General features: G+C 44.7%; 45 protein-coding genes and 1 pseudogene (1 of these 46 running past the window's edge). 12 read left to right on the top strand and 34 right to left on the bottom strand.

Annotated features, from left to right (window positions below; all coding sequences use genetic code 11):
• Together NBH16_RS12540 and NBH16_RS12535 are read right to left on the bottom strand one after the other, a co-directional pair.
• A protein-coding gene (locus tag NBH16_RS12540; protein WP_005865210.1) for a transcription termination/antitermination NusG family protein crosses the window boundary here: on the bottom strand, nt 1–423 show its 5' portion. 240 nt of this gene lie to the left of the window's left edge; the window shows 423 of its 663 coding nt (coding positions 1–423); it begins with the start codon at nt 421–423; the stop codon falls past the left edge of the window.
• 419 nt (nt 424–842) lie between these two features.
• Nucleotides 843–1,775 (bottom strand): tyrosine-type recombinase/integrase, encoded by a 933-nt coding sequence (locus tag NBH16_RS12535; RefSeq protein WP_130882290.1) that lies wholly within the window; start codon nt 1,773–1,775, stop codon nt 843–845.
• Nucleotides 1,776–2,681: 906 nt separating this feature from the next.
• Between NBH16_RS12535 and NBH16_RS12530 the strand changes: the two genes are divergently transcribed.
• The 3 genes from NBH16_RS12530 to NBH16_RS12520 are packed head-to-tail and all read left to right on the top strand — an operon-like array spanning nt 2,682 to nt 8,992.
• Nucleotides 2,682–5,876: a SusC/RagA family TonB-linked outer membrane protein gene (locus tag NBH16_RS12530; RefSeq protein ID WP_172606893.1), complete on the top strand. Its 3,195-nt coding sequence runs from the start codon at nt 2,682–2,684 to the stop codon at nt 5,874–5,876.
• Nucleotides 5,877–5,889: 13 nt separating this feature from the next.
• Complete coding sequence (locus NBH16_RS12525) at nt 5,890–7,401, top strand: RagB/SusD family nutrient uptake outer membrane protein (RefSeq protein WP_005865202.1); 1,512 nt, start codon at nt 5,890–5,892, stop codon at nt 7,399–7,401.
• Between the two features lie 34 nt (nt 7,402–7,435).
• On the top strand, nt 7,436–8,992 hold the full coding sequence (locus tag NBH16_RS12520; protein WP_005855465.1) for a M81 family metallopeptidase: 1,557 nt from the start codon (nt 7,436–7,438) through the stop codon (nt 8,990–8,992).
• Between the two features lie 96 nt (nt 8,993–9,088).
• Here the strand turns inward: NBH16_RS12520 and metH are convergent, their stop codons facing one another.
• The 19 genes from metH to NBH16_RS12425 form a co-directional block, all read right to left on the bottom strand.
• Nucleotides 9,089–12,781, bottom strand: coding sequence for a methionine synthase (gene metH, locus NBH16_RS12515; protein ID WP_005855463.1), 3,693 nt, complete (start codon nt 12,779–12,781; stop codon nt 9,089–9,091).
• A complete protein-coding gene (locus NBH16_RS12510) occupies nt 12,774–13,733 on the bottom strand; it encodes a nucleoside recognition domain-containing protein (protein ID WP_022193101.1) in 960 nt (319 codons plus the stop codon). Before NBH16_RS12510 ends, metH begins: the two co-directional genes overlap by 8 nt.
• Nucleotides 13,734–13,739: 6 nt before the next feature.
• Complete coding sequence (gene smpB / locus NBH16_RS12505; protein ID WP_005855460.1) at nt 13,740–14,201, bottom strand: SsrA-binding protein SmpB; 462 nt, start codon at nt 14,199–14,201, stop codon at nt 13,740–13,742.
• Nucleotides 14,202–14,215: 14 nt separating this feature from the next.
• Entirely contained in the window at nt 14,216–14,782 is a 567-nt protein-coding gene (locus NBH16_RS12500; protein ID WP_022193100.1) for a YIP1 family protein, read from the bottom strand.
• 33 nt (nt 14,783–14,815) lie between these two features.
• On the bottom strand, nt 14,816–15,565 hold the full coding sequence (locus NBH16_RS12495; protein ID WP_130882291.1) for a BFO_2992 family lipoprotein: 750 nt from the start codon (nt 15,563–15,565) through the stop codon (nt 14,816–14,818).
• A gap of 5 nt (nt 15,566–15,570) precedes the next feature.
• Nucleotides 15,571–16,332 carry a BFO_2992 family lipoprotein gene (locus tag NBH16_RS12490; RefSeq protein WP_130882292.1) on the bottom strand — a complete coding sequence of 254 codons (762 nt, stop codon included), beginning with the start codon at nt 16,330–16,332 and terminating at the stop codon, nt 15,571–15,573.
• A 128-nt stretch (nt 16,333–16,460) separates the two neighbouring features.
• Nucleotides 16,461–17,234, bottom strand: a complete 774-nt coding sequence (locus tag NBH16_RS12485; RefSeq protein ID WP_130882293.1) for a BFO_2992 family lipoprotein — start codon at nt 17,232–17,234, stop codon at nt 16,461–16,463.
• A gap of 55 nt (nt 17,235–17,289) precedes the next feature.
• Nucleotides 17,290–18,558, bottom strand: coding sequence for a porin family protein (locus NBH16_RS12480; protein WP_005865185.1), 1,269 nt, complete (start codon nt 18,556–18,558; stop codon nt 17,290–17,292).
• Between the two features lie 6 nt (nt 18,559–18,564).
• Complete coding sequence (locus NBH16_RS12475) at nt 18,565–19,092, bottom strand: RNA polymerase sigma factor (protein WP_005865183.1); 528 nt, start codon at nt 19,090–19,092, stop codon at nt 18,565–18,567.
• 168 nt (nt 19,093–19,260) lie between these two features.
• Nucleotides 19,261–19,611, bottom strand: coding sequence for a cation transporter (locus NBH16_RS12470; RefSeq protein WP_005865181.1), 351 nt, complete (start codon nt 19,609–19,611; stop codon nt 19,261–19,263).
• A 140-nt stretch (nt 19,612–19,751) separates the two neighbouring features.
• Complete coding sequence (locus NBH16_RS12465; protein WP_005865179.1) at nt 19,752–21,989, bottom strand: TonB-dependent receptor plug domain-containing protein; 2,238 nt, start codon at nt 21,987–21,989, stop codon at nt 19,752–19,754.
• Nucleotides 21,990–22,101: 112 nt separating this feature from the next.
• Nucleotides 22,102–22,530, bottom strand: a complete 429-nt coding sequence (locus NBH16_RS12460; RefSeq protein ID WP_005865177.1) for a hypothetical protein — start codon at nt 22,528–22,530, stop codon at nt 22,102–22,104.
• Nucleotides 22,531–22,575: 45 nt separating this feature from the next.
• Nucleotides 22,576–24,063, bottom strand: a complete 1,488-nt coding sequence (locus NBH16_RS12455) for a glycoside hydrolase family 10-like protein (protein WP_250788678.1) — start codon at nt 24,061–24,063, stop codon at nt 22,576–22,578.
• A gap of 12 nt (nt 24,064–24,075) precedes the next feature.
• The gene (locus NBH16_RS12450; RefSeq protein WP_211737505.1) at nt 24,076–24,852 is read right to left on the bottom strand and encodes a glycerophosphodiester phosphodiesterase family protein; all 777 of its coding nucleotides are present in this window, start codon (nt 24,850–24,852) and stop codon (nt 24,076–24,078) included.
• A 72-nt stretch (nt 24,853–24,924) separates the two neighbouring features.
• The gene (gene trxB, locus NBH16_RS12445) at nt 24,925–25,878 is read right to left on the bottom strand and encodes a thioredoxin-disulfide reductase (RefSeq protein WP_211737503.1); all 954 of its coding nucleotides are present in this window, start codon (nt 25,876–25,878) and stop codon (nt 24,925–24,927) included.
• Between the two features lie 37 nt (nt 25,879–25,915).
• A complete protein-coding gene (gene lolA1 / locus NBH16_RS12440) occupies nt 25,916–26,590 on the bottom strand; it encodes an outer membrane lipoprotein periplasmic chaperone LolA1 (protein ID WP_121772995.1) in 675 nt (224 codons plus the stop codon).
• Between the two features lie 2 nt (nt 26,591–26,592).
• A complete protein-coding gene (locus NBH16_RS12435; RefSeq protein WP_022193092.1) occupies nt 26,593–29,121 on the bottom strand; it encodes an FtsK/SpoIIIE family DNA translocase in 2,529 nt (842 codons plus the stop codon).
• 156 nt (nt 29,122–29,277) lie between these two features.
• Nucleotides 29,278–30,798: a 4Fe-4S binding protein gene (locus tag NBH16_RS12430; RefSeq protein ID WP_250788677.1), complete on the bottom strand. Its 1,521-nt coding sequence runs from the start codon at nt 30,796–30,798 to the stop codon at nt 29,278–29,280.
• 21 nt (nt 30,799–30,819) lie between these two features.
• Nucleotides 30,820–32,205, bottom strand: coding sequence for an aldo/keto reductase (locus NBH16_RS12425; protein ID WP_005865158.1), 1,386 nt, complete (start codon nt 32,203–32,205; stop codon nt 30,820–30,822).
• A 211-nt stretch (nt 32,206–32,416) separates the two neighbouring features.
• Between NBH16_RS12425 and NBH16_RS12420 the strand changes: the two genes are divergently transcribed.
• From NBH16_RS12420 to NBH16_RS12410, 3 genes are read left to right on the top strand one after another with little or no spacing between them, the layout of a single operon-like run.
• The gene (locus tag NBH16_RS12420) at nt 32,417–32,965 is read left to right on the top strand and encodes a DUF5063 domain-containing protein (protein ID WP_005865156.1); all 549 of its coding nucleotides are present in this window, start codon (nt 32,417–32,419) and stop codon (nt 32,963–32,965) included.
• Nucleotides 32,962–33,543, top strand: coding sequence for a 3'-5' exonuclease (locus NBH16_RS12415; protein ID WP_005855416.1), 582 nt, complete (start codon nt 32,962–32,964; stop codon nt 33,541–33,543). Before NBH16_RS12420 ends, NBH16_RS12415 begins: the two co-directional genes overlap by 4 nt.
• Nucleotides 33,544–34,728: a class I SAM-dependent rRNA methyltransferase gene (locus tag NBH16_RS12410; protein ID WP_250788675.1), complete on the top strand. Its 1,185-nt coding sequence runs from the start codon at nt 33,544–33,546 to the stop codon at nt 34,726–34,728. It begins immediately after the preceding gene.
• A gap of 41 nt (nt 34,729–34,769) precedes the next feature.
• On the opposite strand, the gene NBH16_RS12405 is transcribed toward NBH16_RS12410, so the two are convergent.
• The 4 genes from NBH16_RS12405 to NBH16_RS12390 all read right to left on the bottom strand — a co-directional run bounded on the left by NBH16_RS12405 (nt 34,770) and on the right by NBH16_RS12390 (nt 39,941).
• Nucleotides 34,770–35,150, bottom strand: a complete 381-nt coding sequence (locus tag NBH16_RS12405) for a HepT-like ribonuclease domain-containing protein (RefSeq protein ID WP_170104864.1) — start codon at nt 35,148–35,150, stop codon at nt 34,770–34,772.
• Nucleotides 35,143–35,436: a nucleotidyltransferase family protein gene (locus NBH16_RS12400; RefSeq protein WP_048927716.1), complete on the bottom strand. Its 294-nt coding sequence runs from the start codon at nt 35,434–35,436 to the stop codon at nt 35,143–35,145. Before NBH16_RS12400 ends, NBH16_RS12405 begins: the two co-directional genes overlap by 8 nt.
• An 89-nt stretch (nt 35,437–35,525) precedes the next feature.
• The gene (locus tag NBH16_RS12395) at nt 35,526–37,151 is read right to left on the bottom strand and encodes a RagB/SusD family nutrient uptake outer membrane protein (RefSeq protein WP_250788674.1); all 1,626 of its coding nucleotides are present in this window, start codon (nt 37,149–37,151) and stop codon (nt 35,526–35,528) included.
• 12 nt (nt 37,152–37,163) lie between these two features.
• Complete coding sequence (locus tag NBH16_RS12390) at nt 37,164–39,941, bottom strand: SusC/RagA family TonB-linked outer membrane protein (RefSeq protein ID WP_250788673.1); 2,778 nt, start codon at nt 39,939–39,941, stop codon at nt 37,164–37,166.
• A 272-nt stretch (nt 39,942–40,213) separates the two neighbouring features.
• Here NBH16_RS12390 and mdh point away from each other — a divergent pair, with 272 nt between their 5' ends.
• The gene (gene mdh, locus NBH16_RS12385; protein WP_005855409.1) at nt 40,214–41,155 is read left to right on the top strand and encodes a malate dehydrogenase; all 942 of its coding nucleotides are present in this window, start codon (nt 40,214–40,216) and stop codon (nt 41,153–41,155) included.
• Between the two features lie 270 nt (nt 41,156–41,425).
• Here the strand turns inward: mdh and NBH16_RS12380 are convergent, their stop codons facing one another.
• The 5 genes from NBH16_RS12380 to NBH16_RS12360 all read right to left on the bottom strand — a co-directional run bounded on the left by NBH16_RS12380 (nt 41,426) and on the right by NBH16_RS12360 (nt 48,744).
• A complete protein-coding gene (locus tag NBH16_RS12380; RefSeq protein ID WP_022193087.1) occupies nt 41,426–41,887 on the bottom strand; it encodes a hypothetical protein in 462 nt (153 codons plus the stop codon).
• 184 nt (nt 41,888–42,071) lie between these two features.
• Nucleotides 42,072–42,839, bottom strand: coding sequence for an acyl-ACP--UDP-N-acetylglucosamine O-acyltransferase (gene lpxA, locus NBH16_RS12375; RefSeq protein WP_022193086.1), 768 nt, complete (start codon nt 42,837–42,839; stop codon nt 42,072–42,074).
• Between the two features lie 23 nt (nt 42,840–42,862).
• Entirely contained in the window at nt 42,863–44,254 is a 1,392-nt protein-coding gene (locus NBH16_RS12370) for a TolC family protein (protein ID WP_005865140.1), read from the bottom strand.
• Between the two features lie 3 nt (nt 44,255–44,257).
• Nucleotides 44,258–47,479, bottom strand: coding sequence for an efflux RND transporter permease subunit (locus NBH16_RS12365; RefSeq protein WP_005865138.1), 3,222 nt, complete (start codon nt 47,477–47,479; stop codon nt 44,258–44,260).
• 53 nt (nt 47,480–47,532) lie between these two features.
• The gene (locus tag NBH16_RS12360) at nt 47,533–48,744 is read right to left on the bottom strand and encodes an efflux RND transporter periplasmic adaptor subunit (protein ID WP_250788671.1); all 1,212 of its coding nucleotides are present in this window, start codon (nt 48,742–48,744) and stop codon (nt 47,533–47,535) included.
• A gap of 300 nt (nt 48,745–49,044) precedes the next feature.
• Here NBH16_RS12360 and NBH16_RS12355 point away from each other — a divergent pair, with 300 nt between their 5' ends.
• The 4 genes from NBH16_RS12355 to uxuA all read left to right on the top strand — a co-directional run bounded on the left by NBH16_RS12355 (nt 49,045) and on the right by uxuA (nt 52,832).
• Nucleotides 49,045–49,671 (top strand): DUF7847 domain-containing protein, encoded by a 627-nt coding sequence (locus NBH16_RS12355; protein ID WP_008780866.1) that lies wholly within the window; start codon nt 49,045–49,047, stop codon nt 49,669–49,671.
• Between the two features lie 34 nt (nt 49,672–49,705).
• Nucleotides 49,706–50,767: a LacI family DNA-binding transcriptional regulator gene (locus tag NBH16_RS12350; protein ID WP_250788670.1), complete on the top strand. Its 1,062-nt coding sequence runs from the start codon at nt 49,706–49,708 to the stop codon at nt 50,765–50,767.
• Entirely contained in the window at nt 50,767–51,579 is an 813-nt protein-coding gene (locus NBH16_RS12345) for an SDR family oxidoreductase (protein ID WP_005855387.1), read from the top strand. The genes NBH16_RS12350 and NBH16_RS12345 overlap by 1 nt, the downstream gene beginning before the upstream one ends.
• A 74-nt stretch (nt 51,580–51,653) precedes the next feature.
• The gene (uxuA, locus tag NBH16_RS12340) at nt 51,654–52,832 is read left to right on the top strand and encodes a mannonate dehydratase (RefSeq protein ID WP_250788669.1); all 1,179 of its coding nucleotides are present in this window, start codon (nt 51,654–51,656) and stop codon (nt 52,830–52,832) included.
• A 178-nt stretch (nt 52,833–53,010) separates the two neighbouring features.
• Here the strand turns inward: uxuA and NBH16_RS12335 are convergent, their stop codons facing one another.
• The 4 genes from NBH16_RS12335 to NBH16_RS12320 form a co-directional block, all read right to left on the bottom strand.
• Nucleotides 53,011–54,309: a TRAP transporter large permease gene (locus NBH16_RS12335; protein ID WP_121772990.1), complete on the bottom strand. Its 1,299-nt coding sequence runs from the start codon at nt 54,307–54,309 to the stop codon at nt 53,011–53,013.
• Nucleotides 54,310–54,321: 12 nt separating this feature from the next.
• A complete protein-coding gene (locus NBH16_RS12330) occupies nt 54,322–54,792 on the bottom strand; it encodes a TRAP transporter small permease (protein WP_048927709.1) in 471 nt (156 codons plus the stop codon).
• Entirely contained in the window at nt 54,776–55,771 is a 996-nt protein-coding gene (locus NBH16_RS12325) for a TRAP transporter substrate-binding protein (protein ID WP_005855377.1), read from the bottom strand. Before NBH16_RS12325 ends, NBH16_RS12330 begins: the two co-directional genes overlap by 17 nt.
• Nucleotides 55,772–56,020: 249 nt before the next feature.
• Nucleotides 56,021–56,323 carry a helix-turn-helix transcriptional regulator gene (locus tag NBH16_RS12320; RefSeq protein WP_005865121.1) on the bottom strand — a complete coding sequence of 101 codons (303 nt, stop codon included), beginning with the start codon at nt 56,321–56,323 and terminating at the stop codon, nt 56,021–56,023.
• Between the two features lie 423 nt (nt 56,324–56,746).
• Here NBH16_RS12320 and NBH16_RS12315 point away from each other — a divergent pair.
• Nucleotides 56,747–57,550, top strand: a pseudogene (locus NBH16_RS12315) (M23 family metallopeptidase); the annotation flags it as partial.
• Nucleotides 57,551–57,671 lie beyond the last annotated feature (121 nt).

Here is a 57,671-nt window from a genome sequence, read left to right as displayed (position 1 = left end):
GAAGGCTACGGGGCGTATGCCTCCAGACCGTTCGCCAGCTATGTTTACCATGAAACGTTTGATATAAGGAAGATGCACGATCTCCTTCCTACGCAAGACATCGGTGCAACGGATGAATACAATGGAACGGAAGACGATCCGGTCTACTTGCTTACGCTTGCCGCTTGGCAGGAGACACATCTCTTTTTGGGAGGCTATATAAACCTCATAGTCCTTCTCGCCTTCCGGCTGACTGGCTATGCGCTTTTCCAGCTTGTCACGGCATAGTTTCTCGGACTTGTTGTTGACGATAGCGATGTACCAATGTTTCTGATCAGATTTTCGCCGTAACGGGTTTTCAGGAATGGTTCTTTCAACGCCTACGGCGTCGATACCCTCATGAGGTACCGAATTTACAACCGTTTTTACAACATTCGCTCGCATCTCGTTGATTGCTTAAAAGAGATAGTTTGATATATGCACCATAACCCTTTTTCGCCATGTGAGAAATTAGGCTACTTAGTGAGTAGCGCAAAAGGTGGGAGAATGGTTATTACCCAGTTGTAGAGACGGAGCATGCTCCATCTCCCACCGTCTGACAGTAATCTAAAACATCTTTTAGAGGGGATGAGACGGGGTATACCCATCTCTACAAGAATGTATGTTCGATTTTAGGGGGGGACGTGATGATTTCGGAAATACGAGGCCATTTCGTCTCTATTGCCATGTCTATACATCAGAAATAAGAACGAATATTTAACGAGAATCCAACTGGAAACACAAACAAACCCTAATGATTGCTTGTTTTTTGTTATTTTTTACTACATTTGCGGCGTGAAACAAACGCTACTCACTAAGTAGCCTCATCCCACTTTCGACACATAATTATAGACACAACCAAAGCAAGTGCTATTCACCTCTGTCATTTTTTCCAAAGAGAAACTTCTCAGATAAATCTGGGTGGTCTTGATGGACTTATGCCCCAATAATTCACTGATCATTTCTATAGGGACATTTTGCTCTTTCAATGCCATGGCGAAGGAATGGCGGATCGTATAAGAAGTAACATCCGATGCTATTCCAGCGGCCTTTTTCAACGCCTTCAAATTTCGATTGAACCGGGATAGGGCCGCATTGTATTCGAGATATGCCTCATAGCCCGTCTTCGTTCCACTCAAAAAAGGAAATAAATAGCCTGAGGCCGGCCTCTTGTCACCCATTAATTCCTTGCGCATCAATTCTGCCGTATCCAAAATTTCCAGTCTCATCGGTGTGCCTGTCTTCTGCCGATTATAGTCCAATATCCCGTTTTTGATATTCCTTTCTTTTAGGTGGGCGAAGTCCACGAACGACATTCCTGCATACTGAAACAACAGACAAACGACCAGTTGTGTCTCCCTTAGCACCTCATTCTCTACCTTCACCGTCATCAACTTATGTTGGTTTTCTAAAGAAAGGGATTTCTTGCGCTTACTCTCCACTCCCGTAAAAACTCCTTGGAACAAACCAGGGATATATTCCGCATCACCATCTTCGATCGCCTTGTTATAGACGCAACGGATACGACGCATATAAGTGGAAACCGTGTTGCACATGCAGCCTTTCTCCAGCAAATAAGCCTCATATCGGTGAAGATTGGCCTTATTGATATCCGAATAGGAAATGTTCTCTGTTCCACTATACTTTATAAAGGAGTTCAACGCATCCTGATAACTTTTGGCGGAGGAATAACGCTTTTCCTCTCGTAACTGGGACATATACCTTCTCACCCCTTCCACGAATCCTTTCTCATCCATATCTCTCTGTTTTTAAATAATATTTGAAATGAATTGACAAATGTAACTCATACTATCTGAATGCAAAAAAAATTACCGAAACACTATCATAATGTTTACTTTCTAAACATATTTTAAACACATACTTTTTCAAAACAGTTACGTTTAAACCAATATTATGGAACTTTAGTACCCAAAATAGCACATTTTTTAGGATATATCCTGAACTTGTATGTATTTAGTCGGCTTATAATTTCTATTTCCCGGCAGATAACCGACATCTACCCGGCATCTAGTTCGGATTATCCGGCACTTGCTCTAATTTAGCTGGGGTCTACTCCTAATCTCAATCTTTTGTACACTGAAAAACGAGACTATATAGAGCCTTTGCGCTCTAGAACGGCAAAAAAGTCGACTGATTTTCAAATATCATTCAGGAGGCATTTATTAGTTTTCTGAAACAAGAGATATAATAATTCGGCGGATATTGATAAAAAGAAGGCAAACTGCAAGTATTTTCCTTCATACACATTCTATTCGTCAGGGCTTAACTACCAGAGAATCGCATATAATAAACACACACCCTATCCTATCTCAAATACAAGAAGCAGAAGGAGAGAGAAATGACAAATTGACAGAATTAAGCCGTATTAATGACTTCTATCGATTGAATACACAATATTAAATTAGCAGAGACTTGCTTGCAGGTGTCGTTTTTTTTCACGAATATTGCAAACCAAACAACCAAATAAACATATTCAGTTTACTAAAGTTAATCTTAAAGAAAGGAGAGCCTATGAAACAGGAACCATCATGAACCATATCTAACAGGGAAACTGGCTGGAAGATATGGCAACATAACCCAGCCAAACAAGTTTCTAAGCGCCTTTAAATCAAATAATACTAACACTAAAACATTACAAATGTATGAATGAAAATTATAAGGGGAATCCTAAACCCCGATTAAACACAAAAACTAAATTGGGCAGAGTCATGAAATTAACCTCAATCCCGCTATTTATTTTTACCACAGGGGTATACGCTTCCGTACACTCCCCAAACATGCGCATTAAAAGCGACATCATGATTATAGAGAAACCATCAATCGTATCCACCCCGCAACAAAACACCCGTCAGATCACCGGAACCGTGATTGATGCTACCGGTATGCCGATAATTGGCGCCAATGTGATGGTAAAAGGGACAACAAACGGGACAATAACGGATATAGATGGAAAATTCACGTTGGAAGTAGCCAAAGACGCTATTTTGCAAGTGTCCTATATCGGTTATATGAACCAGGAGATTCCGGTAGGCAATAAATCGGTTTTAAGCATCTCCTTGCAAGAGGACACACAAAAGTTGGATGAGGTGGTAGTGATTGGCTACGGTACGATGAAGAAAAGTGATATCACGGGGGCTATCTCGTCCGTGAGCGAGGAGAAAATCGCTCGCCAAGCAGTGGCCAATGTTTCTACCGCATTACAAGGTTTGGCTACCGGTGTATCCGTCACTTCCAGTTCCGGATCTCCGGGTTCCGCCGCCACGATCCGTATCAGAGGTGTCGGTACGGTAAACGACGCGGAGCCATTGTTCGTCGTGGATGGGATGCCCGTGACGGATATAAACTACCTGAACACATCGGATATACAGTCTATGGAGGTGCTTAAAGACGCTTCCGCTTCCGCTATCTACGGTTCCCGTGGCGCGAACGGCGTAATCCTTATCACTACGAAAAAAGGCGCCGCTGGAAAAACCACCGTTACGCTTGACGCATATTGGGGTATGAACAAAATATTGAATAATCTCGATTTGATGTCAGGTCCGGAATGGTACGACTATCAGGAGCAGTTGAACACAGTGAGGAGCGTTCCCATCAATTTGGCCCTTGTTAATCGTAATGTTTCCACCAATTGGATGGACGAGATTACGCATACGGCCTTTATGCATAATTACAGTGTCGGCATAAGCGGTGGTAAAGAGAACGACTATAAATTCAATCTGGGCTTGAACTATATAAACCAAGATGGAACGATCAAGAAATCCAACTACGAACGGTTCAGTGTCCGTCAAAGCACGGAAAAAACGGTGCTCAAAGATCATTTGGTAGTGGGTACCAACGCATCGATCGCGAGATCTACCGACGCAAGTATTAGTGAGCGCAACAGTAGTAATGTGTACGACTCCGACTATGGTGTCGTAAGTAACGCAATCCGTTTGGATCCGGTAACTCCCGCCCAAAACGCAGACGGTTCATATGGTTACTCTCCTTATATTGACTACTATAACCCATTGGCAAGTATCATGTATCGGGATAATCAACGGGAGAAACTTGCTTTCATCGGCAATATGTATGGGGAATGGCAGATTATAAAAGGATTGAAGTTCAAGAGTAGCTTCGGAGCGGAAATCAGAAGGGTAGACAATAAAACCTTCTCGCCTGTCTATGAGGTATCCTCAAGCCAAAGAAATTTAGAGAGTAGTTTATCGAAGTCGCAGACCAAAGGGCATTACTATACGTTCGAGAATACCCTTTCGTATGAGAAAACGTTTGCCGAGAAGCACTCCATATCCGCTCTCGTAGGTTATACCAACGAATGGGGTAAACAGGAAACCTTGAGCGTAAACGCGAGAGATCTTATCGGAGAGTCGGATAACCTGCATTATATAGACGCTACGCTGGACAAGAACAAGACCACGGCCAGCAATAGCGCTACGGAATATGGTTTGATGTCTTATCTGGGCCGCCTACACTACGATTACAATAACAAATACCTTATTACAGCCACTTTCCGGCGAGACGGCTCCTCTAAATTCTCTTCCAAGAATCGCTGGGGTAACTTCCCCTCGTTCGCTCTAGGTTGGAGAATCGACAACGAACCGTTCTTCCAGAAATTGAACGCCGAATGGGTTTCCTCCTTGAAACTCCGCGGGGGCTGGGGACAGATCGGAAATCAGAATATCACCAATTATGTGGATCGTAGTTTGCTGTCATTGAGTACGCAATACGGCGCTTTATTCGGAGCGAGAGAGAATGAGACCTTGTATCAAGGTATTGCCGTGAGCAGATTGGGCAATCCGGATATTAAATGGGAAACCACGGAATCTCTGAATATCGGTCTTGACGCAAGCTTCTTTAACACCCGCATGGTATTCAGCTTCGAGTATTATTACAAGACAACGAAGGACATGCTGCTTGCCGCTCCTATGCCTATCTATATGGGATATGCCAGCAACACCTATACCAATATCGGCGAGGCGAACAACCGCGGTATCGAGATGAATCTCGAGTGGAGAGACAAGACCGAAAGTGGTTTCGAATACAACGTGGGAGTAAATATGTCGACCATCCGTAACCGCATGACGAAATTGAATGGTGGCACACCAATCTCCGATGGACCATTCCGAAACGGAAGCATGTACCTCACCTATACGAATGAAGGTATGCCTATCGGCGCATTCTGGGGCTATAAGACAGACGGGCTTATCCAAACACAGGAACAGTTGAATGCCGTTAAGCGGGCGGATTTCCAACCTAATGCCGAATTGGGCGATGTATTGTTCGTAGATACGAATCGCGATGGCAAGTTAGACTCAAGTGATAGATGCATGATCGGTAATCCCATTCCGGATATCATATACGGTATCAACATGGGTATGGCGTGGAAAGGCTTCGACCTCAATTTGCAGTTTGGTGGAACAATCGGTAATCAGATATTCAACGCGATGCGTTATTACACCTACTTCCCGAACGATATAACGAACAAGGATAGAGCGTTAATGAACTATTGGACGCCAAATAATACAAATACGGACATCCCTCGCCTGACGGCTACGGACGTAAACGACAATGACCGCTTCTCGGACATGTACGTAGAAAACGGGACTTATTTCCGCTTGAGAAACGCCCAGCTAGGTTATACCCTGCCCGCTTCTCTCACGCAGAGGATAAAACTACAAAAAGTACGTTTTTATGTAAGCGGCCAGAACTTGTTTACGATATCCAGTTACTCGGGTATGGATCCGGAAGTGGGTCAGTCCAGCTCTTTGTCTAGAGGTATAGATTACGGTATCTATCCTCAGAACATTTCATTCACCGGAGGTATTAATGTTACTTTTTAAAATTTATAATGTCATGTTTAAAAACAAATATATCATAGGAATCGTACTAGCGATTTTAACAGGATTCAGCAGTTGTGCAGATTTGGATTTAGCTCCGTTAGGAAGTCCGGAGGCTGGAGAGATATCAGAGGAAAGACAAGCTTTCTTGCGTCTGACCGCTGTCTATTCCGTCATGAAGGACTTCCGTTACACATGGTCAATGCAATGTTTCGGCGACGTGTTGTCGAATGACGCGACCTACAGCGGTTCTTCGAACGACGCACAAACCTTCACGTTGCTGGAGAATTATCAGTATCAAGCGGATCATACCGAGATCTTGAACAAATATCGGTATTCTTACCAATGTATTAATAAGGCCAATTTGTTTATACGGGATATGGAAATGGCAGACGATGCCCTATTCTCGAAATATAACAGGGAACAGATGATCGGTGAGGCCAAGTTTATTCGCGCCTATACTTATTTCGAGCTTGTGAAAACCTTTGGTGGTGTTCCTTGCTATACGGGAGTCTTGGATCTCGATCATGAGAGACTCGGACGTGCGTCTGTCGAAGAGATATACTCGGTTATCGAGCAAGACCTAAACGATGCGGTTAGCGTATTACCTAAGAAAAGTGAGGTGGCTAACTACGAGTCAAGCTATGCGGGAAGGATTACCAAAGGCGCGGCCATCGCCATGCAAACACGTATTTATCTGTATGAGAAAAAATACGATGAGGTAAAAAAGGCATTCGAGAAATTCCAGAATGAGTGCGGGGGTGAGTATAGCTTGGTCGCTCCGGAGGATTACGCTTGGCAGTTCTCACTGGACGGCGAGCACTGCTCTTCTTCAATCCTTGAAGTAAATATGTATACCTCCACAACCCAAAGCGGGTATGGCGTTAATAACGGCAACCGTCACGTGCTGATGTCTATGCCCCGAAACATGACGATCGGCTTCGGTTGCGCACAACCTACACAGGCCTTGGCAGACGCTTATGATGCCGAGGGGGATATCATACGAAAGAAGACCACTCTCCTTTCCACGGAAGAGGCCATAGAGATCGAGACCGCAGCCAAAGGCGATGTGGCACCCGTTACGGACGACCGAACCGGTTGGTACAATCGCAAACTATATCTCGCGCCCGGGCAAAGAGAGGAGAATAGGGGAAATAATCAACCCACGAACCTCAGGCTTATCCGCCTTGCGGAGGTATATTTGAACTATGCCGAGGCTTGTTATTTCAGCGGCGATATCGCTAATGCGCAAAAGTATCTGAATGAGGTAAGAAGTCATGTCAACTTGGCTCCTAAGAACCATACAGGAAGCCAATTGTTTGAAGACATCATGAATGAGCGTCATCTGGAGTTCGGAATGGAAGGTTTCCGGTTCTTTGACGTGGTACGTGTAGGATGGGGCGAGAAAGTCTTTAACGGAACCAAGAAGGCGGAATTTGGAGCTAAGACTCCTTTCAGCGCCGGTGCGGAAGTATTGCCTATACCTCAAACCGAGATTGATATTAGTGACGGTTTAATAACTAATTAATAAGGAAATAACAATTCGCAAAAATCATAATAGCATGAAAAGGAATTTAGTATTGCTCGGAATCTGTCTCTTGGCCGTATCGTTCGTTGGAGAGGCCTTTGGACAGAAGAAAAAACCTCGTATCGGTATTGCCGGTATACAGATAGAAAACAGCGTGTTCGTCCCGAATAGGCAGCCGCTCGTAGGACACCCCGTAAGAATGCCGGACTATCTCAGCCCAGACTCCGCAATGGGACAGGCGGCCACTTGGCTTCCCACGCAGATTGGCTATGGCGGTGGAAGAGGCCCCGTGACAAAAGAATCGTACGACGCGTTTGTGGAAAAAACATTGGAGATGATCAAGGCCAATATGCCATATGACGCTTTCTGGTTTTATAACCACGGAGCTTGTAGCGTGGAAGGCGTAGCCGATCCCGAGGGCGAATTCATGGAGAAGGTGCGTAGCTTGATCGGAAACGATGTCTTGACTACCACCACGATGGACCTTCACGGAAATACGTCTTGGTTGGTAGCTCTCAACTCCGATTTGATTACGACTTATCGTCAAGCACCGCATGCGGATTCTCGTGAATCACATCGGCGAGGGGTTGTCAATTTGTTGGAACGTCTTGAATCAGGGAAAGGGCGTCCGGCATACAAGGCATGGGTTGCTGTTCCTGTCCTAGTTTCCGGCGAATGGTCGAGTACCCGTGTCGAGCCTGCGAAATCGCTGTACGCATTGGTTCCCGAGGTTGAAGCCATGCCCGGAGTGATAGACGCAGGGATCTGGATCGGTTATGTTTGGGGAGACAACCCACGGAACCAAGGAACCGTGATGGTTTACGGTGACGATGAGGAACAGGTAAAAGCCGGGGCGAAGAAACTCGCCCAGAAATTCTGGGATGTCCGTAAGCAGTTCTCGCTGGAAGCTCCGGGATATTCGCTCGAGAAATGTATCGATTTGGCAATAGCAAGCAAAAAGAAGCCTTTCTTTATCAGTGATATGGGAGATAATCCCGGCGGAGGCGGCTCAGGCGAGGTCACTTGGACTTTGGCGAGACTCTTGAAGCGTCCGGAATTCCAGACTGATAAGGGAAAGAGCGTTCTTTATTGCTCCATCCCGGGAGAAGAAGTGGTTAAGCAGGCACGTAAGGTCGGCGTAGGCGGACACGTAGAAGGCATGGTAGGTGCCATGGTCGATAATTCCTACGAAGGTCCCGTGAAATTATCGGGTACCGTGGTTTATGTCAGTCCGGAAGAAGACAAGAACGCGGAATCATGGAGACGGAAAAGAGATATCGCTATCGTAAAGACCGGAAGCGTTTATGTGGTAGTAGGCACATCGTCTCCCACTCCAAACCTAGAGGGTTCAGGAATTGACCCGAAGGAAATGGATATCGTAATGGTTAAACAGGGTTACCTTGTAACCCAATGGTACAATATACAAGCGGATTGGGTGATGGCTTTTACAAGGGGAGGCGTGGATCAGGACTTCAAGAAGCTTCCCTATAAGAATATCGTGAGACCGATGTTCCCGATCGATCCAGACATGGCTGATCCGGAATTGAACGTTATCATGGTTCCTTCCGCCAAGCATTACTATGGCAGATAGATCGTATTGATCGATTTTTTACTGCAATGCCTATGCAGTATTACTGCACAGGCATTGCAGCATCACTGCAACCCGGGTTGCAGTGATGCTACTAAATTATCCTATATTCCTACTCAATAACTTTCGGACTTGCTCCTCCGTTAAATTCCGGCGGCTCGCATAATCTCTCATCTGCTCCTCATCGATAGAACCGATCATGAAATATTGAGAAGAGGGATGGGCAATATAAATCCCACTAACCGAAGCCGTAGGATACATGGCACCATTCTCGGTTAACGAAACACCAATTCGCGACATATCGAGCAATCCATCCAATGTGAAATTCAATAATTGATCCGGTAGAGAAGGGTAACCGATAGCCGGACGGATTCCTTGGTATTTCACCTTGTAAAGATCCGGGATAGACAAGGATTCGTCTTTAGCATATCCCCAATATTCTTTACGTACTTTCTCATGAAGATATTCGGCTGTAGCTTCCGCTAGGCGATCGGTCAAGGTTTGCAGCAACATTGAATTATAGGTATCGCCTTCTTCCTCAAATTTATCCTTCAAACAATCAGCGCCAGCTCCAGCGGTAACGACAAACGCCCCTACATAATCAGTTCGCTCCTCGGAAACCGGTATTACATAATCGGAAAGACATTTATAAATATTTTCCTCTTTTTTTACTTGCTGACGTAATAAAGGCAGCGCTATATCACCCATTCGGATCGTATCCCCTTCACTATTCGCTGAGAAAAATCCGTAAATCGCTTTACAATATTCAACCTTCATATTGACCAGCCGATCCAATAACCTAACAGCATCCTTGTATAATTGCATCGCCTCGGTAGCCTTCGCACGATCTTTTTCCGGGAATCCGGCCAACCAAGAGGCACGACAAGAATCGCAACCATGTATCTGGGAGATTTCCGAGAAACGGCCATTCAATTTCCATGCGCTAAAAAAGAAGGTCCAGTGGATATAAGGAATCACTTCTTCCAAGGGGATATAAGGGATAACATGTACCCCCATCCGGGCCGGAACAACCGGTGTATACCCGGTCCAATCTATTTCTATCGGATGCTTACGAGCCTCTGAAAGAGAAGCCAAGGTCTCTTTCTTCTGCCCTAAAGAGGCACGCAAGGCTTCTTGTTCTTGTTCCAACTCCCTGATATAAGCGTCACGGGTATCTGGATTCAATAGTTTGGCGGCGATCAACGGATTCTGTGAGGCATCCAGCACATGAATCACCGGATAATCATAATGCGGAGCGATCTTCACCGCCGTATGCAATTTGGAGGTCGTAGCGCCACCCACCATCATAGGAATCGTAAGTCCCGCTTTCTGCATCTCGTCTGCGACATGCGCCATCTCTTCTAAAGAAGGGGTTATCAAGCCGGATAAGCAAACCAGATCCGGTTTCTCCTCGATCGCTTTCTTTATGATCACATCTGCGGGAACCATTACCCCTAAATCAATCACCTCGTAGTTATTACAAGACAATACGATAGAGACGATATTCTTACCTATATCATGTACATCCCCTTTTACCGTAGCGAAAATCACTTTACCGGCCTTCGCGGAGCCGGAAGCTTTCTTTTCAGATTCAATGGCCGGTTGTAAAATAGCCACGGCCTTTTTCATCGTACGTGCGGTCTTCACGACTTGAGGGAGAAACATCTTTCCGGCACCGAATAACTCGCCGACCTTATTCATTCCGCTCATTAACGGACCGTCAATTATATCCACGGCATGCGGATAAATCCGCAAGGCTTCTTGTAAATCGTCCTCCAAATAGTCTCCGATCCCTTTGATTAAGGCATGTTCCAAACGCTCCTTCAATGAAAGCTCACGCCAAGCCTCATGCTTCTCCGGAGTTTCTCCGGAAGCTTGAACATGTAAATTTTGAGCATAAGTAATTAATTCCTCGGCAGCTTCCGGACGGCGTGCCAAGATCACGTCTTCCAACAAGGTACGGAACTCCGGCTCTATATCCTCATAAAGTACGGAGGTAGACGGATTCACGATACCCATATCCATCCCCTTCCCGATCGCATGATATAGAAATACGGAATGCATAGCCTCGCGTACATGATTGTTCCCCCGGAAAGAGAAAGATAAATTACTTACACCACCACTCACCTTCGCACCCGGCAAGTTCTTCTTGATCCATTCAACGGCACGGATAAACGCCAGACCATAGCCATTATGTTCCTCCATACCGGTAGCGATCGCCAATACGTTCGGGTCAAAAATAATATCTTGGGGATTGAAATCGATCTTCTCGATCAATAGGCGATAGGCCCGTTCACAAATCTCAATCTTTCTTTCATAGGTATCCGCCTGCCCCTTCTCGTCGAAAGCCATCACGACCGCAGCCGCACCCAGTTGCTTAATACGGGCGGCATGTTTAAGGAAGACCTCCTCTCCTTCTTTCAAGGAGATGGAATTCACGATGCTCTTTCCTTGCACGCACATCAAGCCTTCCTCGATCACTTCCCATTTAGAAGAATCGATCATGACGGGTACACGGGCAATATCCGGTTCGGAGGCGATCAAGTTTAAGAATGTCTTCATTTCTTTCACGGCATCCAACATACCATCGTCCATATTGATATCGATCACTTGGGCGCCATCCTCCACTTGCTTACGAGCGATCGTCAACGCTTCCTCATAACTGCCTTCTTTTATCAAGCGTAAGAATTTCCGAGAACCGGCCACATTACAACGCTCTCCCACGTTCACGAAATTATTCTCCGGTTTCACCTCCAGCAGTTCCAAGCCCGACAGCCACAGGCAATCCGGTTTCGGAGCCGGGATATGCGGTTTAGCTCCTTTCACCAACTCCGGATACCGGGAGATATGCGCTGGAGTCGTTCCGCAACAGCCTCCGATAATGTTCACCAATCCCTCTTCCACAAAAGGCTTCACATGTTGGGCCATTTTATCCGGCGTCTCGTCATAGGTACCAAAACTATTCGGCAATCCGGCGTTCGGATAAGCGCTGATATAATAGGGGGCATACTTCGCCAACTCTTGTAAATAGGGCTTCATATCCGCCGCTCCGAAAGAGCAGTTTAAGCCAACCGAAACAATATGTGTATGCTGTATGGAAGCTAAGAAGGCCAATAAAGTCTGTCCGGAAAATGTTCGTCCACCTTGTGCGGACAAAGTCAAAGACAACATAATCGGCAGGTCTTTTTCTTTCTCTTTCAACACGACCTCAGCCGCTTCCAATCCCGCTTTTACGTTCAACGTATCGAAAGTAGTCTCGAAAAGGATGATATCCACCCCGCCGTCAACAAGTCCCTCGACTTGCTCCTTGTAGGCATTATACAAATCTTTATAAGTTACGGCACGATAAGCGGGATCACTTACATCTGGACTCATAGAAGCTGTCTTATTAGTAGGACCGATCGATCCGGCCACGAAGATCGTACGATCCGGATGCTCTGCCATATAGGTATCCGCCACTTCCCTCGACAATCGTCCGGCGGCCAGATTTATCTCACGTACATAGGCCTCCATCGCATAATCTGCCATGGAAATAGCGTTCGCGTTAAACGTATTCGTAGCGAAGATATCCGCTCCCGCATCCAAATACTGACGATGAATAGACTGGATTACATCCGGGCGGGTGATACACAATAAATCATTGTTCCCCTTCAACTGTCCCGGAAAATCGGCGAAACGTTCGCCTCGGTAATCTTGTTCGTTTAGTTTGAAACTTTGGATCATGGTACCCATACCACCATCCAAGATCAAAATGCGCTCATTCAAGAGTCGCAGAAATCGTTCCTTATTCATAAATATGTTTTACCTTTCTTGCGTACATATAACTATATCCCCGGAGGATCCATACCACAGCGATGGCGAAAAACAGACGGGTAGGCACCACCCAAAGAACGGGTACCCCTATCGCGGCAAAGATGATCGTATCTTCCAACAGGGAATGGCACACGGCCAAATGATGGTTCAGCAAGTTGCCGTCACCGTAAGACAACTTCCTCTGCTCCATTTGCTCTACCATAATAGCCCCGCCATAAGCCAGTCCGACCACATTACCTACCAACCACAAAAAAGCGGCATCTTGAGGCAAGCCAAATAATCGCATCAGCGGAGAAAAGACCGAGGACAATCCTTTCATTAGATTAAACTCTTCCAATATATAATGAAGGATCATTAAAGCCGTAACAATTATCAAAATAGAAATCACCACCTTCATCGAGCTGGTAAACCAAAGTACGAATACTTCCAACCAATTATCGCATACAGCCGCGCTTTGAGCGATCCCGACCTGTCCCCATCCTTCATGGGGCATTACCCAATTCAAAAAAAAGGCGATCACGAAACTCATGATCAAACGGAGCAGCGTCATCTCCCAGAAAGAAGACCCGGTCTTTGCCTGTACGGAGGATTCTACCATTAGATTATGGGAAGTAAGGCACATCAATGCCAATATCGTAGCTTCACGGACTCCTAAAGACATCGAGGTGATCAAAGCGATCGGAGCATATAATGGGGAGAATATACTGGTTATAAAAATAATGGCTGTCTCCCCCGGCAGACCCACCAACGAGAACACGGGCACTAACCAATCCGAGATCTGACCTAATATTCCGGAATATTGCAATATACGGACCAATAAAGAAATAGGCAAAATAATCTTTAGCAGCCATAAACACGTCTTGCCTGCTTTAGGCAGAGCTTTCAGGATACATCCCCAAACCCTACCGATCACGCCTTGCCCTGTTTCCATCTCGACTTATCGTTTGAAAGCCCGATCCATCTCCCGTCGGTCGTCACGTTCCCGGATGGAGTCTCGCTTATCATATTCCTTTTTACCTCGTGCGATCGCGACGACTACTTTCGCCAATCCTTTCTCATTGATAAACAAACGAGTGGGAACGATCGTAAAACCACTGGCACGAACCGCACCCTCGATCTTTCGTAATTCCTTTTTGGTAAGAAGTAATTTCCGGTCCCGCCGTGCGTTGTGATTATTGTACGTACCGTAAAAATATTCGGCGATGTACATATTCTTCACCCACAGTTCCCCTTTTTCCACGATACAAAACGTATCTACCAAACTCGCCTTCCCTAAACGGATCGATTTAATCTCCGTTCCGGTCAGTACGATCCCGGCCGTAAAAGTGTCGAGCAACTCGTAATCGAACGTCGCCCGCTTATTCTTTATCTGTATGTTATTACTAATCTTCTCTTTCATCTTGTGTTATTCTGTCAAAAACTCAAACCGGGCATCAGCATCGATAACAAAATCTCGATAACTGCCGGAGTCAGTAATATAATGGCGGTTGTAAATCCTACGAACTTCAGACGGATCTTCTCCTCGACTCCCATATACGGACCAGCGCCTTCCCAAACAATATAGAATGTATAAAGGATAAATATCCGCAAGAAGAAAAACTCGGGAAGCAACATCAATACGATATTCAAAGCGAACATCAACGATGAGGAATACCCGACGAAGCGCAACCACAGTTTCAAGTCCTTCTCCCGTTTAAATAAACCTTGCCATATCTCATTCATCAGATAAGCCCCGAGGTAAAAACCACCGAACGAGGACACCAATGTCCGGATAGACGACTTCAAGGCCAGCTCTAAATCAAACTCCTTCCGCGTAAACAATACGCCCAGAAAAGCCGCGACGGTAACGAAGCCGATCAAAGGATACACGAATCGGGATAAGAACTCCTCCTGCTTCTCTCCTTTTTTCGCTAACAAGACCCACGCCTTCGCCGGCTGTGAGATGATAGCGATTACCCACCTAAATATCTCCTTATACATCTCTGTTTACTTTTAAATAGCAAAAGTATATATTTAATTCGTAAAACGCAACGTAAATACGTCGGTAGCCCCCCAAACACATGCGGTTGTATCCGCATTATAGCGTTCGGCGTAATTTATTTTAAAATTTATCACATTTTGCCCCTCACTACTCTCTATCGCTTTGGCTTGGTCCAAAAACTTATCGATCGTAAAAGCGGTCGTATTGACCCATTTAGTGGAATCGCCGGTACCCCCCTCTTGGGTTACCCGGAGATATAGGTTATAGACCCGTTGTCCGGTGCTGTCTTCTTCCACCTCCTGATCAGGATTATAAGATAAATTGAAAATATCCTTTTGGTCTACCTGATGATTTACATGTTGAGTTTGCAAGAAGAAACGTCCTTCCAAATAAATACTTTTCTTAAAGTCCAGCGTAACCAGACGCTCCTTGTCCAATACAACCGTAGTATCAGTCAATGTCTCATGCAAAGGCCATACAGCGACCGAATCATACTTATAAATCTCAGCGTTGTAAACACCATTGCCCAATTCCTCGCTAAAATTCGTCTTGAAATCAACCACGCAACAGTCACCCTCTTTCAAATCCGTCCGATTCTCAAACTCAGAGGAAGAGACGATAAAGATCTCCCCTTGATCATCCGCCGTGTAGATACATCGCATAGGATTCTCACGTATCACTCCTACTCGATGATAATTGATGGAGTTACTTCCATCCCCCATACAAGAGGTCATTAAGAAAAACAAGGATAAAAATAAGCCGTATAAAATTCGCTTTCTCATCTTCTTTAGTTTATAAGTAAAGGATCCGTTACTCCCCATGTAAACTGGGTACTATCTTTCGGATTAATTTGATCGATATAATGAATCCGAACATACATATCCGCGTCGCGTCCACCTTGTTCTCGCATATCCTTGATAAAATTCGCCAGATTAAAGGCATTGATAACCGCGACAGCCTCCTCTGCCTTATCCTCCGGCTTTCCAGTCGTAGCGGCAGCCCGTAAATATAAGGAATAGATAGATTTTCGATTTTCAACAACTGGTTGTTGAGTCGGATCATAAGTCAGTTGCCAATTCAAAGCCCGGTCTTTTGTTGTCCAACAGGCGGAAGGCAAAAACAAATAATCTTCCAATTTGACGTACAGAACAGAGTCATTCGGATTAACCGCAAGCACCGGTTGCTCATTTGTCAACAGTTTATGCGTATCCGTAAGAGGACTCTCAGCGTTTTGCTGGTTAACGGCGGTTTCCCCTTGTATCGTCACCGTATAATACCCTTTTTGTTCCGCACCCGTATTTTCCGGCAAGCTAGGATCATAATCAAAACTCACCAACAAGCATTTACCCTCTGAGTATGAGCTCAGCTTCGTCGCATAGATCCAGCCGAACCGGGTATTAGCCATCATCAACGCGCTATCTCCATGTTGACGAACCACAGCGGCGGTCGTTCCCGGATTATAGACGTTATTTATGTCTTTCAGGCAAGAAGTAAACAGACTCACGATAACCGCCACCCAGACAAAACCTATTAAATTCTTGTATCTCATTTCACAATACTCCTCTTAAAGTACACAAAGATACGATCTTTACCCATATACATAAAAAAAACGGCAAAAAAATAGGGCGTATCGACAATCTTCTTATCGGTACGCCCTCAACTTCTATACTAATTTCTTTATGAGTTTTTCACTACTTGGAATTGAACCGTATAAGAGCCCCATTTCAAATCCGTACTATCTTTTTCGTTAATCGTATTTAGGTAATTAACCTTAAGATTAAAAGACTTTGAATCTTTATTAGCCTCCGCACTATTCACAGACTCCAATACAGACTTAACATTAAATGCACGAACTTCTCCTATGGATGATGCGGCAGAACCTGTTCCATCCGCTACTTTAGCGACACGCAAGAACAAGTCATATGTCGGGACATTATCCACTGTAGTAGGTTCCTTTGAGCGATCCCAATATAAAGTGTAAGAATTTTTCTGATCCTTAAACATATCCATTGTTATAAAGAAGAACAAATAACCATCTACATATACTCCATAATCGCCATTGCCAAACATGTTTTTTACAGGTATCTCATTCTGAAGTAAACTAGTCGAATCTGGTACATTATAAAAAACAGGCTGTCCTTTTGTTATCTCATCAGCCACAGAGATTGTTGCTGTTAAATAACCATTTGTCGCCGCATTCGCATTCTCCGGAGAATTTAGGTCTAATTCATAGTTGATCAAGTAACAAGCTCCATCAACTACTTGTGCCGATAAAGACGGAGAGTATAATGCTCCCATATTTGTATTCAGTACCGTTTTATATGTCTTTTCAGAAAGACCTGCGACACCAAAGCCGGCACGAGTCACCGTATTATTCGATTCTCCAAGACAAGAGGTCAACAACAATAATGACGCAGCCGCCGCTGCTCCAATTAATTTAAATGCTTTCATAATTCAATTTTTCTATTTTTAAGTATTTGTATTTACACTGTTAATCTATCGAGTATTAAAAACCAAAACGAAATCCAAACTGAAGGCTCATGTTAAACGGCTTCTCCGAATGGATGGTTTCGATCTCGCTGCCATTATCAAAATAATAGCTGGCTCCCACCTCAGCGAAAGCGCTTACAAAACGGATAATCGGATAACTTACACCCGCACGGGCATTTACAGACCATAGCCATTCTTTCATTCGAATATGTTCACTTTGCTTTGCGATCTCTACCTCATCCGAGAATAATTTCATTCTACGTTTGCCAGCGACATTCACTTCCGCCATACCTCCGGCTGAGGCGTAAAACATAAAACGATTCCATTCCGCGATCTTATAAGTCAATGATAATGGAATTCCTATAAAATGCAATCGCTGATCATTCTCTATATGATACGTATTATTCGTACTCCACTCCGATCTTAAGTAAGAATAAGTTAATCCAGTCTGCAAAGAAAAACGATTATTCAAATAACGACTAATTGAGATCCCCACCCCAATAGGCGTCTTATGATGAATATCCGTCTTAGCAGGATCTTTCTTCTCCGCATCGAACGAATTTAAGCTCATCAGATTCTCACTCTTAAGCACGCTGCTATTCGTCACATACTGAGGGACCAGATTATCAGCGCCCATAGAAAGACCTCCACCTCCCATACCGAACCCCCATTTCCGGGACGCAGTCTTCTCCGGCTTCTTTTTAGCAACAGGAGTAGCATCCGCGACAAGTACATCATTCTTGAGAACAACTATCTCATCATTATTCCTTTCAACCTCCGGCTCAACGGTATCTTTCTCATTCGCCGGTATATCAGCAGACATTACCTCCGACTCAGAAATAGGCCGATCCTCTGCGCTCTCTACATTTTGCCGGAACGCTGCCATCCTAGCCTTAGCTCCCACTTTAACCGCTCCAGATGCCGCTTTTGCCTTCACGACCGCAGCAGCAGGAATAGTCGCTAATACGGGTGCTTGCTCCATCGTTTTCTCTACCGGAACAACCGGGGTATCCACGGATGTCGACTCTTGTGAAGACTGTATTTCTTGGGCTATAGGTAGATCTTCCATCTCCCTGTCATATAAATAGATACCACCCGATACGACCAATAAGGAGATCACGGCGGCGGCAACCCAGTAGCGAAGCGTACGACGCAAAGGAACCGGAGCCTTTCCGGGCAATCGATCGGCTATAGCCTCCCAGTCGCCGGGTAGCGTATCCATCTCGAAATCCTCTAGCTTCGATCGGATCGCGTCATCCCATATATCTCTTTCCTTTTTACTCATCTTATCTCAATACAATGCGTTAATTCTACGTTGTAATAACTGCTTGGCACGGGTATATTGGGAACGGGAAGTACTCTCTGTTATGTTCAACATCTCACTGATCTCCTTATGAGAATATCCCTCTATCGCGAACATATTGAATACGGTACGGAAGCCAACCGGCAACTCCTTCACTAGATTCATCAACTCAGCCGCCGACATGTCCGAGATAGCCGAACTATCGGGTTGAATCAGTTCCGCCGTATTGTCAAGATCGGTCGCTTCACGCAACACATCCGACTTTCGCAGATATTCCAACGCACAATTAACAAAGATCTTCCGCATCCACCCCTCAAATGAACCACTCCCTGTATAGGAATCCATACTGGTAAAGATTTTCACGAAGCCATCCTGCAACAAATCACGAGCCGTTTCCCTGTCGTTCACATAACGAAGGCAAACTCCCATCATTTTTCGGGAATACGCATCATAAAGCTCTTTTTGAGCTCGTCTCTCCCCCTTCCGACAACCCTCTATCAGTTGTAGCTCATTCATTCAGTCGTGCCTTGAACGTCTCCCTTCTGGAGACTGTACAATATTAGGATGTAAATAATTAAACAAACGCTGCATTCCGTAGAAAAATTATTTCATAAACAGGGCGGACACTCCGGCCCGCCCTCACGGAACATCTGCAAAGATAAGATGTTCTTATGAATTTCCATGTTAATGAGCGTGAGTATGCTCACTTTTTTTCGCCGGAGGTACCGGACAGCCGGCGCCATTATCTACCGGAACCGCTTCCATACCGATCTTTTTGAAGGCCGCGGCCAAGCGAGTCTTCGAAGTCTTATCCGTCTTGTAAGTCACAATGGCCGTACGGGTGCTCAGATCACATTTCAAGTCGGTCACTCCTTTCTCGAAAGCGATATTTTTCTCGATCTTCTTGATACAGTGATCACAATCCATCGCTTCGATAAAGAATGTCACAGAGTCCTTCTTCTTTTTCGCGTCTTGGGCGAATGTCATCGATACCGTACATACAGCACAAAACAATAACATAATTAATCGTCTCATAATCAATCGTTTTTAATATTAATAGTTCTAATTATCCATTCATATCTACCAAAAGAAAAGTACCACTATAGGCATCGGGCTACACGTATATAGGCGTAGAGGCACACCAGTATACGCATAGGCCTACACGTATATACGTGTCAATCCCTGCTTATATTAAAGCGGATACCCGCATAAATTTTCCGTCCATGCACCGGTCCCCACACCATAGATCCATCGAAGTTATCCCCTCTGGGATTGCTGGCATCGATAATCGGATTCGGTTGTTTGTAATTAAACAGGTTCTCCGCTCCCACGTAAATAGACCATTGACGGAAATATTTCGTAATCTGCGCATTCACTACCGTATAAGCCTTAAAATTCGGCTCCCATAACGGATTAGACGCATCCGGTGTCGGCATACGACCGCCTCCATTAAACTGGCCGGTCAAATCAAACTGCCATTTTTTCAACGGGGTTTGATAAGAAGCGGTCAATAAACCTTTATAATCACTAACCAACGGCTTTTTCAATCGATGCGCTACACCCTCCTCATTCCGGTAATCGGTCTTCGCGTCCGTATAACGATAAGCGGCCGTTAACGTAAATCCCCGGAAAAAAGGATAGGAAGCCTCCACTTGGAAGCTATTCGAATAGGAACGCCCATCCAGATTGTAGAAACGAACCGCATGAGGATCACTATCCATATCCACCACGATTTGCTTCAAGAAATCGGTATAATACCATTCCCCGCTCAAGCTCAGTTCCTTCCCGAACAAAGGTATATAAAATGACAGATTCACACCGGTATTCCACGCTTCTTCTTGATCCAGATTGTCGGCGATATACATTTTTCGACTACTGGATAACAAAAAGTTGTTCTCTGCCAGCACATTCGCTGTCCGAAATCCTTTACCTGCCGAAGCCCGGATATGGAACCAGTCAAAAGGATTATATTTAATATGTACACGAGGGGTTACAAAGAAATCATACAACGTACTATAATCCGCACGTACACCCGCCAATAAGATCAGTTTATCATTCAGATTGAACGTATATTGGGCATAAGCTCCCGGCACGACTTCCGTACGGTCATAGGCATGACGGACCGACTCTCCTCCCGCATATTGAACCAGATTCTCGTCGAAACCATCATAGTTCATACTTAATCCGGTACTCAAGCTATGCATCGGCGTAAACTCCTTTTCATACAGCAAACTGGCATATACATTATTCTGATATACATTATAGGGCGTACGGTCATATCTTGATTTTTGCTCATGATAAGAACCGGAAAGTATCAATGCCACGCTCTCTACCTTTTCCTTATCGATAATATAGGCCTGCTTCGTAAATAATTCGGCCCGGTTCGTATTTAAATGAATCCGATACGGGTCGGTGAAATCATGGTGTTTCGTATCCTGCCCACCGGTACGGCTCTCATGCAGATAGCGAACTCCGTATTGAGCCACGTATTTATCCAATTTATGATACCAACGATTCATTACGTTCACCTGTTCCCTTAGCGGCGTATCGAGAAAACCATCGTCATTACCGTCATGTTGCATTTTATCATTCGAGTAGTGTACCAATAAACCGGTAGAGAGCTTGTCGTTGATATGCCAAGAAGCATCCGCATTCCCTTCATAACGTCCGGCATCACTAGCGAACACATTAGCAGAGAAAATATCCGCCGTAGGGGGCTTCTTGAATTCCACGTTGATTTGTCCGGCCAACGCCTCATACCCATTCTTAACCGAAGAGGTTCCTTTAGACACCTGAATACTTTCCATCCAAGCTCCCGGAACATAATCCAGCCCATATAAGGAAGCGGCCCCCCGGAAATTCGGGTAATTCTCGGTCAACATTTGTACGTAGGTTCCCGCCAATCCCAACAGTTTAATTTGCCGGGCACCTGTAGCCGCATCCGAGTACGATACATCGACAGACGGATTTGTCTCAAAGCTCTCCGCCAGATTACAGCAGGCCGCACGGCAAATCTCATCGTACGTAATTTTCTGAGTTTGCAATACGCTCGTACGGGAAGCGATGGTTCCCATCTTGCGCTCACTAACCACGACCTCATCCAAGGCGATCTCACCTTTTAAGATAATCTGCATAGCATCGTCCTTCTCATCCACAGGGGTGACCTCAGTCATATAACCGATATAGCTAACCACCAGATTCTTGGAGTCACCTTTTCGTTCTAACTCGAAATTTCCATCCACATCGGACGTGGTTCCATTTTGGGTTCCTTCCCAATATACATTTGCACCGATAATAGGTTGTTTGTTTTCATCACATACACGTCCTTTCACTTTCTTGCCGGAATCCTCGGCCCAAGTCAAAGTAAAAGTCAAACAGGACAGTAAAAATATCAGATATAATTGTCTTAACATGATAGTTGTTATTTGATTGAATCGTTAAATACAGTTTCCGCAGGGATAGAGTATCCCCTACCTTAAAAACCAAAGGGTATTCAGCGAGCAGCTTCCACCCTCACGAATACAATCAAATCAAAAGCGTAGTCAATAAAGAAAGGTACACACGAGGACAGGCTACAGGAGGACCTGTCACCCTAATCTCATAGGAATCAGCAAATAAGGAAGCGATTTGTAAACTCTCGAAAATAGAGGAGAAGAGCAAATCATGTACGACTGGTTGCAGATCCGGTACTTGTATATTTACAGAATTCCAATCAAAATCAACCCGTTCAATGCCACAGCCGTTCATGCCACAACACTCCACCGTATTATTCGCAAGCTTATCACGACTATGATCATGTCCATGAATCTCACAGCACTTAGCTGCCAATAAAGCCTCCACTCCCTCTTTCTCGCAAACGCCACAACAATAAGATACGAAATTAACCCCCGCTCCCCCATAAAAGATCAAGGAAGCAAGAATTACAAGAAACAAGGATGTGGCAAATCGTCTCATATGCCGCAAAAATAAGCAAAAAAACTCGAAATCAAAATACCCCCTTTACTTGATAAATTTAGACAGGTAATAATAGGTATCCGGAGAAGGTTCACTCTCCATCCGGTAACGGGTGGAAGCCGTTACAGAAAATGTATACCCACGTTCAGACTCTACATCGATAGGAAGAAAAAGCTCGTTGCCATAAATATTCGTAGCTAATATGGATTTTGCCGAAGCCGTGTCGATCGAATCCGTCAATGAATAATAAACGGTATAAGTTAAGTCCTGCTTTTCCGACACAGGTTTCTCCCAAGTTAAGTGCAACTCATCGTCCAAACGTTCCACTTTGATCCCCTCCGGTGCGGCAGGTACCGAATCATTCAGCCAAGTCAATGGAGGCAATTGGGCCGGATATTTATAGTAATTGTCTCTCAACTCTTTATAGAGTCCCTTATCATTATACAGGACATTTCCACAACGAAAGAACGCACAGCCGGCTCCTCCGTAATAACGGCTATAATCGATCTGGTCCGTTATATCATTCACGGCCCAGTCCGCCTCACTCTTGTCCATCCGATAAGCTCCCAAGCCGGGTACGACCAAACGCCCGTTACAATTATCCACCCAATTATCCACGAAAGGAAAGAAATTCTTATGCAGGTAATACATCATCGGAACAATCATATCTTGTTTACCTTGTTGCATCCATATCTTCGGGTCTTGGAAGACACTTTCGTAAGCGGTCCAACCCGCGTTAGGTACCCGTTCAATACGATTATATTTCCCGAGTGGCGAACTGCTAACCTGCACCCAAGGTTTCGTTTGCTTTACCCAATCGTAAATACGGTAAACCATCCGGTTGATATTCTCCCTACGCCAGTCTGCCAGAGACTTTTTCTTACCGGATCTATTATACAGCGCTTTATCCGGGAATGTTTTCGCCTCTTCGGGATAGCGGATATAATCAAAATGGATGCCATCTATATCGTAGCCATTCACGATCTCCTTGACTAAGGATAAGATATAATCAGCGGTCTCCGGTACGCCGGGGTCCAAATACCACTCTCCATTATGCCGTTTGCAGAGTTTTGGTTTCTTTTTAACCACGGAAAGCTTTCCTTGCTCCTTCACGCTTTTTTCCGTTCCCAACGGGAAAGTCACGAACCACGCATGGCATTCCATTCCCCGCTTATGGCATTCATCAACGACAAAAGCGAGCGGATCATATCCCGGTAATACCCCATACTTACCAGAGAATGTCTTAGTGGCCGGTTCGATAGCCGAACGATAAATCACGTCTCCCCTCAAGCGAGCCTGAATGAAGACCATATTAAAATTCGCTTCTTGAAGCCGGTCCAAGATATCAAGCAATGCCTGTTGCTGGGCTTTTCGTCCCGCCTCGGTAGTAGCCGGTTTATGAGGCCAATCCAGACCATAAACCGTAGTCAACCAAACCGCACGAATTTCCTTTTTGGGAGGCTCTACCGCTTGTAACAGACAAAAAACGGGTAAAGCCAGCGACAGGATAAGCGACAGACAAAACTTTCTCATCTTTATAATGCCTTATTGAGCCTGCGAATGTAGTATTTTTTGAGTCTCTTCCGGTAAATCAGTCGTAATAAAATCGACTCCCAGATCGATCATCTCTTCCATTAATTTAGGGTCATCTACGGTCCAGACATTCGAAGTCATGCCTAGGACTTTACAATCCTTCACCCAATCCGGATGAGATTGCAAGACTTTATAATGGTAGTCTAATCCTGTAAAACCAAGCTCTTTCAATTCCATCGGGGATAATTCTCCATTCAGATAAGAAACCTCAGATTTCGGACATAGACGGATAAATTCTTTACAAGCATCCATATTAAAAGATATGTAATCCGTACGTTTCGCTAATTTCATACGCTTCACCATATCTACAACAGCTTTAGCAGCCTCACGGTTGCGTTCCGGGGTCTCATGAGCTTTCAGTTCTAAAATTAACCGGACATTCTTCAATTTCTTCGCACGTTTCAAATATTGCTCTAAAGTAGGGAGCTTTTCGCCGTTGCTCAATTGCAAATCTTTCAATTCATCGTATGTACAAGATTGGATATGTTTTCCTTGGATATCATTATCGTGGTAGACAACCAACACATTGTCTGCTGTAAGATGCACGTCGAATTCCGAGCCATAGGCACCAATTTCGCTAGCACGTTCCAAAGAGCGGATAGAGTTCTGGGCAGAGCCCTCCGTTTTCCAATACCCCCGATGGGCTATCACTTTCGTATTATCCTTTGCCGCTACCATTCCTGCCATCATCAGGCAAAGTAGCAAAAGAAGAGTAGATTTTAAATTCATGGTAAACTTGTATTTCAAGGCAAGAGGACAGTGTGTCATAATTTATGATATGGCACACCCTCCTCCCACGGATTATTTTCCGATCTCTGATAAATAACGTTCGGCCTCAATAGCTGCCTTACAACCACTTCCCGCAGCGGTAATAGCTTGACGATAATGGGGATCAGCGACATCTCCGGCGGCAAATACACCCGGAACTTTCGTGCGGGGAGTTCCCGGAACCGTCACAATATAACCAACCTCATCCGTATCTACCCATGGCTTGAAGATGTCCGAATTGGGTTTATGACCAATCGCCAAGAAGAAACCATCGATGGCGATATCCACTTTCTCCTCATCCGGCTCTCCCATACGTTTTACCAAATGAGCACCCTCCACGCCATTCTCTCCATACAAACCTAAGGTATTATGTTCGAAAAGTACCGTGATATTCGGAGTCTTGAAGACACGTTCTTGCATTACTTTTGAAGCACGCAAATAGGGTTTACGCACGATCAAGTAAACCTGCTTCGCCAAACCAGCCAAGTAAATCGCTTCCTCACAGGCAGTATCTCCACCACCCACTACCGCTACCGTCTTTTTACGATAGAAGAAACCATCGCAAGTAGCGCAAGCGGATACACCCATACCCGCATATTTATGCTCATCCGGAAGACCCAGATACTTTGCGGAAGCACCCGTAGCGATAATCAAAGTCTCCGTCTCGATCACTTTCTCACCATCAATCGTAATTTTATAAGGGGCCTCGCCCAAATCAGCGGCTGTAGCGATGCCGAAACGGATATCCGCACCAAAACGGACGGCTTGTTTTTTTAAATCTTCCATTAACTCAGGACCGGTTATACCGTCCGGATATCCCGGGAAATTCTCCACCTCCGTAGTTGTTGTTAATTGTCCCCCCGGCTGTATTCCTTCATAAAGCACCGGAGATAAATTTGCACGGGAAGCATAAATCGCTGCCGTATAACCTGCTGGACCCGAGCCTATAATAAGGCAACGTACTTTCTCATTCACTGAATCGCTCATAGTATCTAAGTATTAATTATCAATTTTCAATTCTCTATTATCGAAGGTCTATCACCTCTACGTCCGGATAATCCCCTTCGTTAAAAACAAAAAAACGATCCGGTTGGTTTATACCTGTTTTCAATTGGCTGATCTGGATCGTACTGCTAACGCCGTTTTTAGAAGTAACCGTGATACGAGCCGGGAAATTTGAATATTTCTCGATTTGCAACTCCACTTTCACGATATCCCCTTTTTTCTTCGGTGTCAATTCCACATCGTAAGCGGCTTTTCCGTTCGGTGCCGTACTCTCGCCTTTATATGTTGCCGTGAATCCTTTCTTATAACTATTTAATAAAAGAGCAGGATTCGTGAATTGTAACTCCTCTCCCGTAGGATTCGTCACGTTCACCTCTTCGTTCCGTTCCACATACGTCCATTGCGTCGTACCATTAAACCAAGTAAGCGCATCCGGCGTGACTAATGTAAACTTATCACCTTTCATCTGGATGGTTCCCTCAAAACTCTCTCCCGCATTCTGACCGGCAGAACGGGTAAACATCGTAAAAGAAGCGCTTATCCCGTTCGAATTCTCATAAGCAGCGGCCGCCTTCCCCAAGATATCATTCGCATTCTGGGCATGCGCCCCCACTCCTAACCCCAACAGGAAGCACAAGAATAATCCGACAAACGCGATACACCGCCACACTCTTATTTTATGTTCTCTTCTCATATTTATTTCAAAGCATTTAATACTTGCTCCAACGAATACTCATCTTGCACCAATACTTGACGGGCCTTACTTCCCTCAAACGGGCCAACAATACCGGCAGCCTCCAATTGATCCATCAAACGTCCGGCACGATTATAACCGATAGCGAATTTACGCTGGATCAAAGAAGTAGAACCTTGTTGCTGAATCACGATCAAACGAGCCGCCTCGTCAAATAAGGGATCTCGATCTGATAAATCGACTGCTCCCGAAGTTGATGCCTCCCCACCTTCCGGCACATAGTCCGGAAGCAAATAAGCGGTTTGGAAACCAGTCTGCTCACCGATATAATCCACGATATCCTCAACCTCAGGCGTATCTACGAAAGCGCACTGCACACGAACCGGCTCTTGTCCCGCCACGACAATCAACATATCGCCCCGTCCGATCAAACGGTTAGCGCCCGGAGCATCCAGAATCGTACGTGAATCGATCATAGAAGCAACCTTAAAGGCAATACGGCTCGGAAAGTTACTCTTGATCGTACCGGTAATCACCTTTGTATCCGGGCGTTGCGTAGCCAAGATCATATGGATACCTACCGCACGGGCCTTCGCCGCAATACGAGAGATAGGCAACTCGATCTCACGTCCGGCCACTGCGATCAAGTCGGCAAACTCATCCACCACTGCCACGATATAGGGTAAGAAGCGATGTCCCTTCTGCGGGTTCAACCGCCGTTCGATAAACTTAGCGTTGTATTCCTTTATATTACGAACATTCGCGTTCACCAGTAAACGGTACCGGTCTTCCATCTCGATCACCAACGAGTTCAATGTAGCGACAGCGTCAGCTGGCTCCGTAACGATCGGCTTCTCCGCATTCGGAAGTTTCGCCAGATAATGACGTTCTATCTTGGAATAGATACTAAACTCAACCATTTTCGGGTCTACCATCACGAATTTCAACTCCGATGGATGCTTCTTATATAATAAGGAAGTGATGATCGCATTTAGACCGACAGACTTACCTTGTCCCGTAGCACCGGCTACCAATAGATGCGGTGTCTTACAAAGATCGAACATGAACACCTCGTTCGTAATCGTCTTACCCATCGCCACAGGCAACTCATACTTACCCTCAATGAATCGGCGTGAAGCGATAACAGATTGCATCGATACCGTCTGAGGATTCTTATTCGGCACCTCGATACCGATCGTTCCCTTTCCGGGCATCGGGGCGATAATACGGATCTGCAAAGCGGATAAACTCAAGGCGATATCATCCTCCAAGTTCTTGATCTTAGAAATACGGACACCCGCCTCGGGTACAATCTCATAAAGCGTAACCGTAGGTCCGACTGTCGCTTTGATCGAAGCGATCTTTATATTGAAATCTTCCAAGGCTTGCTTGATCAAGCGTTGGTTTTCCGCCAATTCGTCCCGATTGATCTCCATGCTCCCACTATCATACGCTTTCAGCAAGTCCAAGGTAGGGAATACATAACGGGAAAGATCCAAACGGGGATCATACGTACCCAAGGCCGAGGCATCGTAGGTCTCATCATTACCAGCGGCAACTTCCACCGTGAATCCGGCATCCTCCTCATCCCCTAATTCCGGGGTATTTATCTCCTCTGTCTTTTCGTTTATCGGATCATCGTCACCTTTTGCGATCGTAACGACTAAATCATCAGCAGCAGCGACCTCTTCCTCCTCATATTCTGGTACTGTTTTACGGTTTTCTTTCGCTTCGGCCTTCAACAATTCAGCCTCCGTATCAAACTCTTCGTAATCATCCATTTCCGGTTGTTCATCCGGTTGCTCTACGACAGGCTTAGAGCGAGGAATTACAATATCCTCTTTTTCCGTCTGATCCACTTCAACCTCATCTTCTCGGCCTTCACGTTTCAAACGATTTTTCACCCAACCTAAAGAGAACATACGCTGCAAGAACGGAATTGTCTTCTTACTGGTAAAAATAGCGATGATTAAGAATGAGCCTAATAAAAGCAAGATCGTACCGGGGATTCCGATATTGGTAATAAACATCTCCGAGATGTAATATCCGTGTTGACCGCCTAGATAAATAAACGTATCCTCATATCCCTTGATAAATATAAAAGCAAAAAACACAGATCCCCAGATCAACGCCGAAGCGCTAAACAAAAAACGCCTCAACAAGGATACTTTATTTAAGTTCATGAGTTTCGCCCCAACCGATCCCAAGAAAAAGAGGATCATAAAAGAAGAGATACCGAACCAACGATTCATCAACAGATCAGACAAATACGCCCCGCGTACGCCCGTCCAATTCTCTACCGATCCTCGATTGGTCAACAAATCCCCTAAAGGAACATTCTCTATTTTACTTTGATCGGCGGCTCCTGTAAAGAAAAACGAAATCAAGGCAAGCCCTACGTAAATGGTTAGTATAGAGATAATCAAACCTGTAATGAAACGGGTCCGTTCATTTGTAAAAAAAGTCTTCAAGGCTGCGAACCAGCTCGGCTCTGTATGATTTTGCTTCGTTGTTGTTGTCTTCTTTGCCATAAATAGTTTCTCAATAATTCTTTTATAACACGCAAATGTACATAGAAAAATCGAGTCTGACGAACCTTTGAAAAAAAGACGTACGTGTTTTCTGAAAAACATGTACATGTTTTCTCGGAAACACGTACATGTTTTTAGGGATAGATTTTAACGGCATTAAATAGATCTGTGCATCTCATGCCCTTCCACATAGATCGCGCTATAAGGACGAGATGGACAAAGATGCTCGCAAGCACCACAACCAATACAAGTTTCCGTATTGATCACCGGGATCTTTAACGACTTTGGATCTGCCGGATCTTTCGCCACCATCTGGATCGATTTTGTCGGGCAATGGCGTTCACAATTACCACAACTCATACCGTCCGTATTGACAATACAAAGATCTCTTACCCATACGGCATGACCGATCTGTATAGCAGATTTATCTTCTCTCGTAATAGGTTTGATCGCTCCCGTCGGGCAGACCTCCGAACATTTCACACATTCCGGACGGCAATACCCTCTATCGAATGCCATCTCCGGCTGCATCAGTCTCATCAGATCCGTAGACGGACGCAGGACATGATTCTCGCAGACAGATACACAAAGCTGGCACCCCGTGCAATGTTGGGCCAGATTCCCGATACTCAAGGCTCCGGGAGGAACCAATGACGCCAAACGATTCGGCTCTTTACGTTCTTTAATCGGCGCAAAGCCTCCGTCTTTCTTCATCTCCACATAATCCTCCAGTTTTTTCTGCTGGGCATGCAAAACGGAAGACATGGCTACCAATGCCGTAGCTGACAAGGCTCGACGGCGGGAAACATCCGTAGTGTCCTTCGTTAAGGATTCTTTTACCGAAGTAGCTTTATCAGCCTTGCGTGCCCTCGTATACGAAATCGCACCTTGACGGCAATTATCCAAACAGTCCATACAAGTCACGCAACGGCTATAATCGATCGCATGATTCTTAGAATCGATACAGGAAGCCTTGCATTTACGTGCGCATAATCCGCAACCATTACATTTATCTGTATTAATGCGAGGTTTAAGTAAAGCATACTTCGACAAAAAACCGAGAACCGTACCTACCGGACAGATCGTATTACAATACGTACGTCCATTTCTCCAAGCTAAAATCGCTAATATGACAAAGCTCAGAATAGCGATTCCCATCGTAGCCAGACTACGCACCCATACGTCCACCGAATAGAATGCGTAACTATCCATACGTTCCGCGAAATAGGCCAATAAATTGTTGCCCTCTTGATAGATTGGCGCAAATAAATTAGAAGCGATACGCCCATAAGCGCTATAAGGCGAAATCAACGCTACCAAGGAACCGATACCAGCGATACAAGCCAATATAAAAATAACCAAGGTTCCATAACGCACCCACTTCAATGCGGGAGAATAGGAAAAGCGGTATTTCTTCCGTTTACTAGCAAACCACGAAATGATATCTTGCAATACCCCTAAAGGGCAGATAACGGAGCAATATACACGCCCCAATAAAAGAGTCAAGATTACCAACCCTACCACAACACCGACATTCAAAGCCAACAACGCAGGCCAAAACTGTATCTTTGCCAACCATCCGAACCAAGCGTGAATCGTACCCGTGAAATCAAGAAATAACAGGGTTATCAGCACAAAGCAAAAGGTGGCGGCGAATATTCTTATTTTTCGTAACATAATTTTCCATTTGTTTAAAGGTTAACCATTCACTTTCAACTCTTCCACGAATTTATCGATACGCTGCATCTCTTTGGGGATATCAATACCCTGCGGACAATGAGGATTACATTGCTCACACCCTGTACAATGGTTCGCTTGACGCAACTTTGGGACACTCCGGTCATAACCGACTAAGAAGGCACGACGAGCTTTCGCGTAATTTTCGTCTTGTGCGCTTTTCGGAACATTTCCTTCGTTCACACATTTATTATAATGTAAGAGAATACCCGGAATATCCAATGCATATGGACAAGGCATACAATATTTGCAATCATTGCAAGGTATTGTCGGATATTTCATCATAAGCTGAGCCGTCTCTTCCAAAAAGTCTTTCTCCTCGTCCGTTACCGGGATAAGCGGGGAATAGGTACGGATATTATCTTGCAAATGCTCCATATACGTCATGCCGCTTAACACCGTCAAGACCCCATCCGGAGAGCCGGCGAAACGAAAAGCCCATGAAGCCACGCTATTCTCAGGCCGTTGCTGTTTCAAACGAGCAACGATATGATCCGGAACATTCGATAAGCGACCTCCTAATAGCGGTTCCATGATAACCGCCGGAATACCTCGCTTCTCTAATTCGCCATACAGATAATCAGCGTTTACGTTACGTCCCGAGGCATGTTTCCAGTCCAGATAATTCAGCTGGATCTGAACGAAATCCCATTTCACGCCCATATCCAACACATAATCAAACACTTTTACATCCCCATGAAAAGACCAACCTAGGTTACGGATACGTCCCGCTTCCCGTTCTTTCACCAAGAAATCAAGCATTCCATTATTTATATAGCGGTCATTGAAAAGCTCGATACCATTCCCCCCACCGATAGAGTGAAGCAAATAATAATCCAGATAATCGGTTTGCAAATCACGGAACGACTGCCGATACATCGCCAACGAGTTTTCTCTCGTATAGTTCTGGAAGTTTGACAGTTTAGTGGCCAAATAATAGGAGTTCCTAGGATGGCGTGCCAATGCGATACCGGTCGCTTTCTCGGACATACCTTGTACATAAACAGGAGAAGTATCAAAGTAATTCACCCCATGTTCTATCGCATAATCCACTAAACGATTCACGGCTTCTTGATCAATCTGGTCTTTACCGTCCGATCCTTGTTTCAAGGGCCAACGCATACAACCATATCCTAAAATAGAAACCTTATCGCCATTCGTAGGATGTTGGCGATAGGTCATTTTATCGGTAGGAACCTCACCTAACGCCACAGCCGCCCCCGGCTCATTCTTGGGAGCGCAACCGTAAAGCGCCGCCGAAGAGGCGACAGCCCCACCCCCAAATACCTTCAAGAATTTACGGCGATTCATCTCTTGAGGGTTCTCATTCTTTCCACATGAACTCATAACTCGATCGGTTTTTTTATCCTAATTAGTATATCCAACATTAGTCTATCATTAACATTCCTTCTATTAATTGCACAAAAATAATAAAACAGGAAATATATAGGAGAGCAATCCCCGACTAAAAAGAATATTCGGGACTTTATCACGAAAAAAACGGATTTTTGTTGTATTTTTGCGAATTGTTATCAAGAATGATTAGACGAACAGGCACATGGAAAAAGAAGAAAATCCGATATACGAGCGCAACACGCTAGAATTTGTTACGGTAGCACTGGAATATTGTACCTTTGTTGAGACCGCCGGAAATACCGGGCTTTTCGACTTCGTAGATAAGGCGACAAAACTCCTGCCTCTATTATACTTAAAGGCCAGCCTGTTGCCCGAAGTGGAATCTGAAGAGGAAACCGAACTCGAGCTTTCCGTTTCAGAAGACATGTACGAGTCGGTTCGTTCACGGATAGCCGGTTTGCTTGGCGAACGAGATTCCTATCTGGAAACATTTCATGCGGATATGCGGTATAGCGATACTCCTATCGCAGCATTTATTTCCGAGAACTTGGCTGATGTCTATCAAGATACAGGAAATTTCGTATCTTTATTCCGTCAAGGAAACGAGGAAGTTATGCAAGAGGCTATCGCTTTGTGCCGCACGAACTTCCAAGAATACTGGGGACAGCAATTATTGAATGCCTTGAAAGCGTTGCACGCTGTGCGTTACAGTGGTGATGAGGATTTGGAAAAGAATGAAGAGGAAGAATGATACAACAATTTATACATACAATTGCTAAAGAGGAAATAGCGAAACTTACCGTAGAGGAATTCAAGGGACGTATCATTACGATCCTTAGTAAAGAGGAGGCAGACAAGGCCGTAGAGTACTTGCTGCGTTTTCCGATCGTCGGTTTTGACACGGAGACCCGTCCCAGCTTTAAGAAGGGACAGCGTTACAAGATCTCATTGATGCAGATATCAACGGATGATACTTGTTTCTTGTTCCGCTTGAATCATATCGGTATACCGGAATCTCTGGAGAAATTCCTGAAAAGCAGTTCGACCTTAAAGATCGGGTTATCTTTACGGGATGATTTCGGGGCGATACGGAAGCGTTCGGATATAGAACCCGCCAATTTCCTTGATTTACAGAATTACGTAGGCCAGTTCGGCATCGAGGATGCCAGCCTGCAAAAGATATATGCGATACTTTTCCAAAAAAAGATATCAAAAGGACAACGCCTCACGAATTGGGAGGCGGATGTATTGACAGACTCACAAAAGAAATATGCGGCCCTCGATGCTTGGGCCTGCCTAAGAATATATAATTTATTGAATCAAGCATAAATGGAGTATTGTAAAGTTTTTCTCAAGCCTAAGAAAGAAGAATCGCTATTGCGTTTCCATCCATGGGTATTTTCCGGAGCGATCCAATCTGTTGAAGGCGATCCGGAAGAGGGTGACTTGGTAGAGGTATACGGAGCGAACCAGCGTTTTTTGGCGATCGGCCATTACCAAATCGGCAGTATCGCCGTACGTGTGTTATCTTTCACCCCAATCGCCATCGACGATGCTTTTTGGGTTGAACGTATCCGTATCGCTTACGAACTCAGAAAGACCTTGCGGCTGGCTGGGGTAGAAAATAATAATACGTTCCGCCTGATTCACGGTGAAGGCGATAACTTACCGGGATTGGTGATCGATATGTATGCGCATACGGCGGTTATGCAAGCACATTCGGTAGGAATGCATTATGCCCGTCATCAGATCGCGGAGGCTTTGAAAGCGGTATTGGGCGATACTTTACAAAACATCTACTATAAATCGGAAGCGACTTTACCTTATAAAGCGAATTTAGGTAGCGAAGATGGTTACTTATTCGGAGGCGAAGTGGAAGATATCGCTATAGAAAACGGACTGAAATTCTGTGTAGACTGGCAGAAAGGCCAAAAGACAGGTTTCTTCGTGGATCAACGGGAGAATCGCTCTTTATTGGAACATTACGCAAAAGATCGCTCCGTATTGAATATGTTCTGTTATACGGGCGGTTTCTCTTTCTATGCGATGAGAGGAGGCGCTAAGGTGGTTCATTCCGTAGATAGCTCGGCGAAAGCGATTTCTTTGACGAAAAAGAATGTCGAGTTGAATTTCCCGGGAGATCCCCGTCATGAGGCATATGCGGAAGACGCGTTTAAGTATTTGGAAAAAATGGGAAGTAATTATGATTTAATCATATTGGACCCTCCTGCGTTCGCTAAACATAAGAATGTACTACGTAACGCCTTACAAGGGTATCGCAAATTAAACGCGATCGCTTTCGAGAAGATCAAGCCGGGAGGAATCTTGTTTACCTTCTCCTGCTCACAGGTTGTCAGCAAGGAAAACTTCCGTTTAGCTGTATTTAGCGCCGCCGCCCAATCCGGCCGTAGCGTTCGTATCTTGCATCAATTAACCCAACCCGCAGACCATCCGGTGAATATCTACCATCCGGAAGGTGAATATTTAAAGGGATTGGTATTGTATATAGAGTAAAATAGATATTAAGGGTGAGAAATTGAATATTATTTTCACCCTTAATTTATTGTCTCTAAATCCATTTTCATTTGCCGAATTATTTTCAAAAGAGAAATTAAGTCTTTATTCACAACCGCAAAGATCTCTTCCTCATCAATACGATGATACTCATGAGCTATAATATCCCTTAATCCCATAATAGCAGTCCAAGGTATATCTGTATATTTTATTAAATAACTATGATTAGTTTTATTATCAATAGTCTTGACACTTTCTCCAATAAAAACCAACTGCATACAGATGCCACTTAAAATGAACATACCATCTTGACTCAAAAGGAAATCATCCGGACAATTTATCTCCCCCGATTTACTCTGTATTAAGAGAATCGAATTTTCTATTCGATCTAACAATGAGCCAATCCGTACCTTATCAAACATAAATCAAATCATTTTCGATATTTTGTCCAAATACACTATCAACAAGTTGTTTGCGAAGACGAATGATATCGACTCTACATCCAAACAAAGACTCTAACTCTTGTTTCATTCGGCTACGTAATAATAGATTAGCTTCCCCTTCGTAAGCAATATCTACGTCACTCTCCTCTGTTTGTTCATTTCGCACGACTGAACCAAAAAGGGCCATACGAACAATGCCATAATCTTTAGCCTTATTTTGAAAATAGCCACGTAGCAATTCTATACACTCTTTTTGCGATCTCATAGACAAACGTTTTACTTTTTACACAAAGAAAAATAAAATCTTCCTATATTCCAAATTATTACATAATTGATAAATACAATCCAAATCTACTAATATCCCGGATTCTGTATCAAATTAGGATTCAAGGAACGGACTTTATCGGGAATTGGGAAAACGGTGGTATAGCCATTCGATTCATCGGGCAATTGAGGGCGATCCGTATAAGGGCGGGTAAACTTTCCAAAACGTACCAAATCCTGCCTCCTCCAGCCTTCCCAAGCCAATTCCAGTTGACGCTCAGCCAAAATATTTTCTAATGTCGCCTCACGAGGTAACATTCCCACACGGAAACGAACGGCATTCAACTCTTCATCCCCATTCTCTCCATTACGAACTTTCGCTTCCGATCTCATTAATAAGACATCCGCATAACGGAATAATACGATATCATTATCCGATAGCTTTCCATCTTTCGTTCCCATCTTATCGATCTCGTATTTCTTCATGCGGGCACCCGCCGTTTTCTCGGCAGGCAACCTAGACAAATCCAACTTAACTTCTAGAGGTAAATACACCAAAGGAGTCCCATTATCTAACCGAATCGTATCACCATTGAGGTCAAACATCGTATCGGCGTAATAATTCTCATAAAACCGGGTATCGACCGAGTCCGTCCCATACGCAAATACCCGAAGGGCCTCTATCGTAGCGCAAGAACCGTTCTCTCCCCCCAATCCATATGCTTTGGCATGATTATAGTGACGGGAGCGGAAAAGATATTGCATTTGGTTCGTATATAAGTTCTTATCCATCGGAATCGTGAAAATATTCTCTCCGGACGATTCATTAAATACAGAAAAATTATCCGCATAGTTCGGAGATAAGCTATAGTTTAAGTCCGTTATTGAATCACAGTACGCCACAACCGTTTGCCAAGCGTTCAACTTCCTCTCGCCTACCCTAAAATAGATTTCCCGTCCATTCGGACGCAGACCATCCGTCCAGTCGTTATCCGTAAACACTTCTGCGTTTAAGGCCAACTTCGCCAATAAAAAATAAACAACCGGTCTCGTAATCCTTCCATAATAATCGCCGGGCGAATTACTATGCGCCGTACTCAATAACAAAAGGGATTCTTGTAATTCTTTTACAACAAAATCAAAGACCTCTTTCCGGTCACTCTGCCGCACGTCTTTCACCGGAATGGAAGAAGAAACGATAAGAGGGACACGGCCAAACATATCGACTAAATAATAATAATACATCGCACGCAAGGCACGAACCTCCGCCTCATACCGATCTAAATCGTTATAATCCGTTTTTTGCCGCAACTCGCCTAATATCTCTAAAGATTGATTGCTTAATACGATTACTTTATACAGATATTCCCAAGTAGCTTGGATAGCGTCACTATTCGTTCCCCACTTATGCAAGAAGAGACCTTGCCAGAAACCACCGTCATACCAGTCGCCGCCACGAGTCGGGAGCATGGCCTCGTCAGTCGTAAAGGTATTCAAGTCGTAGACACCCCGGTACGTTCCCTGCAATCCTTGGCTATCGCTATAACCTCCGATATAATTATATAAGGAAGCAACCGTATTCAGATAGACATTCTGCGGGGTATCGTACGCATCCTCCGGATAAAGCTGATCACGAGGGTCCTCTTTCAGATAGCCATCGCACGACGATAACATCAAACCCGCAAATATATAGGATAAAATAGAAAGCTTTCTCATACGAACATCTTTTTAAAAATTAAAACTCAACCCCATCGTATAGGAACGAACCACCGGATAAGATCGCTTATCGTCTATACCTAACGTATTATTTACGATAGAGCTATTTATCATCGGAGTCAATCCCGAATAACCTGTAATTGTCGCCAAATTATTTACGGAAACCGAAAGCCGTACGTTTCTTACATATTTCCTTAAATTACCCAGAGGCACGTTCCAACCCAACGTCAAATAATCAAAATTGATATAATCCCCTTTCTCCAACCAATAATCCGTAGCCGTCTGATCTTGAATATTCAGGGATGGAGCTTCTCGCAACACGTTATAATCCGGGAATATATCCATATTCATATAAGTTAGCGATGTTCCATTATAAATCTTATGCCCAAAGGCTCCGTTAATCTGTACTGATAGATCGAATTGTTTATATCGGAAACTGATATTAGAGCCTAAAAGTGTTTTCGGCATGGCTTGTCCCGCAATATAACGATCCTCACCATCCTCCAAACTCACCCCGTTCCCGTTCAAGTCCTCAATCTCATACTTATAGCCACCATTCCCGTCGGAAACCAAACCTGTACATTTCGGTAAATAAAAAACCCCCAAAGGCTGTCCGACCATTTGATAAACGATATGATTATACCCTCCATGGAAACCAGCCCCATTTAAATCCGAGATGCTGGTATATTCCGGGGCGGACATATATTCCCCTTTATAGTAACCGCTCAAGGAGAGCAATTTATTCCGTTGGAAAGTTACGTTTACGTTTATATTCAATTCCATATCTTTCGTACGCAAGGGTGTGACGCCAATACCCAATTCCACACCACTATTCCGCATCGACCCCAGATTCGCCAACATTTTATTATAAGCGAAAGGCGGAACGCTTACATCGTATAAATACAACATATCATCCGTCTTGGAATTATAATAATCTACGGCGAGAATAAAACGATTGTCGAAAAACCCGGCATCGATACCGGCATTGAACGTACGTTTTACCTCCCATTTCAAGTCCGGATTCGCATTACGGATCGTACCCAAGGTAACGGTGGGCGCACCATTTACGGAAACAACCCCATTAGGCTTCATCAATCGCAAAGAATTGTAAGAATCGATCGCGTCTTGATTACCGGAAAGGCCATATCCCAAACGAATCTTTAAATTCCTTACCCACGAGATACCTTCCATAAACTCCTCTTCGGTCAACACCCAAGCGACAGAAGCCGAAGGGAAAAATCCCCATTTATTATTGGCCCCCACTTTCGAGGAGGCATCCGCTCGAGCATTCACGGTAGCGATATACTTTCCATCATAAATATAATTCACACGTCCAAGGAAAGATGCTAGATGAGGAGCCTCATAGTAAGAACCGGTCCCCTCCCATAAACGTACCGCACCTGCCTGTAAATTATCATAACCAAAACGATCGGTACTGAAATTCGTCGCAGTCGTATAAAAACCTCTCGTTATCATTTTCTGAGCTTCCGCCAATCCCAATACATTTAGCTGATGCAAACCAAAGTCTTTTTTATAGGCCAACATGAAATCTCCCAATAAAGATTCTGTTTTCCGCTCCCCCCGATAAGCCTGCCCATGTGCCCAAACCGAAGTAGGGAGGTATTGGGCGTTATCTACCACATTATAGGTATACGAACCGAAAGCCGTAAACATTAAATGCTTACTCAAGTTAAAAACCAGTTTTAAGTGCGTATTTATATGAGCATTCGAATCATCATCCTTCACCTCCAACCAAGCCAAAGGATTCGTGATCTGGCTAGCGTTGGTTATTTGATCCCAGCTACCCGTCTCCATATTCTTATGATTCGGAAATGTCGGGTTGAAAGTAGCGGCGGAATAGAACATCTTCTGTACATCATTTAAATAAGCATTTTTCAGCAAGGAACCAAATATGCCTAAATCAAAGACCAGAAGATCATTGAACGCATGCTGCGTAATATTCAACTTGGTCGTAAAATTACGTGAGTTCGTATTTCGGATAACCCCTTCCCTTTCCACAAATCCCAAGGAGGCACGATAACTGGAAGTCTCCGAACCACCCCCAAAAGCGATATGATGATTCTGCACCAACCCTAACCGGGTGATCTCATCCTGAAAGTCCGTATTATTCCCTAAATCTAAAATACCGATATTACGTTCCTCCGCCAGTTTCCGGAAACCATTCGCCGATAACATATCCAAACTTTTATAAGCCGCCTCCACACCGAAACTCCCATCATAACTGATACTAAAAGCTCCCTGCCGCCCTTTCTTTGTCGTTACCTCGATAACACCGGAAGCACCACGAGAACCATATTGAGCAGTCTCAGAGGCATCTTTCAAGATCGTGAAGTTCTCGATATCCGCCGGATAGATCGAGCTAAGCAAATTAAGATCGGCAAAAACCCCATCAATAATCACCAACGGATCATTACCTCCCGTTAAGGAAGTTGTACCCCGGACCCGGACGGCAGCCAAGGCAGCGGCGCTATTTCCTCCAACCGGGATACTAACGCCGGACACCCTTCCCCGAAGAGCGTCCAAGGGTGTAGAGATCAGTCCCTCATTCATCCCCCCTTCATTCACCCGGTTTACGGAACCGGATAAAGTACTACGATTGCCCGTAGCATATCCGACAGTGATCAACTCATCTATCAAATTGGAGTCCGACAAGAGAGGCTTGATCGTATCCGGCAGAAGCGGCAGCTCCTGACCGTAGCCGTAAGAGAAAGACAAGGCCCCGCACAGAAACAAAAACAGGACTTTTCGGATATATATAAGAACTTTCATAAGTACGTTGGATTTAAGATTAATAACCCATGTAAATAAAACTTCCCTCGGTTAAGTTTTGTTCGCACCCAAGATACAACATTTCCTCAAGATCTTAAAAATAAAAGCGTACCAAGTTGTCAAGAAGCCTCGACAAGGCTTTAGCGATATTTAATAATGTCCCTCAAAAATATATACGGAAATATTTCTTTATTCCGTAATAGATTGTACCTTTGCCATCGTTAAAAAACATAGCGTATTATTAAGTAATAACATACTAAAACTTATTTATTATGTCAAAAGTAACAGTTGTTGGTGCCGGAAATGTAGGCGCTACTTGCGCAAATGTTCTTGCCTTCAATGAAGTGGCAGACGAAGTTGTAATGCTAGACGTAAAGGAAGGCGTATCCGAAGGTAAAGCGATGGATATGATGCAGACCGCTCAATTGCTAGGTTTCGATACTAAGGTTGTAGGTTGCACAAACGATTATGAGAAGACAGCTAACTCTGACGTTGTAGTTATCACTTCTGGTATTCCTCGTAAACCGGGTATGACTCGCGAAGAACTGATCGGTGTTAACGCTGGTATCGTTAAGAGCGTAGCTCAAAACATCTTGAAATACTCTCCGAACGCAATCTTGGTAGTTATCTCTAACCCGATGGATACAATGACTTATTTGTCATTGAAGTCTTTAGGCTTGCCGAAGAACCGTATCATCGGTATGGGTGGTGCTTTGGATAGCTCTCGTTTCAAATATTTCTTATCTCAGGCTCTAGGCTGTAACGCTAACGAGGTTGAGGGTATGGTAATCGGTGGTCACGGTGACACTACAATGATTCCGTTGGCTCGCTTGGCTACTTACAAAGGTATCCCTGTTAGCAAATTGTTAAGCGCAGAGAAATTGCAAGAGGTTGTTGCTTCCACAATGGTTGGTGGCGCTACATTAACTAAATTGTTAGGTACTTCTGCTTGGTATGCACCGGGTGCTGCTGGAGCATTTGTTGTTGAGTCTATCATTCACAACCAAGGTAAGATGGTTCCTTGCTCTGTTTACTTGGAAGGTGAGTACGGTGAATCTGATCTTTGCATCGGTGTTCCTGTTATCCTTGGCAAGAACGGTATCGAGAAGATCGTTGAGTTGGAATTGACAGCTGAAGAGAAAGAGTTGTTCGCTAAGAGCGCTGCCGCTGTTCATAAGACTAACGAGGCTTTGAAAGAAGTGGGTGCACTTTAATTTGAATTTCTATTAAAGCGATAAAAGAGGCTGGTCCTTCGGGGTTGGCCTCTTTCTTTTTATGTGGATACGGACAGTTACGACGGAACGAAGATAATATTCGTATTTTTCAATCTTTGAAGATACATACGTATCTCCATTGATTTATTTCAAAAGATCACGGTAAAGCATTTATGACAAAAGTACAGTTTTTGTTTGAATATGAAAAGCCTTCACTAGTTCAATACGAGCTTCACTAAGTTTATTCGTTTCATCCCAAACCGGTAATCACTACTTCAACTTTCCAGCCTCATTCAATACTTTCAGGAAGTTGCTCCAAGCTTTCTCTATCTTTTGCATGTTTTCGTCCCTTTCCTCTTGGTTACTTACCTCATTTTGTAGAACATCTACAACAGGATATCCATCATATAAATAATATCTCTGATAATCCCCTAATAAGACTGGGGCATTATAGATAACGGAACTTATCGAAGAGATACTGCCTACCGTGAAGTGACCGTTTCCAGCTATCCGGAATTCAACCTTCTCATTGCCTAGCACGTCTTGCTTGATAGAAATATTCTTCTCGAAAACGATTTCTTTTGTAACTGAATTAAAAGATTTGATATCATCCGGGACTTTGATCACTTGTCCGGTAGTAGCCGTATCAAAATTTTCCTCATCATTATCGCAAGCGCAATAACCGATGAGAAATACAGACATGATAAGATATAATAAAAATGACTTTTTCATATTAAACCTCCTTTATTGGATTTCATTGCGTGTTGTCTTATTAGTAAGACACTTAAAAAGAGACAAATGCTGCACGTTTACCATTATTTAACAAACATTATTAACCAAACCGTCCTTCCATTATATAAAAAAAGCCGGAGGAAATGATTTCCTTCGGCTTTTACCTATCGTTTGTTATTGGTATTTATTTGACAATACCTAATTTAGACTCACCAACGAAATCTATAATATGTTGGATCTCCTTACTCATCGGAACCTGATCCTTGATCATTAACAAGGCATCCGTAAGGCTGCTGTTTCCTTGGAAGATGATCCGGTACGCATGACTGATGTGCTTGATAACCTTTTCACTGAATCCCTCATGAGACATGATGAAAGAGTTCACGCCATAATACGTGGTAGGCTCCTTTGCCGCTACGATAAAAGGAGGGATATCCTTACGGAAACGACAGCCGGTTTGAATCATCGCCCAAGCCCCAACCCGGGATCCTTGGCTCATCAACACATTGCCTCCGAAGATCACGTAATCTTCCAAGATGCAATTTCCGGAAATCTTACTACCATAGCCGAATACACTACGATTTCCGATCCGCGTATCATGAGAAACATGTACCCCCTCATGCAAGAAATTACCATTACCGATACTAGTACGTCCTTCCGCTGTCGAGGAACGGTTAATCACCACATTCTCACGAATCACGTTGTCATCTCCGATTACGGCGATCGTATCACCTCCCTTATAAAAGAAATCCTGAGGCTCAGCAGCGATAACAGCTCCGTTAAATACACGGTTGCGATTTCCCATGCGTGTACCGCTCATCAAGCTGGCATGAGGCATGATCTCGCAATCATCCCCGATCTCCACGTTCTTATCAATGTACGCAAAAGGATGAATCGTAACGTTCTTCCCGATCTTTGCGCTTGAATCTACATATGCTAATGGACTAATCATAGCTTTACTACATTTAAAGGTTATTATTCTCTACCACCACCGATGGCACTGTATAAACTGACAACCGCTTGCATACGTTGCACATTGTCGGATACTTCCGTCAACTGAGCGCTCAAGAGGCTCTGCTGTGCGGAAAGGATTTCCAAATAAGTAGATTGAGCCGACTGGAACAAGGCGCTGGTATAAGCCACCGCTTTCTCTAGCTGCTCGATCTGCGCTCTATCTTGGACAAGCTTCTTGCTCGTGGCATCATACTGATGTAAAGCATCACTCACCTCCTTACCTGCTTCCAGAATTGTCTGCTGATAATTCATTTGAGCGATCTTCTCTTCTGCCTTCGATACCTTCAAGTTAGCGACCAACTTACCATTGTTGAAGATCGGTTGGGCCAACGAAGCCAAAGCTTGAAACATAAATTGGCCCGGATTGGCGACAGAGATGCCTGAACCATTCGTCCAGCCCGCTGTCGCCGTGATATTCAATCCCGGATAAAAAGCGGCACGGGCTTTGTTCGTCGTATAATAGGCACTAGCAAGTGTCATCTCCGCGATCTTCACGTCCGGACGATTCTCCAACAATTGCAAAGGTACACCCACCATGATATCCTCCGGCATTACTTGTTCCTCCAAAGTACCCCGATCGATCTGTTGAGGGGCCTTAGCCAATAACACGGACAATGAGTTTTCCACGCTACGCACCTGGCTCTCCAGCTCGATCAACGAGCCGGAAACCTGATGGTAAGCGGCACGCATTTGCGTCACGGCAGCCTCGGTAGCCATACCCGCTATCTTCATAGCCTCCATGACACGAACATTCTCTTTATAGATATCAACCGTCTTAGCGGTAATTTCCACCTGCCGATCAAGCATCAACAAGGTATAATAAGTATTCGCTATACCACCGATCAATTGAGAGCGCACGGCCTGTCTTGAATACTGGCTCTGTAAGTAGGAGGCTTTTTGGCCACGGCTCGCGTTCAAGAGCTTTCCGAATAGGTCAACCTCCCAGCTAGCGGCCAAAGGCGTTGAGTAAGCCTTTACGTATTCGCTATTTCCAATCGATGTAATCGTCCCTTGGGGAGCGAAATTAATAGAAGGCAAGAAAGACAGACGGGCGGAAGTCAACAATACTTTCGCTTCCTCTACCCGAAGAACAGCTGCCTGCATATCTACATTATTGGCTAATCCCTCCTCAATTAACGCCTGTAACTTCGGATCACGAAAAACTTCCTTCCAAGGAAGGTTTCCCATATTGGTCGTATCCGCAGAGGCTAATGTATCAGTCTCGGAAACCGGATCACGATAAATTCCCGTCGCATCGATGGAATCCGGACGCTCGTATGCCTTATAGATATGGCAACTGCTTAACAAAGCAGTCGCACATACCATATATATAATTTGTTTCTTCATTGTCATCTCTTATTTTATTTTAGCGTACTGTTCTATTTCCGTACTCATATCGCTGTTATCCAAATCTTCCCATTCGATCGGCTTGAATTTCTCCTGTAAGTACTGGAATACCACGAACAAAACCGGAACAATAAAGATCTGGAAGATCATACCGATGAACATACCGCCGATAGCCGCTGTACCCAATGTACGGTTACCGTGCGCTCCTACTCCGAACGCGAACATCATAGGCAACAATCCGACCACCATCGCCAATGAGGTCATCAAGATCGGACGCAAACGGGCGGCGGCTCCTAATACGGCAGCCCATGTGATACTCATACCCATACGACGACGTTCCAAAGCGAACTCTACGATCAAGATAGCGTTCTTCGCCAACAAACCTACCAACATGATCAAGGCGATCTGCATATAGATATTGTTAGACATGGTTCCTACGATCATCTTCAACGCCGGGATATTTCCCAAAGCGGCCCAACCTTGGACGAACAAGAAGCTACCCATCAAACCGAACGGCACGGAGAGCAATACGGACAAAGGAAGGATGTAACTCTCATACTGCGCACTCAACAGCAAGTAAACGAATACGAAACACAGCAAGAAGATCAAAGCCGTCGTACTGCCACTCGTACTTGCCTCCTCACGTGCCATACCACCTAACTCATAGTCGAAACCTGCCGGAAGCGTTGTCTTAGCCACCTCGTCAATCGCTTTCAACGCCTGACCACTGGTATAACCATCCGCCGGGGCAACCATGACCTTGATGGCGGTATACATATTGAAACGGCTGATGATATCCGGGCCATATACCTTCTTCATCGTAATGAACTGGGAAATCGGAGCCATATCGTTACCGCTCTTTACCTTGATGTTCTTCATGGACTCCATATTCTTACGCAAATCGGGATCCGCTTGCACCATTACACGGTACATCTTACCGAAACGGTTGAAGTTAGAGGCATATAAACCACCATAATATCCCTGCAAGGTAGACAAGATGTCCTTCGGACTGATACCGGCTTTCTTACAAGCGGCAGCGTCGATATCGATCTCGTATTGCGGGAAGTTCGGGTTAAACGTAGTTTGAGCGGACTTGATCTCCGGACGTGCCGTCAAAGCGGCCATATATTCCTTGGAGATATCAAAGAAACGATCCAAATTACCTCCGGTCTTATCCTGCATATTCAACTCAATATCACTGGACGCTGAGTAACCCGGGATCATAGGCGGCGTAAAGAACAATACCTGAGCGTCTTTCACGATCTTTTGGGCACGCATGAACAAACTACCATATACGATATCCGAGTTCTGCATCATAGAACGGTCTTCCCAGTCTTTCAACTTGATGATAAATGAGCCGTAAGAAGGTCCTTGACCACCGATAAAACTGAAACCAACAACCGCCGTACGCGACTCTACCGCCGGATCCGCAGCGATCAAACTATCGACCTTATTCATCACCTCATAGGTACGCTCCTGGGAAGTTCCCGGTGGTAACGTAACGGCACCCATGATCGTACCCGTATCCTCGTTCGGCACCATACCGGTAGGCGTAACCTGCATCAAGAATACCAATACGGCGATACAACCGGCGACAATACCGAATGAAAGCCATTTCTTCTGGATAAAGAACACGACCTGCTTCTTATACTTAGCTAGCAAAGAATCGTAAGCCGCATTGAATGAGGTATGGAAACGGGAAATAAATGTCGTTTTCTTTTCTTTATGCTCCTCATCATGCGGTTTCAGGAATATCGCACACAAGGCGGGACTCAATGTCAAGGCGTTCAAAGCGGACAAACCGATAGCGATCGCCATCGTCAGACCGAACTGGCGATAGAACGTACCGGCCGTACCTCCCATGAAACTTACGGGAATAAACACGGACATCATGACCAACGTAATGGAGACGATAGCGCCACCCAACTCACTCATGGCATCGATAGAAGCGAGTTTCGCCGACTTGTACCCTTGGTCCAACTTGGCATGGACACCCTCGACGACGACGATCGCATCATCGACCACAATCGCGATGGCAAGCACCATAGCACAAAGAGTCAACAAGTTGATACTAAATCCGATCAAGGATAACATAAAGAAGGTACCGATCAAGGCAACCGGGATAGCGATAGCCGGAATCAACGTAGAACGCAAATCCTGCAAGAACACATATACCACGATAAACACCAATACGAACGCCTCCAACAAAGTCTTGATTACCTCATGGATAGAAGCGAACAAGAAGTCATTGGCATTCATGGAAATATTCACCTTCATTCCGGGAGGCATTGTCAACTGGGTTTCCTCCAGCAAGGTTTCAATGTTACTAATTGTTTCCGTAGCGTTGGTTCCCGGCATCTGGTAAACGATACAGGTAACGGCGTCGTGACCATTTACACGGTTGATAAAGTTGTAAGTCAAACGCCCCAACTCGATATCGGCGATATCTTTCAAACGCAAGACCTCACCATCCGGCAAAGCCTTTACAACAATCTGCTCAAACTCATTAGCCTCTTGCAAACGTCCTTTATAGCGGATCGTATATTGGAAAGACTGATTTCCTTGTTCGCCGAACGAACCCGGAGCGGCCTCTACGTTCTGTTCAGACAAGGCAACGGTTACGTCGCTCGGACTTAATTTATATTGGGCCATCACATCCGGCTTCAACCAAATACGCATGGAGTAGTCCGTACCCAACACGTTGGCATCACCGACACCCGGCACACGCTGGACTTCCGGGATCAAGTTAATCTTCGCGTAATTCTCAAGAAACTCTGAGTCATAACGATCATCTTCCGCGTATACGGAGAAAACCAACAACATTGAGTTCTGACGTTTCTGGGTCGTCACACCAATCTGCGTTACCTCGGCGGGCAACAAACCTTGTGCCATAGATACACGGTTCTGCACATTGACAGCCGCCATATCCGGATCCGTTCCTTGCTTAAAATAAATGGAGATATCCGCGGAACCATTATTAGAGGCATTGGAACTCATATACATCATGTTCTCAACACCATTGATCTGGTCTTCCAAAGGCGCGATCACACTATTCAATACCGTTTGCGCATTGGCACCCGTATAAGTTGCCCTTACCGAAACGGTTGGAGGGGCGATATCCGGATATTGGGTAACCGGCAAGGAAATCAAGCCTAGGAAACCCAAGATGACAATCAAGATGGAAATCACCGTGGAGAGCACCGGGCGGTTTATAAATCTATCTAATTTCATATCTTTCGTTTTTACTCGACAAAAGCGAATATTTGTCTTATTCTATATACCTATTAATTAAAAGCAGTCTGCAAATTACCGTCATGCTGGTCTTTCAAGGCCTGATCGTACTTTGCCTTTTGCTGCTCACGAGTAATCGGCTGGATTTCTTGGCCGTCTTTCAAGATCTGTACGCCTTCCACGACAATCTTATCACCGGACTTCAAACCTCCCGTCACTAAATAATTTTTGCCATCATTCAAATTGGAAACCTTGATCTCGGTATTCTTCACGGTATTATCAGGCTGCAATACAAATACGAATTTCTTATCCTGGATCTCCACGGTAGCCGATTGAGGGATCGTAATGATATCGTTCATCGTATATGGGAAGATGATATTACCAGTACCACCGCTTCGTAAGACATTTCCCTCGTTAGAGAAAATAGCACGCATGCTTACAGAACCGGTAGATTGATCGATGACACCGCTCACGGCATCAATCTTACCCTCATAATGGTACGTAGAGCCATCCGCCAATTGCAGTCTTACGGCCGGCATCTTCTCTAATTGCTCTTTCAAGGTACCACCGGCTTTCGTCAATGCCAATAGCTCCTTTTCCGTCATAGAGAAATACACATACATATCACCGATCTCAGATACGGTAGTCAGCGGTTGAGCGATCGAAGCGCTTACCAAGCTACCTACACGATACGGGAATGTACCGACAACACCGTTCGAGGGACTTGTAACCGTACAGAAAGACAAGTTCTGGTTAGCGCTAACCAATTGAGCCTCCGCCTGCGCCAAGCTCGCTTTTGCCGACATCAGCTGGTTCACGGCAGTCTGATACTCGAAATCACTGATGATTTTCTGATCAAACAAAGTTTTCTTATTCTTCTCGGTCAATGTTAAAGTGCTTACGTTTGCCTTCGCCATCTCTACCGCGGCCTTAGCCTGACCTACCGCGGCAGCGTACTGCGTAGGATCAATTTGGAACAACGCCTGTCCTTTACGAACCGTAGCTCCCTCATCCACACATAATTTCACGATAAATCCAGAAACTTGAGGACGGACTTCGATATCCTGCGTACCTTTGATGGTAGCCGGATAGGATGTTGTTTGGTCGCTAGTCGTTGAATTGACCGCCATCACAGCGAACTCAGCATCCCCTAATTTCATACCACTCTGACTGTTTCCACAGGCAGTTAATAAAGACATACCAACCGCAAACAATGCGATCTGCCTTAACTGAGTAATCGTAATTTTCAGCATTCGTTTATCCATATTTGTATATAATTATATATTCAAGGCTGTTTTTCAGTTACCTTTTCTTTCTAACCCAAGTGGAGATCTTTCACATCTATTCACACAATAGGGTCTTTACTCGTCGTTTCATCCTACAAATGTAGAAACTTTTTACACGATTTCTGTTTCCTACTTATCTTTTTCACCTAAATTAATAGCACTTAAAAGGAAGCGCCTGTTGAAATACATCTCTTTTGGTTTCAAACGAAAATAAAATTGTTTTTTTCAACAATATATTTTACATTTGTGTCCACACACAATAAACAAATATTATATATTATGGAGCCTAAATTTATAATATCAGAAGTATTCAGTACCGCATGGAAGGGAACGAAGTCGCAGCTATGGATATTAGCCGGATTATTAATCGGATATTGTATCTTATCTTTCACGCTGACAGCGTTCGCGATGCCCATGCAAAGTTCTATTATCGGTAAAATCATCGTAAACGTGATCAGCGCGTTATTCTCCATTATTTTCTCCTTAGGATATATGAAAAATATATTTCAGGCGTTGGATGGGGAAGAACCTCAGTTTTCCGCATATGGACAACAGACAAAGAATATCATCACCTACTTTCTAGCGAGTCTTATCACGGGATTTGTCGTATTGGCGGGTTTCTTATTTTTTATCATCCCCGGTATTTATCTGGCATTGCGCCTTCAGTTCTTCCAAGCCTTTATTATCGAGGAAAACGCCGGGATTATCGAGTCTTTGCATAAAAGCTGGGAGATAACGAAAGGACAAGTATTGCCTCTGTTCATTCTGGCGTTGGTAATGATCGGGATCCTGATATTAGGATGTATTTTGTTCGGTATCGGAATTTTCGTCGCCGTTCCTCTTATCTATATGATGTATGGCTACGTTTTCCGTAAATTGAACACTCCTCTTCAAATACTCGAATAAACAGAGAGGACGAATACACACTACAATCTATACCATGAATAAAAATTACAGGATAAAAGATATCGCCGAATTATCCGGTGTATCGACCGGTACGGTAGACCGCATTTTACATGAGCGGGGAAAGGTCTCGGAGGACGCACGGAAAAAGGTGGAGAAAGTCTTAAAAGAAATTGACTATCAACCAAATCTGATAGCCCGTTCTTTAGCGTTGAAGAAAAAATATCATTTCATCGCCTTGATCCCTTCTTTCCATGAAGGGGAATACTGGGCGAAACTAAGCCAAGGGATCGAGAAAGCGGAACGGGAATTGTTTAGCTATAATATAGATGTCGAGCAAATCTATTTTGACCAATACGATAGCAACAGTTTCGACGAATTAATCCCAAAGATTGAGACTGCGGATTGTCAAGGGGTTATCATCGCTACATTATTCAAGCAAAGTGTCTTGACCTTGACCCCGCGGCTAGACCAGAAAGGTATTCCTTATATATTAATCGATTCTTTTATCGACCACACGAATTGTATCTCTTACTACGGAACGCATTCATATGATTCGGGGTATATAGCGGGACGCCTTTTATTCGAGCAAATCCGTGAAGAGGACGATCTAGTGATTTTCCGTTTCACCCGTAAGGGGGATTCATGTTCTACGCAAGTGCAGAAGCGAGAGGAAGGATTCCGGGATTATCTCGCCAATACCTCATTCAAGGGAAAGATTCATTTGCTGCATGTGCACGCGGATGACCGAGAAGAGAATACGAGACTACTGAATACTTTCTTCGAGAAATATCCTCAAGTAAGAATCGGTATCATCTTTAATTCGAGGGCCCATTTCCTTGGAGATTATCTAAGTAGCGAACGGCCGGACTATCCTTTCAAGCTTCTTGGCTACGACGTGATAGAACCGAACGTCCGTTATCTGGAAAACGGCTTGATCACGCATTTGATCGCCCAGCGACCGGAGGTACAAGGATATCATTGTATCAAGGCACTTTTCAGGTATTTGATCCTTAAGGAGAAAATTGAGCCTGTCAATTATATGCCGATCGATATCTTGGTAAAGGAAAATATACAATACTACAATAATTATATCTGATGAACTCCTTATTTAGCGTAAAAGAGAAAGTGATTTTGTTGACCGGAGGCTATGGTATATTAGGAGCCTGCATGGCCAAGCACTTGGCGAGAGAAGGCGCGTACGTCGTAATCCTCGGACGAAACGAGCAAAAAGGATCTGCCTTGGTCAATGAGATTAAAGCGGAAGGGGGCGAGGCCTTATTCTTGGTTTCAAACGTATTGGATAAAGCCTTGCTGGAGCAAAACAAACAAGAGATATTGAAAGCATATGGGAAGATTGATGTTTTAGTCAATTTGGCGGGTGGCAACCAAGCCGGAGCGACGATTCCTCCCGACAAGACGATCTTTGATCTGGATATCGATGCTTTCCGGACGGTCGTGGACCTGAACTTATTCGGGACCGTACTGCCGACAATGGTCTTCGCCGAGGTCATGGTGGGACAAGGGAAAGGAAGCATTATTAACATCTCGTCCGAATCATCCCTACGCCCATTGACTCGTGTGGTTGGCTATGGATGCGCGAAAGCCGCTATCAACAATTTCACGCAATACATGGCCGGGGAGCTAGCGATTAAATTCGGAGAGGGCCTGCGAGTGAACGCCATGGCACCGGGATTCTTCCTTACCGAGCAGAACCGGGCATTGATGAGCAATCCGGATGGATCACCTAGTGATCGTTGCAACACGATCGTCGCACACACGCCGTTCCGCCGCTTAGGAAAACCGGAGGAGTTACTCGGTACTTTACAATGGCTGGCGAGCGACGCCTCCGCATTCGTAACCGGTACCGTGATCCCCATAGACGGAGGTTTCGACGCTTTCTCCATCTAAATAATGTGCCAACCAGCCATGCATCAAACCGCATTGGCATATTGGCACATTGATAAATTTAAAAATTATTCATTATGTATCTATGTGAGCAAACTTGGCGTTGGTACGGACCGAATGATCCTGTCAGCCTTTGGGACATCCGTCAGGCGGGTGCCACCGGTATCGTAAATGCGTTGCACCATATCCCGAACGGGGAAGTTTGGACTACGGAAGAGATTCAAAAGCGGAAAGCCTTGATCGAATCCGCCGGATTACGGTGGAGTGTGGTTGAGAGTGTGCCCGTACACGAGCATATCAAGACGCAAACCGGGGATTTTCAAACCTATATAGAGAACTACAAACAAAGCATCCGGAATCTGGGAGCTTGCGATATCCGGGTAGTTACTTACAACTTCATGCCGGTATTGGACTGGACTCGTACCGATTTGGCTTATACGATGCCGGATGGTTCCAAAGCCTTGCGCTTTGAACGCTCGGCTTTTATGGCGTTCGACTTATTTATATTGAAACGACCGGCGGCGGAAGCCGAATATACGGAGGCGGACAAGGCGAAAGCCAAGGCACGCTATGACGCTATGAGCGAGGAAGACCGCCAGCTGTTGGTTCGCAATATGATCGCCGGACTACCCGGCTCGGAAGAGACTTTTACGATCGAGCAGTTTAGGGAAGCGTTAGACCGTTATAAAGATATCGACGCGGAGAGACTTCGCTCGAACCTGATCTATTTCTTGCGGGAAATCGCTCCCGTAGCGGACGAGGCCGGTGTCAAGCTCGTTATCCATCCGGATGATCCCCCCTATTCCATTCTCGGGCTTCCCCGTATCTTGAGCACGGAAGATGATTTCCGGAAGTTAATAGAGGCCGTGCCGAATCCTAGCAACGGGCTTTGCCTATGCACAGGTTCTTTCGGTGTCAGAAGTGATAACGACTTGGCCGGGATCATGGAACGTTACGGGGATCGGATCGATTTCGTTCATTTCCGCAGCACGCAACGAGACTCGGAGGGTAATTTTTTCGAGGCGAACCATCTGGAGGGCGATGTGGACATGTATGGTGTCATGAAAGCCTTCCTTGAATTGCAGCAACGCCGCCAATGCTCCATCGCCATGCGACCGGATCATGGACATCAAATGATAGACGACCTAAAGAAGAAAACCAACCCGGGCTACTCCTGCATCGGACGTTTACGGGGTCTGGCCGAGCTACGGGGATTGGAGATGGGTATCGCCTTATCCCTGTTCAAAGGACATTAAAAAGATAGCGTCTTACAGTTAGCGCAGTACTGTGTACGAAGTACCGCAGTACTGTGACTGAAGTACTACAGTACTCTGCACGAAGTATTGCGGTACTCAGCACGTAAGTACTGGAATACTTCGTACAGAGTACTGCCCTATTTATAGCACAAGGCTACCTCGACCCTATGGGGGAACATCACAAACCGAACAACCGGGGAATCAATAAGCTTAAATCCGGCAAGAACGCCACCAAGAACAAGACGATAACCATCGCCGCGAACATCGGCAGCAACGGGCGGATCACCTGATCGATCTTTGTCCCCGCCACGCTACATCCGATAAACAATACCGAACCCACCGGTGGCGTACACAATCCCACACAAAGGTTCAACACCATCATGATCCCGAAATGTACCGGGTCCATCCCTAATTGCCCCGTCGCTATCGGCAGGAAGATCGGGGTAAAGATCAATACAGCGGGCGTCATGTCCATAAAGATCCCGACAATCAATAGGATCACGTTGATAAGTATCAAGATGACCACCGGATTGTCGCTTATACTTAGCAAAGCGGCACTTACTGTCTGAGGAATATTCTCATAACTCATGATCCAAGATAAACCCGTACAGGTCGCCACCAAAAGAAGGACGATAGCCGTAGTCTTGGCCGATCGCAATAACACTTGCGGCAATTTAGCCCAAGTAAGTTCTTTATAGATAAAAGAGAGGATTAACGCATACAGTACAGCGATCGCCGAAGCCTCGGTAGCCGTAAACAGTCCCGCCAAGATTCCTCCGATCACGATCACCAATAGCATCAAACTAGGGATCGCCCTGAAAAATACCTTTGTCGCCTCCGAGAACGGAACACGTACGCCAACCGGATACCCCTTTCGTGCGGCAAACATAGCGGCTACGATCATGATCGCCACTCCCGTAAGAATTCCCGGTAGATAACCAGCCATAAACAAGGCGGATACAGAGACTCCACCACTCGCCAAGGAGTAAACGATCAAGACATTACTCGGAGGTATCGTCATGCCGGTAGTGGCGGAAGAGATATTTACGGCGGCACTGAAATTCGGATCGTAACCGGCCTTTTTCATCTCCGGTGTCATAATACTCCCGATAGCAGAGGCAGCGGCGGCGGCAGAGCCACTGATCGCCCCGAATAACATATTCGCCACGACATTGACCACCGCCAGTCCTCCGGGTAACCGTCCGACCAGCACTTTAGCGAAATCGATCAAGCGCAAAGCGATACCTCCGCTATTCATGATATTCCCCGCCAATATAAAAAACGGGATCGCCAGCAGAGCGAAACTGTCCAGACCCGAAGCCATACGCATCGCATAAGTCGTAAGGGCGGGAAGCGAGTCTATATTCACGAGCATCGTCAATATACCCGCCACACCGATGCTATACGCTACCGGAACCCCGACCACCAGCAGGAAAAAGAAACTTATCACTAATACGAGTATACCTATAATATCCATATCATCAGTCTTTTAAGAATTAGAGGAACGAAATAAGGTGATTGCGTTATCTATCGCATAATAAGCGGTAAGCAATCCCCCTAGCGGCAATGCCAAATACACATATCCTAAATTAATCTCTAAGGAAGCCGAAGTAACTCCCAAATGAAAACGAGTGTATACCAGCCAAGCCCCTCCTACGATCAATACAAATACAGCGAATAAAAATACGATCAAGAAGATAAACAATCGCAAGAGCTTCCTGCGGGAAGGACGCATATGTTGAAGCAATAAATCGATCGCTAGATGCTCATTTTTACCGGATACATAAGCGGCCCCCAGCAATCCCACCCAGATCAATAAATATCCGGCCAATTCATCCGTCACGGAACTCGGGGAAACCAGAATATACCGGCTTAATACCTGCCATAGCACATCCACGACCAAGAAAGCCATCAAGAAAATCAACGATAGCTCCAATCCTTTATCAATTATCTTTCTCATGGGTATTCTGTATTTGATCGATTAAATCATGAAAAACCGGATCATTCTTAAACCGCTCGATCATCGGGGCGGCGGCATCCATAAACGGCTGCTTATCCGGGTAAATAATTTCCACTCCGTGCGCTTCCATCTCCTCTAGCGATTGCTTCTCTTGCTCCGCCCAAAGTTTCCGTTGATAAATAGCGGCGGCGTCAGCGGCCTGTCGCAGCCAATTACGTTCTTGTTCCGTCAGCTTCTGCCAAGTAGCCAAACTAATGATGATCACGTCCGGACACATCGTGTGCTCATTGACTGAATAGTATTTTACCACCTCATGATGGAACGCTGTTGTCACGGAAGGCGTATTATTCTCGGCTCCATCCACGACATTACTTTGTAAGGCCGTATACAATTCACCCCAATCCACGGGAGTAGCCGAACCACCGAATGTCTTCATCATCTCCACGGCTATCGGGCTCTTTTGCACACGGATCTTCAGTCCTTTCAGATCCTCGGGAGTACGAATCTGCTTGTTTACCGTATAAAAGCTACGGGCCCCCGAGTCAAAATAAGCGAGTCCCCTAAACCAATAAGGTTCCGTTGATCCCAATATCTGTTTACCTACCGAACCATCCAACACCTCGAAAAACTGCTCACGGGAACGGAATAGATAAGGTATGCCAAATACCTTAAACGGATCGGCAAATCCTTCCAACGCGGCGGAGGAAACTTTCGTGATATCGAGACTTCCTATTTGAAGCAACTCTATACATTGATTTTCGGACCCCAATTGAGCGGAAGAATAAATGTCCATGCTCATCTTTCCTCCGGACAACTCTTTCAGACGCTCGTTCATATAGAGCAATCCTAAATGGACGGAATGGCTGGGGGGCAATCCGTGTGCCAGTTTCAGCACCCTTACTTCCTTTACCCCTTCCTTACAGGAGAAGGAGAAAGATACGCACATCAGGAATAGCAGGGCGGTCTTTAGAACTTTCATATTAGAAATGTTAACAATTCGTTGTTTATCGACAAATATAAAGGAAATAATCGAATTGTGCACGTACACAGAAGAAAAAAGTGGCCGCTTTCTTCCTGCCTATATTCACATACGGAACAAGAAGAGCACGGCCTTGATTTAACCTATTTCTCTAATGTTATGATGAAACATCGAGACGGTCAAATGTAGAAACAATCAAAGTGACCGGTCTTATATCGACCGTGATCTTATTTCACGAAAGCGTGAAACTTATTCACGCCTTTTCTCTAACAACCATTTACGGATCTCCTCTATATCTTCCTTGTCCGCTTCTATAGTGATTGAATATCGCCGGGGTTCGTCCGCTAAATACACCTCCCGCAAGAAATCATAGGCTAAGACTTCCGATATACGCAGTAACAAATCAACATCAATACTGCTTCGCTTAAATATCTTATAAATATTGGTACGTTCATAATGAAGCGCATGGGCAAAATCAGAAACCGAAAGTCCCCGCTCTTCCATTTTCTCTTTTATTAACGAACCGATATGTATCTCCTTTTGTTCTTTCATATACAAAAGCCGTTTTTAAGGTAATCTTATCTCATAAATAAACCCACATCTGAGAAAAGGTGTGTTACACTTTACCTTAAACCCGTCAAACTGCGGCACGACCAAATGCCTTGTACACAACAGAAATAAGGCAAAGGAACACACCAAATACAGGTGTATTCGCATTGTCTATTTCTCTGTGTACTTTAAATTGGTCGTTTTCAGTTTAGAGAAATACCAGCAAATACAATATCGTCATCCTCTCTGACCAAAGAGACAAACTAGTCCCCTCAATCATCGTATAATATCTCCATTTTACCTTTACAAAGGTAGGCAAATTCAACTATCAGAAAAAACACAAAGAATAAAAAGAAGTATAAACATATCGGAAATATAGGTCATTGAAAGAGGCTTTTTTATACTTTTGTGGTAAAACAATATCTAATGGCATCTAAAATACACAATGGAATACTCATTCTTACGCTAATTTTATTTGCGTCTTGCCGTACGCAAAAGCCTGCTCCACGCCCGGCCCCTCCCGAGACTGTGGATTTCCCTACGGCGAATATTCCTCTTCCTGTCATGGATTTCAATTTCATGTTGCCGGAAGCTCCGGAGCTAGCGGTTTGTCATTCTCCTAGAAAAGATATCACGGAAGCCTTTACGCCCCGTGATAAAAGCCAGATAGCGATCAAGGACCCCAAGCTATTCGATGAGAATAACACGGAAATTATTGATTTATCCTTGATCCCCGCCGGGGAATACGCATTTCCCCTTCCTAATGGAAACGTGATCTCTCCTTACGGGGGAAGGAGAAGACATCATTCCGGAGTAGATATCAAAACTTGTGCCAACGATACGATCGTGTCTGCTTTCGATGGTATTGTCAGGATGGCGAAACCATTCGCCGCCTATGGCAACGTTATCGTTGTCCGCCATTATAATGGACTGGAAACGATCTATAGCCACAACTCCAAGAACTTGGTTAAACCCGGAGATCGTGTTCTCGCCGGACAACCGATCGCCTTAACCGGACGTACCGGCAGGGCTACTACCGAGCATTTACATTTTGAGACTCGTATAAACGGAGTTCATTTCAATCCGAATATCGTCTTCAACATGGCTAAAAGGAAATTACGTTCAAAATGTCTGGTTTGTACCCAGAAAGGTAATAACGTAATCGTCAAATCGGTTGATATATTACCCCATCAAAAGGCTGGTCCATACGTACCGCCACCTCCTTATAAAGGCTCACCCGATAAATCAGGGGGAAAATTCTTTAATTCTATAGAAAATTTGCACCTTTGTACCATGAACAATCAAGGACTATTAGCATTGGCACAGTTGATTCTGCCATCAGAGATACTTT

This window comes from Parabacteroides sp. Y3-G-102 (assembly GCF_023656845.1).
Taxonomy (GTDB): domain Bacteria; phylum Bacteroidota; class Bacteroidia; order Bacteroidales; family Tannerellaceae; genus Parabacteroides; species Parabacteroides distasonis.
Note: the sequence above shows the minus strand (reverse complement) of the source record. Positions and strands in the feature narration are given on the sequence as shown.

Bases quoted from the DNA above. Each gene is read 5' to 3' on its own strand.
- NBH16_RS12535 (WP_130882290.1), bottom strand. From the start codon at position 1,775: ATGGATGAGAAAGGATTCGTGGAAGGGGTGAGAAGGTATATGTCCCAG.
- NBH16_RS12530 (WP_172606893.1), top strand. From the start codon at position 2,682: ATGAATGAAAATTATAAGGGGAATCCTAAACCCCGATTAAACACAAAA.
- NBH16_RS12525 (WP_005865202.1), top strand. From the start codon at position 5,890: ATGTTTAAAAACAAATATATCATAGGAATCGTACTAGCGATTTTAACA.
- NBH16_RS12520 (WP_005855465.1), top strand. From the start codon at position 7,436: ATGAAAAGGAATTTAGTATTGCTCGGAATCTGTCTCTTGGCCGTATCG.
- metH (WP_005855463.1), bottom strand. From the start codon at position 12,781: ATGAATAAGGAACGATTTCTGCGACTCTTGAATGAGCGCATTTTGATC.
- NBH16_RS12510 (WP_022193101.1), bottom strand. From the start codon at position 13,733: ATGGAAACAGGGCAAGGCGTGATCGGTAGGGTTTGGGGATGTATCCTG.
- smpB (WP_005855460.1), bottom strand. From the start codon at position 14,201: ATGAAAGAGAAGATTAGTAATAACATACAGATAAAGAATAAGCGGGCG.
- NBH16_RS12500 (WP_022193100.1), bottom strand. From the start codon at position 14,782: ATGTATAAGGAGATATTTAGGTGGGTAATCGCTATCATCTCACAGCCG.
- NBH16_RS12495 (WP_130882291.1), bottom strand. From the start codon at position 15,565: ATGAGAAAGCGAATTTTATACGGCTTATTTTTATCCTTGTTTTTCTTA.
- NBH16_RS12490 (WP_130882292.1), bottom strand. From the start codon at position 16,332: ATGAGATACAAGAATTTAATAGGTTTTGTCTGGGTGGCGGTTATCGTG.
- NBH16_RS12485 (WP_130882293.1), bottom strand. From the start codon at position 17,234: ATGAAAGCATTTAAATTAATTGGAGCAGCGGCGGCTGCGTCATTATTG.
- NBH16_RS12480 (WP_005865185.1), bottom strand. From the start codon at position 18,558: ATGAGTAAAAAGGAAAGAGATATATGGGATGACGCGATCCGATCGAAG.
- NBH16_RS12475 (WP_005865183.1), bottom strand. From the start codon at position 19,092: ATGAATGAGCTACAACTGATAGAGGGTTGTCGGAAGGGGGAGAGACGA.
- NBH16_RS12470 (WP_005865181.1), bottom strand. From the start codon at position 19,611: ATGAGACGATTAATTATGTTATTGTTTTGTGCTGTATGTACGGTATCG.
- NBH16_RS12465 (WP_005865179.1), bottom strand. From the start codon at position 21,989: ATGTTAAGACAATTATATCTGATATTTTTACTGTCCTGTTTGACTTTT.
- NBH16_RS12460 (WP_005865177.1), bottom strand. From the start codon at position 22,530: ATGAGACGATTTGCCACATCCTTGTTTCTTGTAATTCTTGCTTCCTTG.
- NBH16_RS12455 (WP_250788678.1), bottom strand. From the start codon at position 24,063: ATGAGAAAGTTTTGTCTGTCGCTTATCCTGTCGCTGGCTTTACCCGTT.
- NBH16_RS12450 (WP_211737505.1), bottom strand. From the start codon at position 24,852: ATGAATTTAAAATCTACTCTTCTTTTGCTACTTTGCCTGATGATGGCA.
- trxB (WP_211737503.1), bottom strand. From the start codon at position 25,878: ATGAGCGATTCAGTGAATGAGAAAGTACGTTGCCTTATTATAGGCTCG.
- lolA1 (WP_121772995.1), bottom strand. From the start codon at position 26,590: ATGAGAAGAGAACATAAAATAAGAGTGTGGCGGTGTATCGCGTTTGTC.
- NBH16_RS12435 (WP_022193092.1), bottom strand. From the start codon at position 29,121: ATGGCAAAGAAGACAACAACAACGAAGCAAAATCATACAGAGCCGAGC.
- NBH16_RS12430 (WP_250788677.1), bottom strand. From the start codon at position 30,798: ATGTTACGAAAAATAAGAATATTCGCCGCCACCTTTTGCTTTGTGCTG.
- NBH16_RS12425 (WP_005865158.1), bottom strand. From the start codon at position 32,205: ATGAGTTCATGTGGAAAGAATGAGAACCCTCAAGAGATGAATCGCCGT.
- NBH16_RS12420 (WP_005865156.1), top strand. From the start codon at position 32,417: ATGGAAAAAGAAGAAAATCCGATATACGAGCGCAACACGCTAGAATTT.
- NBH16_RS12415 (WP_005855416.1), top strand. From the start codon at position 32,962: ATGATACAACAATTTATACATACAATTGCTAAAGAGGAAATAGCGAAA.
- NBH16_RS12410 (WP_250788675.1), top strand. From the start codon at position 33,544: ATGGAGTATTGTAAAGTTTTTCTCAAGCCTAAGAAAGAAGAATCGCTA.
- NBH16_RS12405 (WP_170104864.1), bottom strand. From the start codon at position 35,150: ATGTTTGATAAGGTACGGATTGGCTCATTGTTAGATCGAATAGAAAAT.
- NBH16_RS12400 (WP_048927716.1), bottom strand. From the start codon at position 35,436: ATGAGATCGCAAAAAGAGTGTATAGAATTGCTACGTGGCTATTTTCAA.
- NBH16_RS12395 (WP_250788674.1), bottom strand. From the start codon at position 37,151: ATGAGAAAGCTTTCTATTTTATCCTATATATTTGCGGGTTTGATGTTA.
- NBH16_RS12390 (WP_250788673.1), bottom strand. From the start codon at position 39,941: ATGAAAGTTCTTATATATATCCGAAAAGTCCTGTTTTTGTTTCTGTGC.
- mdh (WP_005855409.1), top strand. From the start codon at position 40,214: ATGTCAAAAGTAACAGTTGTTGGTGCCGGAAATGTAGGCGCTACTTGC.
- NBH16_RS12380 (WP_022193087.1), bottom strand. From the start codon at position 41,887: ATGAAAAAGTCATTTTTATTATATCTTATCATGTCTGTATTTCTCATC.
- lpxA (WP_022193086.1), bottom strand. From the start codon at position 42,839: ATGATTAGTCCATTAGCATATGTAGATTCAAGCGCAAAGATCGGGAAG.
- NBH16_RS12370 (WP_005865140.1), bottom strand. From the start codon at position 44,254: ATGACAATGAAGAAACAAATTATATATATGGTATGTGCGACTGCTTTG.
- NBH16_RS12365 (WP_005865138.1), bottom strand. From the start codon at position 47,479: ATGAAATTAGATAGATTTATAAACCGCCCGGTGCTCTCCACGGTGATT.
- NBH16_RS12360 (WP_250788671.1), bottom strand. From the start codon at position 48,744: ATGGATAAACGAATGCTGAAAATTACGATTACTCAGTTAAGGCAGATC.
- NBH16_RS12355 (WP_008780866.1), top strand. From the start codon at position 49,045: ATGGAGCCTAAATTTATAATATCAGAAGTATTCAGTACCGCATGGAAG.
- NBH16_RS12350 (WP_250788670.1), top strand. From the start codon at position 49,706: ATGAATAAAAATTACAGGATAAAAGATATCGCCGAATTATCCGGTGTA.
- NBH16_RS12345 (WP_005855387.1), top strand. From the start codon at position 50,767: ATGAACTCCTTATTTAGCGTAAAAGAGAAAGTGATTTTGTTGACCGGA.
- uxuA (WP_250788669.1), top strand. From the start codon at position 51,654: ATGTATCTATGTGAGCAAACTTGGCGTTGGTACGGACCGAATGATCCT.
- NBH16_RS12335 (WP_121772990.1), bottom strand. From the start codon at position 54,309: ATGGATATTATAGGTATACTCGTATTAGTGATAAGTTTCTTTTTCCTG.
- NBH16_RS12330 (WP_048927709.1), bottom strand. From the start codon at position 54,792: ATGAGAAAGATAATTGATAAAGGATTGGAGCTATCGTTGATTTTCTTG.
- NBH16_RS12325 (WP_005855377.1), bottom strand. From the start codon at position 55,771: ATGAAAGTTCTAAAGACCGCCCTGCTATTCCTGATGTGCGTATCTTTC.
- NBH16_RS12320 (WP_005865121.1), bottom strand. From the start codon at position 56,323: ATGAAAGAACAAAAGGAGATACATATCGGTTCGTTAATAAAAGAGAAA.